General features: G+C 50.2%; 57 protein-coding genes and 1 riboswitch (2 of these 58 running past the window's edge). Of the genes, 5 read left to right on the forward strand and 52 right to left on the reverse strand.

All coding sequences use genetic code 11. The annotated features are described in order from the left end of the window. From AC50Y5_RS12300 to AC50Y5_RS12435, 28 genes are all read right to left on the reverse strand, one after another. Positions 1–1677: the 5' portion of an NADH-quinone oxidoreductase subunit 5 family protein gene (locus AC50Y5_RS12300; protein ID WP_056036797.1), read on the reverse strand. 189 nt of this gene lie to the left of the window's left edge; only the first 1677 of its 1866 coding nucleotides appear in the window; its start codon is at positions 1675–1677; its stop codon lies off the left edge, out of view. A 27-nt stretch (positions 1678–1704) separates the two neighbouring features. Beyond that, positions 1705–2361, reverse strand: coding sequence for an NADH-quinone oxidoreductase subunit K (locus tag AC50Y5_RS12305; RefSeq protein WP_056036794.1), 657 nt, complete (start codon positions 2359–2361; stop codon positions 1705–1707). Between the two features lie 338 nt (positions 2362–2699). Continuing rightward, entirely contained in the window at positions 2700–4928 is a 2229-nt protein-coding gene (locus AC50Y5_RS12310) for a methyl-accepting chemotaxis protein (RefSeq protein WP_494860958.1), read from the reverse strand. Positions 4929–5163: 235 nt separating this feature from the next. Next, entirely contained in the window at positions 5164–5949 is a 786-nt protein-coding gene (locus AC50Y5_RS12315) for a tyrosine-protein phosphatase (protein ID WP_056036787.1), read from the reverse strand. A gap of 88 nt (positions 5950–6037) precedes the next feature. Next, positions 6038–6436, reverse strand: a complete 399-nt coding sequence (locus AC50Y5_RS12320) for a F0F1 ATP synthase subunit epsilon (protein ID WP_099518194.1) — start codon at positions 6434–6436, stop codon at positions 6038–6040. A gap of 24 nt (positions 6437–6460) precedes the next feature. Further along, the gene (gene atpD / locus AC50Y5_RS12325) at positions 6461–7864 is read right to left on the reverse strand and encodes a F0F1 ATP synthase subunit beta (RefSeq protein WP_046231329.1); all 1404 of its coding nucleotides are present in this window, start codon (positions 7862–7864) and stop codon (positions 6461–6463) included. A 78-nt stretch (positions 7865–7942) separates the two neighbouring features. Beyond that, the gene (atpG, locus tag AC50Y5_RS12330; protein ID WP_056036784.1) at positions 7943–8806 is read right to left on the reverse strand and encodes an ATP synthase F1 subunit gamma; all 864 of its coding nucleotides are present in this window, start codon (positions 8804–8806) and stop codon (positions 7943–7945) included. Between the two features lie 156 nt (positions 8807–8962). Next, a complete protein-coding gene (gene atpA / locus AC50Y5_RS12335) occupies positions 8963–10477 on the reverse strand; it encodes a F0F1 ATP synthase subunit alpha (RefSeq protein WP_056036781.1) in 1515 nt (504 codons plus the stop codon). Between the two features lie 15 nt (positions 10478–10492). Further along, positions 10493–11041: a F0F1 ATP synthase subunit delta gene (locus AC50Y5_RS12340; protein ID WP_056036780.1), complete on the reverse strand. Its 549-nt coding sequence runs from the start codon at positions 11039–11041 to the stop codon at positions 10493–10495. After that, positions 11038–11520 (reverse strand): F0F1 ATP synthase subunit B, encoded by a 483-nt coding sequence (atpF, locus tag AC50Y5_RS12345; protein ID WP_056036774.1) that lies wholly within the window; start codon positions 11518–11520, stop codon positions 11038–11040. Before atpF ends, AC50Y5_RS12340 begins: the two co-directional genes overlap by 4 nt. Before the next feature lie 89 nt (positions 11521–11609). After that, positions 11610–11822, reverse strand: a complete 213-nt coding sequence (gene atpE, locus AC50Y5_RS12350; RefSeq protein ID WP_056036771.1) for a F0F1 ATP synthase subunit C — start codon at positions 11820–11822, stop codon at positions 11610–11612. Between the two features lie 85 nt (positions 11823–11907). Then, a complete protein-coding gene (gene atpB, locus AC50Y5_RS12355) occupies positions 11908–12666 on the reverse strand; it encodes a F0F1 ATP synthase subunit A (protein ID WP_056036768.1) in 759 nt (252 codons plus the stop codon). A gap of 22 nt (positions 12667–12688) precedes the next feature. Continuing rightward, complete coding sequence (locus AC50Y5_RS12360) at positions 12689–13057, reverse strand: ATP synthase subunit I (protein ID WP_056036765.1); 369 nt, start codon at positions 13055–13057, stop codon at positions 12689–12691. Further along, complete coding sequence (locus AC50Y5_RS12365) at positions 13050–13283, reverse strand: AtpZ/AtpI family protein (protein ID WP_494860962.1); 234 nt, start codon at positions 13281–13283, stop codon at positions 13050–13052. The genes AC50Y5_RS12360 and AC50Y5_RS12365 overlap by 8 nt, the downstream gene beginning before the upstream one ends. A gap of 189 nt (positions 13284–13472) precedes the next feature. Continuing rightward, positions 13473–14621: a non-hydrolyzing UDP-N-acetylglucosamine 2-epimerase gene (gene wecB, locus AC50Y5_RS12370; RefSeq protein ID WP_056036762.1), complete on the reverse strand. Its 1149-nt coding sequence runs from the start codon at positions 14619–14621 to the stop codon at positions 13473–13475. Between the two features lie 39 nt (positions 14622–14660). After that, positions 14661–15290 (reverse strand): uracil phosphoribosyltransferase, encoded by a 630-nt coding sequence (gene upp / locus AC50Y5_RS12375; RefSeq protein WP_046231319.1) that lies wholly within the window; start codon positions 15288–15290, stop codon positions 14661–14663. Between the two features lie 122 nt (positions 15291–15412). Then, positions 15413–16516: a UCP032817 domain-containing protein gene (locus AC50Y5_RS12380; protein WP_494860965.1), complete on the reverse strand. Its 1104-nt coding sequence runs from the start codon at positions 16514–16516 to the stop codon at positions 15413–15415. A 196-nt stretch (positions 16517–16712) separates the two neighbouring features. Continuing rightward, positions 16713–17960: a serine hydroxymethyltransferase gene (gene glyA, locus AC50Y5_RS12385; protein ID WP_172455458.1), complete on the reverse strand. Its 1248-nt coding sequence runs from the start codon at positions 17958–17960 to the stop codon at positions 16713–16715. A 131-nt stretch (positions 17961–18091) separates the two neighbouring features. Next, entirely contained in the window at positions 18092–18715 is a 624-nt protein-coding gene (locus tag AC50Y5_RS12390; protein ID WP_494860967.1) for a TIGR01440 family protein, read from the reverse strand. Positions 18716–18790: 75 nt separating this feature from the next. Further along, positions 18791–19243, reverse strand: a complete 453-nt coding sequence (rpiB, locus tag AC50Y5_RS12395; protein WP_056036754.1) for a ribose 5-phosphate isomerase B — start codon at positions 19241–19243, stop codon at positions 18791–18793. Between the two features lie 154 nt (positions 19244–19397). Continuing rightward, positions 19398–19478: riboswitch (ZMP/ZTP riboswitch) on the reverse strand. 97 nt (positions 19479–19575) lie between these two features. Beyond that, positions 19576–20154 carry a low molecular weight protein arginine phosphatase gene (locus tag AC50Y5_RS12400; protein WP_056036752.1) on the reverse strand — a complete coding sequence of 193 codons (579 nt, stop codon included), beginning with the start codon at positions 20152–20154 and terminating at the stop codon, positions 19576–19578. Positions 20155–20279: 125 nt separating this feature from the next. Beyond that, positions 20280–20825 carry a manganese efflux pump MntP gene (locus tag AC50Y5_RS12405; RefSeq protein ID WP_056036750.1) on the reverse strand — a complete coding sequence of 182 codons (546 nt, stop codon included), beginning with the start codon at positions 20823–20825 and terminating at the stop codon, positions 20280–20282. 246 nt (positions 20826–21071) lie between these two features. Then, positions 21072–22145 carry an L-threonylcarbamoyladenylate synthase gene (locus AC50Y5_RS12410; protein WP_056036748.1) on the reverse strand — a complete coding sequence of 358 codons (1074 nt, stop codon included), beginning with the start codon at positions 22143–22145 and terminating at the stop codon, positions 21072–21074. 697 nt (positions 22146–22842) lie between these two features. Next, on the reverse strand, positions 22843–23595 hold the full coding sequence (spoIIR, locus tag AC50Y5_RS12415; RefSeq protein ID WP_494860970.1) for a stage II sporulation protein R: 753 nt from the start codon (positions 23593–23595) through the stop codon (positions 22843–22845). 414 nt (positions 23596–24009) lie between these two features. Next, on the reverse strand, positions 24010–25095 hold the full coding sequence (locus AC50Y5_RS12420; protein ID WP_494860972.1) for a N5-glutamine methyltransferase family protein: 1086 nt from the start codon (positions 25093–25095) through the stop codon (positions 24010–24012). A gap of 152 nt (positions 25096–25247) precedes the next feature. Further along, positions 25248–26318, reverse strand: a complete 1071-nt coding sequence (gene prfA / locus AC50Y5_RS12425; RefSeq protein WP_046231406.1) for a peptide chain release factor 1 — start codon at positions 26316–26318, stop codon at positions 25248–25250. 188 nt (positions 26319–26506) lie between these two features. Continuing rightward, the gene (gene ychF / locus AC50Y5_RS12430; RefSeq protein WP_056036739.1) at positions 26507–27607 is read right to left on the reverse strand and encodes a redox-regulated ATPase YchF; all 1101 of its coding nucleotides are present in this window, start codon (positions 27605–27607) and stop codon (positions 26507–26509) included. Between the two features lie 159 nt (positions 27608–27766). Then, positions 27767–28756: a hypothetical protein gene (locus AC50Y5_RS12435; protein WP_494860975.1), complete on the reverse strand. Its 990-nt coding sequence runs from the start codon at positions 28754–28756 to the stop codon at positions 27767–27769. Between the two features lie 143 nt (positions 28757–28899). On the opposite strand from AC50Y5_RS12435, the gene AC50Y5_RS12440 reads away from it, so the two are divergent. Beyond that, a complete protein-coding gene (locus AC50Y5_RS12440; RefSeq protein ID WP_172455457.1) occupies positions 28900–29043 on the forward strand; it encodes a hypothetical protein in 144 nt (47 codons plus the stop codon). Positions 29044–29191: 148 nt separating this feature from the next. Here AC50Y5_RS12440 and AC50Y5_RS12445 read toward each other — a convergent pair whose 3' ends face one another. From AC50Y5_RS12445 to AC50Y5_RS12460, 4 genes are all read right to left on the reverse strand, one after another. Further along, entirely contained in the window at positions 29192–31540 is a 2349-nt protein-coding gene (locus AC50Y5_RS12445) for an S-layer homology domain-containing protein (RefSeq protein WP_494860977.1), read from the reverse strand. Between the two features lie 168 nt (positions 31541–31708). Further along, positions 31709–32020, reverse strand: coding sequence for a thioredoxin (gene trxA, locus AC50Y5_RS12450; RefSeq protein WP_056036730.1), 312 nt, complete (start codon positions 32018–32020; stop codon positions 31709–31711). A gap of 70 nt (positions 32021–32090) precedes the next feature. After that, complete coding sequence (locus AC50Y5_RS12455; protein WP_056036728.1) at positions 32091–32510, reverse strand: RrF2 family transcriptional regulator; 420 nt, start codon at positions 32508–32510, stop codon at positions 32091–32093. 135 nt (positions 32511–32645) lie between these two features. Further along, the gene (locus tag AC50Y5_RS12460) at positions 32646–33479 is read right to left on the reverse strand and encodes an aldo/keto reductase (RefSeq protein ID WP_056036726.1); all 834 of its coding nucleotides are present in this window, start codon (positions 33477–33479) and stop codon (positions 32646–32648) included. A gap of 287 nt (positions 33480–33766) precedes the next feature. Between AC50Y5_RS12460 and AC50Y5_RS12465 the strand changes: the two genes are divergently transcribed. Next, a complete protein-coding gene (locus AC50Y5_RS12465; RefSeq protein WP_056036724.1) occupies positions 33767–34627 on the forward strand; it encodes an Rpn family recombination-promoting nuclease/putative transposase in 861 nt (286 codons plus the stop codon). 88 nt (positions 34628–34715) lie between these two features. Here the strand turns inward: AC50Y5_RS12465 and AC50Y5_RS12470 are convergent, their stop codons facing one another. The 5 genes from AC50Y5_RS12470 to AC50Y5_RS12490 all read right to left on the reverse strand — a co-directional run bounded on the left by AC50Y5_RS12470 (position 34716) and on the right by AC50Y5_RS12490 (position 40800). Next, positions 34716–35570 carry a carbohydrate ABC transporter permease gene (locus tag AC50Y5_RS12470; protein ID WP_414811837.1) on the reverse strand — a complete coding sequence of 285 codons (855 nt, stop codon included), beginning with the start codon at positions 35568–35570 and terminating at the stop codon, positions 34716–34718. Positions 35571–35618: 48 nt separating this feature from the next. Beyond that, complete coding sequence (locus tag AC50Y5_RS12475) at positions 35619–36530, reverse strand: carbohydrate ABC transporter permease (protein ID WP_430160309.1); 912 nt, start codon at positions 36528–36530, stop codon at positions 35619–35621. A 75-nt stretch (positions 36531–36605) separates the two neighbouring features. Next, the gene (locus AC50Y5_RS12480; protein ID WP_056036720.1) at positions 36606–37979 is read right to left on the reverse strand and encodes an extracellular solute-binding protein; all 1374 of its coding nucleotides are present in this window, start codon (positions 37977–37979) and stop codon (positions 36606–36608) included. Between the two features lie 47 nt (positions 37980–38026). Continuing rightward, a complete protein-coding gene (locus tag AC50Y5_RS12485; protein ID WP_056036718.1) occupies positions 38027–39343 on the reverse strand; it encodes a glycoside hydrolase family 125 protein in 1317 nt (438 codons plus the stop codon). A gap of 290 nt (positions 39344–39633) precedes the next feature. After that, positions 39634–40800: a GntR family transcriptional regulator gene (locus AC50Y5_RS12490; protein WP_494860982.1), complete on the reverse strand. Its 1167-nt coding sequence runs from the start codon at positions 40798–40800 to the stop codon at positions 39634–39636. A gap of 227 nt (positions 40801–41027) precedes the next feature. Between AC50Y5_RS12490 and AC50Y5_RS12495 the strand changes: the two genes are divergently transcribed. After that, positions 41028–41234, forward strand: coding sequence for a hypothetical protein (locus AC50Y5_RS12495; RefSeq protein ID WP_056036713.1), 207 nt, complete (start codon positions 41028–41030; stop codon positions 41232–41234). A gap of 54 nt (positions 41235–41288) precedes the next feature. Here the strand turns inward: AC50Y5_RS12495 and AC50Y5_RS12500 are convergent, their stop codons facing one another. The 9 genes from AC50Y5_RS12500 to AC50Y5_RS12540 form a co-directional block, all read right to left on the reverse strand. Continuing rightward, the gene (locus AC50Y5_RS12500) at positions 41289–41954 is read right to left on the reverse strand and encodes a serine/threonine-protein kinase (RefSeq protein WP_081418853.1); all 666 of its coding nucleotides are present in this window, start codon (positions 41952–41954) and stop codon (positions 41289–41291) included. Between the two features lie 139 nt (positions 41955–42093). Then, the gene (locus AC50Y5_RS12505; RefSeq protein WP_056036712.1) at positions 42094–42408 is read right to left on the reverse strand and encodes a DMT family transporter; all 315 of its coding nucleotides are present in this window, start codon (positions 42406–42408) and stop codon (positions 42094–42096) included. A 1-nt stretch (position 42409) separates the two neighbouring features. Further along, the gene (locus tag AC50Y5_RS12510; RefSeq protein WP_081418852.1) at positions 42410–42829 is read right to left on the reverse strand and encodes a DMT family transporter; all 420 of its coding nucleotides are present in this window, start codon (positions 42827–42829) and stop codon (positions 42410–42412) included. Positions 42830–42868: 39 nt separating this feature from the next. Next, the gene (locus tag AC50Y5_RS12515) at positions 42869–43477 is read right to left on the reverse strand and encodes a TetR/AcrR family transcriptional regulator (protein ID WP_056036709.1); all 609 of its coding nucleotides are present in this window, start codon (positions 43475–43477) and stop codon (positions 42869–42871) included. A 216-nt stretch (positions 43478–43693) separates the two neighbouring features. After that, positions 43694–44389, reverse strand: coding sequence for a stalk domain-containing protein (locus AC50Y5_RS12520; protein WP_056036707.1), 696 nt, complete (start codon positions 44387–44389; stop codon positions 43694–43696). 309 nt (positions 44390–44698) lie between these two features. Next, on the reverse strand, positions 44699–46066 hold the full coding sequence (locus AC50Y5_RS12525; protein WP_056036705.1) for an MBL fold metallo-hydrolase: 1368 nt from the start codon (positions 46064–46066) through the stop codon (positions 44699–44701). A gap of 3 nt (positions 46067–46069) precedes the next feature. Further along, positions 46070–47740, reverse strand: coding sequence for an ABC transporter permease (locus AC50Y5_RS12530; protein ID WP_494860986.1), 1671 nt, complete (start codon positions 47738–47740; stop codon positions 46070–46072). 92 nt (positions 47741–47832) lie between these two features. Continuing rightward, entirely contained in the window at positions 47833–48918 is a 1086-nt protein-coding gene (locus tag AC50Y5_RS12535; RefSeq protein ID WP_494860988.1) for an ABC transporter substrate-binding protein, read from the reverse strand. A 59-nt stretch (positions 48919–48977) separates the two neighbouring features. Then, entirely contained in the window at positions 48978–49952 is a 975-nt protein-coding gene (locus tag AC50Y5_RS12540; RefSeq protein WP_494860990.1) for an ABC transporter ATP-binding protein, read from the reverse strand. A gap of 220 nt (positions 49953–50172) precedes the next feature. Here AC50Y5_RS12540 and AC50Y5_RS12545 point away from each other — a divergent pair, with 220 nt between their 5' ends. Together AC50Y5_RS12545 and AC50Y5_RS12550 are read left to right on the forward strand one after the other, a co-directional pair. Then, a complete protein-coding gene (locus AC50Y5_RS12545) occupies positions 50173–51096 on the forward strand; it encodes a LysR substrate-binding domain-containing protein (protein ID WP_494860992.1) in 924 nt (307 codons plus the stop codon). 87 nt (positions 51097–51183) lie between these two features. Next, complete coding sequence (locus AC50Y5_RS12550) at positions 51184–52047, forward strand: hypothetical protein (RefSeq protein WP_494860994.1); 864 nt, start codon at positions 51184–51186, stop codon at positions 52045–52047. Positions 52048–52185: 138 nt separating this feature from the next. Here the strand turns inward: AC50Y5_RS12550 and AC50Y5_RS12555 are convergent, their stop codons facing one another. From AC50Y5_RS12555 to AC50Y5_RS12580, 6 genes are all read right to left on the reverse strand, one after another. After that, entirely contained in the window at positions 52186–53862 is a 1677-nt protein-coding gene (locus AC50Y5_RS12555) for a ribonuclease J (protein WP_046231290.1), read from the reverse strand. 126 nt (positions 53863–53988) lie between these two features. After that, positions 53989–54300, reverse strand: a complete 312-nt coding sequence (locus AC50Y5_RS12560) for a hypothetical protein (RefSeq protein ID WP_494860997.1) — start codon at positions 54298–54300, stop codon at positions 53989–53991. 110 nt (positions 54301–54410) lie between these two features. Then, entirely contained in the window at positions 54411–55475 is a 1065-nt protein-coding gene (hisC, locus tag AC50Y5_RS12565; protein WP_494860999.1) for a histidinol-phosphate transaminase, read from the reverse strand. A 97-nt stretch (positions 55476–55572) separates the two neighbouring features. Next, complete coding sequence (locus AC50Y5_RS12570; protein WP_162241903.1) at positions 55573–56241, reverse strand: YIP1 family protein; 669 nt, start codon at positions 56239–56241, stop codon at positions 55573–55575. Continuing rightward, on the reverse strand, positions 56238–56765 hold the full coding sequence (locus AC50Y5_RS12575) for a GNAT family N-acetyltransferase (RefSeq protein ID WP_494861001.1): 528 nt from the start codon (positions 56763–56765) through the stop codon (positions 56238–56240). Before AC50Y5_RS12575 ends, AC50Y5_RS12570 begins: the two co-directional genes overlap by 4 nt. A gap of 34 nt (positions 56766–56799) precedes the next feature. Beyond that, positions 56800–57671, reverse strand: partial view of a helix-turn-helix domain-containing protein gene (locus AC50Y5_RS12580; protein WP_494861003.1) — the 3' portion only. 721 nt of this gene lie beyond the right edge of the window; 872 of the gene's 1593 nt are visible here — the last part of the coding sequence; the start codon falls outside the window, past its right edge; its stop codon occupies positions 56800–56802.

Below are 57671 nucleotides of genomic sequence, written 5' to 3' on the forward strand. Positions count from 1 at the left end.
AGCAGCGGCAAACGGCTGCTTGATCGCACTCGCTTTGCCTGCTGCCCATCCAGCAGAAGCATCCTTCAGCTGATTTGGGTCAGAGCGCATCGCGCTCGCCTCACGTTTGTTTTTCAGCCATCCGAGCCAAGCGCCGCCTATAAGGATTGCAGTAGCGGCCAGCATTAATCCTAAGGACATATTGCCTTGCGCGCCAACCGCTTCCCCATCGAGCCATCGTTCAGGCAAGCTGCCCCAGACCAATTGAAAGAAGCTTGAAAGGACAACGATCGCGGCAAGCGCAATTACCGAATAGCTCATAAGGCGCGAACGCTTATGGCCTTGATCAAGCACGGCCGTTGCAGTTGAACGCGGCTTCCCTTCAAATATAAGAAAATACATGCGGGACATGTAAGCCGCGGTCAAAAGCAGTACAAGCATCATCGCAGCCAGCCACAATAGATGCCGCTCTGATGCTTCCGCCCAAATCGACTGCTGCAGCCAAAAGCCCGTGAGCGGGGGAATGCCGCATAAAGCCAGGCCGCCAATGAAAAACGTCCACGCTGCAAGCGGCATTTGCTTGCGCAAACCACCCATGCTCCCTATATCCGCTGTTCCAACTGCCTTCAATAGTTGACCTGCTGCCAGTACAAGCAGCGTTTTGCAAATTGCATGGACCAGCACATAAAGCATGCTGCTTGTGGCGGCCCCTAGGGCGAGCGAAAGCTGAACGATACCTAGCTGGCTGATCGTCGAATAGATCAATATTTTCTTCACATTCCGCTCCATTAGCGCCCTTGCAGCAGCATAGAGCGCTGTCGCAGCGCCAATATAGAGCGCTGCGTCCGTTACGGCTGGAGCCGATTGGAAGATTTCTGTCGTTTTGGACAGAAGCAGCGCTCCTGTCATCATGCCTGCTCCTTGCAGCAGCGCGCTCGCTGGAGCAGGAGCCTGCTCAGCACTGCTCAGCCAAGCGTAGAGCGGAAACTGCGCAGCCATTCCTGCCGCCGCAAGCAGCAGCAAGCTTGCGATCAATGCCGTTATATTTTTCGCAATCGCACCAGATTGCCCTTCAAATACGTTATGTATAGCAGCAAAATCAAGCGCATGCTCCGGCATAAACCAGAACAGCATCAGCGTTGCAAGCAGCAATCCCGCACTCGCTAAACGCATCATTATAAAAGCTTTCTTGGCAGCCGCACGCGCCGCGCTCTTCGCGTACCAGAAACCAAACAATAAAAATAGACTAACGGAGGCAAGCTCCCAGAACAAATAAAACGCCAGTACGTTATCTGCGAGAGTTAGTGCCAGCAGCGAGAAGGTGAATAAGGACATATAACTGTAGAACACCGTCAAGCGTTCATCCTTCTTCATATAACCAGCGGCATAAATATGAACCAATACGCTCAGCAAGCTGACACCTACCAGCAGCAGTGCGCTCATACTGGTAACCTCAAATCCAATTCGCAGCGTAAGGCGATCTATCGAAATCCAGTTAAAGCTATCATTATAATCGACTGCCCTATAGCGGAATCGCTCAATCCATACCAGAAGCGACAACAGCAGCGAGGCAGCAGCGCCTCCTGTTCCAACCCAGGCGCCAGCAGAATGAGACCCTCGGCCAAGCGCCAGCAGGATCAAAAAAGAAGCTAGCGGCAGCAGCGGAATAAGAAAAGCAGCCTCAGCATACATTTGCATCTGCTACGATCACCTCCTGTTTAACTATTATTCATGATTAGAGGTGGTGGAGTCTCGTTTGTATAATACAATTAATACGGCCGCTCCAATTGAAGCCTGCGCGAAAAAAACTACCAAAGGAAGCGTTCGAAGCCCTTCTGCTATTCCTTGCACATATAAGCTTAAAGCAGCAATGTTCAACTGGGCTCCGCATAAAATGATACTTACACACAACAAGGCCACCAATGAATTTCTTTTGACAATTGCCCCGTACACACCAATAGCCATCAGCGTCGCCGCCGTCATCAAATGGGCAGGGAGCAGCGGCATTTCTTCGCCAGAATAGGGCATCTTAACAATGACACACATCAGAATAGCGAGCAAAAACGGAATGCCTGCAGCAGCTGCCATTTCCCGGGAAGCGATTCCAATCGACCGGTTATGCCGGCCTATTTCCGAATGCCTCCTAATTTCTGACCCTAGCAAAATTCCCATTGTTCCCACATATAGAAGTGCCTGAAAAAGCGCAATCAGACCGGCATCCAGCCGGACGAGCAGCCCTGAATTTCCAATAATCGTCAACACTACGCCCAGAGCCAGCCTAGGCAGCATTCTGGCATGAATCATAATGATAGAGCCCGTCACAACAAGGGCCGAATAAAGGAAGAACGCGGTTGTTTCTGCCGTAAACCATCCATTAAACAATGAACCGCACTCTCCCTCTCCTAAGTTTAACACAAAAGGACCGAGCTAATCATAAGCGTCGGTCCTTGTAAAAAAAGGGATTTGCCTCGCCAATGCATGCCTGCTTAACCTGGCGTTATCGTCCCTTTGGCGTCACCTTCAACTATCCGATGAAAAAGGGTTGAATTTTGCTGCTTTTCTAATCTAATAATAGTTACAATTATAACAAATGCTCCCACTACCGTCTATGATGGAGTTTTAGGTGCACCCCTAGCAAAAAGGCCTGCCAAACCGCTGGAAACCGCGATTCGCAAGCCTTTTTCCACTCTACTATTCTGTTATTGGGACGCTCTGGGCCACTATCTGACTCTAGACTCTGTTAATTTGAATTGGCCCACGAGCTGTTGAAGCAGCATTGTAATAGATTCGACATTCGTTGAGGTATGGCGAACGTTGTCCATCTCCACAATCAACTCCTGCACTTGTCCTTCCACATCAGAGGAAACCGAGCGGTTTTGCAAGCTGACTTCGGCAATTTGCTCCATCAGTTTTACCACTTCCTCTACAACCTGCGTTTTGCGCTGATCGTCCGCCTGCGCCGATTGAAGTGTGCGGGCTGCTGCAGCAACGAGATCAGTACCCTCTTCTACAACCTTCGTACCCTCGTCCATTGAATGATAAGCCTGCTCGGCTTCTGAATAAATTTGCCGCGTAATGCCGTGCACTTCCTCTGTCGATTTCTTCGTCAACTCCGCCAGCTTGCGGATTTCGGAAGCAACGACCGCGAAGCCTCGGCCCTGCTCACCAACACGCGCCGCTTCAATAGAAGCATTAAGTGCCAGCAAATTGGTTTGCGACGATATCTCCTCAATCACTTGAAGCACATCGCGAATTTCTTCAACCGTCTTCATGAACTTGCGAATCGTACCGTTCGTATCTTCTACCTTGGTGGAAATATGCTGCATCTTCTCCCCAATGCGGCCAACCTCGCTTTGCGCCACCGCAATTTGCTCGGCCGCTTGGCGCTCCAGTACAGATAGCGTATCGCGCATTTCACCCGCAGCATTTTTTGCCTTGTCGATATCCTTCAACTGGTGACGAATGCTGCCAATCATATGGCCCACCTTGCTGCCTACACGCTCCGTTGACAAGGCGGTATGGGCAGACGACTCATTCATGACGGACTGGCTGCTCAGCACCTCGGCAGCGGTGAGCTTCACCTGCAGCATAATGCCTTCGAGTGAATCGATCATATTGTTAATCCATTTTGCCAGCTCCTGCGTCTCGTCGCAATCGAACTCTTTCGTCGACAGCCGCTGGGTCAAATCACCTTTCCCCTCGGCATTAATGCGAATAAATCGGTTGATCCGCTCTAGATGCCCAGTTACCCGCTGCGATTCCTTGCGCTGCACCGACATCGCAAACAAAACACCGAACAGCAAATTAAATCCGCCAAGCACAGCTGCTGCTCCCCATAGCGGCATATAACCGATGACTAGAGAAGCAAGCAGAAACGTTAGAACGCTTTGCAGCAGCGCTGCATACATTTGCAGCTTGCGCTGCCGCCAGCCAATACTGCGCAGCCGATACACCTCTTCCAGATCGCCCTCGCACATCATCCCCCATAGATCAGGGCAATGCGGCATTCGGAAGGTGACGCCTTTGCCGATGACGGCAATATGGCGATAGTCCGAGTAGCCAGGAAACTGAACGAACAAATTGCTGCCATTGCGAATGGTTCCTGCGACGCCAGGATGCAGCTCTCCCGTTGCTGGATCGGTAAAAACAATTTCCAACTCGGTATGCGCCTTAATCGACACGGTACCCCAGTCTGTCGTTACGCCATCCTTTAAATTTTCGCCATGGGTGAACGTACGGTCCTCAAAGCGGCTTCGGGATAACGCTGTACCGGGTACGATATTACGCTGCAAACTAGGCTCGGCCATAAACAAATAATTATCGCCCGAATCTGGATATACATGTCCTGACTCGCGCTGGATCAAATCGCCCAGCACATCATTAGGCACTCTCCCGCATAACGTTCCGACCCGTCTGCCATTCACAAGCAGCGGCTGCATAAACATAATCGTCATTTTGTCGTGAAAAGAGGAGGTTCGGGCCCCTAGCTTGAGTGTAATTCCGTCTTCGTAAGGACCAAAAAAACAGCGTTTGCCTGCTGAATCGCCTTTTTGGGAAAACTGCATGCCCGGAGACAGCGCGCTGCCCTCTCCATAATGTGTGCCTATATGTGTGGGATAGGTGGAGTGAGCTACATGATTGTGGTTGTCTAGGAGGAACAGCTCCGTAAAATCCATACCCCTCGCATAGGATCGTTCGAGCAAAGGAGCTATCCACTTCTGCTGTTCCTTAGAGAATGCAGCAGCTTGCAATGCGGATAGGCCATCCGATAATTGATTCGACAGGCGCTCCATATGCCCCCAATACTCATCCGCCCATTGCAGCAGCAGCTCTTTGCGAGTATCTGCAACACCTTCGAAAATGTGCTCGACATCTTCCTTAATGCCAGAATTGAGCTTCCATGATACCCACAGTGGAAACCCCGTCCTTGTACCTAGCCAATCAAACATACGCACTCCCCCTATGCCCTTCCTTAATTTTCTTGTATGTAAAGTATATTAACATACATTTGAACCGTTTTCCTAGGAGAATGTTAGCTTTTATAACCAAAAATGTTGATTTAAATGTGATATGAGTGAAAAAAAACCAATCATCTGTACGAATTCCGTACAATTGATTGGTTTACTCATTAAATTGAATGATTAGTTCAAAAGGCTCATTTGATATGGATAAACGAAAATCCGCTTATTTCTTGAAAAAAGCTTTCAAAGCTTGCCAGCGGTTTGCCACTGCCCCGCCTTGCCACTCTGGTGCATCAGCAAGAGCATCGCCCCTTAACAGCGAAGCAGCATTTTGCTGAAAATAGTCCGACCACTCCGTGCCCATAACTTTCTGTATCCGGTCATAAGCTTCCTTCAACCTAAATCCTCTGCGCTCCACATGATGCGCATCAGAGGACACAAGATGAATGAGGCCCGCTTCACACAGCTTCCATGAAGCCCGCTCTACCGTCTTGCCGAAAGCGCCAAGCAAGGAATGGCTCGTCACTTGGCCAAATGCCCCCAAACGAACAAGCTCTGCCAGCCGCTCAGGCTGCTGAATGATGGCTGCGTTCCGCTCTGGATGAGCGATAACCACATGAATGCCAAGCAGTCCAAGCTCATAGACGGTCTGCTCCGTATTTTTCGGAATATGGGAGGATGGCAGCTCCAGCAGCATGTAGGATGAACCCGCTAGCGTCAGCAAGCTTCCTTCCTGAAAGTGGTCGAGCAGCTCCCGGTGCAGCCGAACCTCCTGACCGGCATGTACGACAATCGGAATATTCAGCTCCTGAAGTTGCTTATTGAGCGTACGGGTCAGCTCTTCTACAACTTGAGCCGGATTCACATAACGACCGTTATGGTGATGGGGGGTTGCGATAATCGTTCTGATTCCCTCGGCAGCAGCCGCTCTTGCCAGCGCAAGCGAATCCTCCAGGCGGGCCGCACCATCATCAATACCGGGAAGAATATGTGTATGAATATCAATCATAGTGGGGGGCTCCTCTCCTGCTGTTTTATTTACAAAAAACACCGCTAACGCCTCTTACAGGACATTAACGGTGTTTGGGTATCAAATATTATTTATGCGCTATGCCGATACGGTTCATTGCACGCTGCAAAGCAAGCTCCGCACGGCGGAAATCGATCTCATCGCGTTTGGCAGACAGAAGCTGCTCCGCGCGTGCTTTCGCTGCCTTCGCACGATCAACATCAATATCGGTCGCAAGCTCGGCACTTTCCGCCAAAATAACGATTTTATCTTTACGAACCTCGATAAAACCACCATTTACAGCAATTACATCAACTTTTCCATCGCGCTTGATTACAACTGGTGCAATACGAAGCTGTGTTACGAGTGGAATGTGGTTTGGCAATATGCCAAGCTCACCTTCAACACCTTTTACACTAATCATATTCGCATTCTCCGCGTACACTTTACGCTCAGGAGTAACGACTTCTACCAAAAAGGTACTCATGTGGATTCCTCCCGCCTTTCGCTACTACAGCGTTTTGGCTTTCTCCACGGCCTCTTCAATCACACCTACATACCGGAAAGCTTCTTCCGGAAGGTCGTCATGTTTGCCCTCGAGAATTTCTTTGAAGCTGCGCACGGATTCTTTAACTGGTACATATTTACCTTTAATGCCTGTGAAAGGCTCGGCAACGTGGAACGGCTGGGACAAGAAGAGTTGAATTTTACGTGCGCGAGCAACGGTCAATTTATCTTCCTCGGACAGCTCATCCATACCAAGAATCGCGATAATATCTTGAAGCTCTTTATAACGCTGAAGAATTTTCTTAACGCCTTGAGCTACATTGTAATGCTCTTCGCCAAGAATATCCGGGCTAAGGATACGGGAAGATGAAGCAAGTGGATCTACCGCTGGGAAAATACCCATCTCGGAAATTTTACGCTCAAGGTTAGTCGTTGCATCCAAGTGGGCAAACGTCGTAGCTGGAGCTGGATCCGTATAGTCATCGGCAGGTACGTAGATCGCTTGGATCGATGTAACCGAGCCTTTTTTCGTTGAAGTAATACGCTCTTGCAGTTGACCCATTTCAGTTGCCAGCGTTGGCTGGTAACCTACTGCGGAAGGCATACGGCCTAGAAGGGCCGAAACCTCGGAGCCTGCTTGTGTGAAACGGAAGATGTTATCGACGAACAGAAGCACGTCTTTGCCTTCCTCATCACGGAAATATTCAGCCATTGTCAGACCCGTTAGAGCTACACGCTGACGTGCGCCTGGCGGCTCGTTCATTTGTCCGAATACCATTGCTGTTTTGCTAAGTACGCCGGAGTCTTTCATCTCGTGGTACAAGTCATTACCCTCACGCGTACGCTCACCAACACCTGCGAATACGGAAATACCGCCGTGCTCTTGTGCGATGTTGTTGATCAGCTCTTGAATCGTTACCGTTTTACCTACGCCCGCGCCGCCGAAGAGACCGATTTTACCGCCTTTTGCGTATGGTGCCAGCAAGTCGATAACTTTAATTCCTGTTTCGAGAATTTCCGATTGTGTCGACAATTCGTCGAAAGCAGGAGCTTCACGGTGAATAGGAAGATTGATTGAAGAAGTAGCATCGCCAGCTTCATCGATCGGTTGTCCTAGTACGTTAAATACACGGCCGAGTGTTGGAGCGCCAACTGGAATCGTGATTGGAGCGCCAGTATCAATGGCTTCAGTACCGCGTACAAGACCGTCCGTTGTGCTCATTGCTACAGCACGAACTTTATTGTCACCGAGGTGAACAGCGACTTCAAGCGTCAGATTAATATCTACACCGCCATTTTCGCCCTTCTTCTCGATTTTGACAGCGTTCAAAATTTCCGGCAGGTTGCCGCGTTCGAACTCTAGATCGACGACCGGACCCATGACGGATACAACGCGTCCTTTTTTCATGGTATTCCCTCCTGGTTCCTTCTTGTTACTAGCCGGCAGAGCAGCCTCTCTCAGGCTTCTGGCGGCGTAGTGTGTTACCTAAGATTGAGCATTTGCTCCTGCAACGATCTCGGAAATTTCCTGTGTGATTGCCGCTTGACGAGCACGGTTGTACGTAAGCGTCAAATTGCTGATCATCTTCGTCGCATTTTTCGTCGCACTGCCCATAGCCGTCATCCGGGCGCCGAACTCACTTGCCTTGCCGTCCAGCAATGCGCTGTAAATAAGCGTCTCCGCATATTTAGGCAGCAATGCCTCCAGCACGCCTTCCGGCGATGGCTCGTATTCGTACGCTGCTGTTGAAGCTGCGCTTCCGTCTACCGATTCAAGCGGCAGCAGGCGCATTTCCGTAGGAATTTGGGTAATGGCATTAACGAATTTATTGTAATACACATACAGCTCGTCAAAAGTGCCGTCGGCAAATTTCTGAACTGCTGTTGAAGCTACGATCTTGATATCTGCAAACGTAGGAGCATCCGGAAGACCCGTTACTTCTTCTACGATCGGCATATTGCGACGGCGGAAATAATCCCGGCCCTTCTTGCCGATGACGAACAATACGAAATCATCGTTCGACTTATGCTTGCTGCGAATCGTGTCCGTTACCTTACGAAGCACGTTGGCGTTGTAGCCGCCTGCCAGACCGCGATCAGACGTGATGACAAGATAACCTGTCTTTTTGATCGGACGGGTTTCCAGCATCGGGTGTTTAACGTCTTTCGTGCCAGCAGCGATGCTTGCCACAACTTCCTTCAGCTTTTCTGAATACGGGCGGGATGCCTGTGCAGCTTCCTGCGCTCTTCTCAGCCTGGAAGCCGCGACCATTTCCATCGCCTTCGTAATCTGCTTCGTATTTTGTTTGCTCTTGATTTCGCGTTTAATATCGCGCATACCTTTAGCCATTTGGTTTCACCCGCCTTTGTTGCCTCGCAGCTCTCCTGTACGCAAGCCCGGATAGAGCCGCACAAGCTATAAGGGATGGCTGCGAAGCCTAATGATTGGTACGAGCGGCATATATAAGAACTTAGAGGAACCTATCGTTCCTCTCAAGCTCCAAAATTAAGCCGATACGGCAAAGCTTTTCTTAAATTTGTTGATCGCATCAACAAGGGCTTTCTCGTTATCAGCAACCAGATCCTTCGTATCGCGGATCGAATTGCCGATTTCCGGGTGATTGGAATCGAGGAACGCCAGGAATTCTTTCTCAAAGCGCAAAATGTCGGCAACCGGAATTTCATCCAGATGACCTTTAACCGCAGAGTAGATCGAGATTACTTGCTTCTCAACCGGCATCGGCTGGTTAACGCCTTGTTTCAGAATTTCCATTGTGCGAGCACCACGGTTTAGACGGGCAAGCGTTGATTTATCAAGGTCGGAACCGAATTGCGAGAACGCTTGAAGCTCACGGTAAGCCGCAAGGTCAAGACGGAGCGTACCGGCAACTTTTTTCATCGCTTTAATTTGTGCAGAACCGCCGACACGGGATACCGAGATACCAACGTTAACCGCTGGACGTTGACCGGAGTAGAACAGGTCTGCTTCCAGGAAGATTTGACCGTCAGTAATCGAAATAACGTTCGTCGGGATGTAAGCCGATACGTCAGAAGCTTGAGTCTCGATGAAAGGCAGGGCAGTCAAGGAACCGCCGCCTCTTGCATCGCTCAGCTTAGCTGCGCGCTCAAGCAAACGGGAGTGAAGATAGAATACGTCACCTGGGTAAGCTTCCCGACCCGGTGGACGGCGAAGCAGCAAGGAAAGCTCACGGTATGCTGCCGCTTGTTTCGACAAGTCATCGTAAATAACGAGTACATGCTCGCCTTTGTACATGAAGTATTCGCCCATCGAGCAGCCTGCATAAGGAGCCAGGAACAAGAGTGGAGCTGGCTCGGAAGCGCCCGCAGTTACAACGATTGTATATTCCAAAGCGCCATGACGGCGAAGCGTTTCTACAACGTTAGCAACAGTGGATTGCTTTTGTCCGACAGCGACATAAATACATTTTACGCCATTGCCTTTTTGGTTGATGATCGCATCAATTGCGATAGCTGTTTTACCTGTTTGACGGTCGCCGATAATAAGCTCACGTTGGCCACGGCCAACTGGAACCATTGCGTCGATCGCTTTAATACCTGTTTGCATAGGCTCATGAACCGATTTACGGTCGATAACGCCTGGAGCTGGAGATTCAACCGGACGGGAATGCTTCGTGTTGATTGGACCCTTGCCGTCAAGCGGCTGTCCAAGCGGGTTCACGACGCGGCCCAGCAGCTCTTCGCCAACTGGAACTTCCATGATACGGCCTGTACGTTTTACTTGATCGCCTTCACGAATGTCCTTGTAAGGACCGAGAATAACGACACCGACGTTGCTTTCTTCAAGGTTCAATGCCATGCCGACAACACCGTTGGAGAATTCGAGCAATTCGCCTTGCATCGCATTTTCCAAACCGTGAACGCGAGCGATACCGTCACCGATGCTAATAACGGTGCCAACATCCACGACTTGAATTTCGGATTTATATTGTTCGATCTGCTGCTTAATCAGCGTGCTGATTTCATCAGGTCTGATACTCAATTCGCTCACCCCTATCTACAGTGCTTTAGATTTTAACTGTTTTTCTAACCGTTCAAGCTTGCCAGACAAGCTTCCATCGTAAAGGCGGTCGCCAATGCGGACCTTCACTCCACCCAGTAGGGCAGGCTCTACGACTTGCTCAGCAATAATAGTTTTGCCTGTCAATCCGCCAAACTGTGCTGCAACCTCTGCCAGTTCCGCGTCATTCAAAAGACGAGCTGTATATACCGTCGCATGCGCTTGCTTAAGCACATCGCCTGCGATTTTTGTAAATGCTTCGTAGATTTCCACAATTAGCTCCTGACGCCCGCGCACAAAAACCAGCTCCAGCGTATTCAGCAGCAATTCGGAAATGCTTCCGCCGAAAGCGGCTTTAAGAACAGCCAGCTTCTTCGAAGCATCAATATTCGGATAGCTTAGAAATTTACGGATTTCCAAATCTTCTCCAAGCGTTTGTGCAATAGCTTGCAGCTGCTGCTCTACCTCAGAAATAATGCCGCCTTGCTGTGCAAGCTCGAACAACGCTTTGGCGTAGCGCTTCGCTACCGCTGCGTCCCGGCTCATTTGCCGCTTACTTCTTTCAGGTATTGATTAACAAGCTGCTCTTGCGATTTCTCGTCAACTTGCTTCTCAATGATTTTCGAAGCGATTTGAACGGAAATACCGCCAACTTCAGAACGAAGTGCTGCAATTGCCTTGTTTTTCTCACTTTCGATGTCTTTAAGAGCATCATCTTTCAAGCGCGACGCTTCTGTCTTAGCAGTGTTCACGATCTCATCGGCTTGCTTGCTGCTTGTAACTCTTGATTGCTCAATAATTTCATAAGCCTCTTTACGAGCCTGCTCAAGAGCCGCTTTCTGCTCAACCATTTGCTGCTCAGCTTGCTTACGGCTGGATTCAGCTGTATTCATCTGTTCAAGCACGAGTTGTCTCCGTTTCTCCATAACGCTGAGCAGCGGACCGAATGCGTACTTGTTCAGCAACCAGTACAATACTAGAAAAGCTACTATCGCATATACTGTCGATTCCCAATGCCATCCCATTAAAGACACTCCTTTCCTACCACAAAATTGTCTAAATCACAACGAAGGCGAAGAGGGCTAGGCCTTCCCCGCCAGATGCGTGTTTTGAATTATTTAAAGAATGCAAGGAAGCCGATAACTACGCCGATAATCGGCACAACTTCGACGATACCTACACCGATAAACATTGTTGTTTGCAATTTGCCTTGAAGCTCAGGCTGACGAGCGATACCTTCAACTGTTTTGCTGACGATCATACCGTTACCTACACCTGCGCCAATTGCGGCCAAACCAACTGCCAATGCTGCTGCCAATACTTCCATTTTAAAAATCCTCCTCAATAATATCTCGTTTTGGTTTTGTATTGCTGACCTAGGGGGTAATTAAATCCTAGGCATAAAGCTTAAATTAATGGTCTTCCTCGTGAATTGCAGCCTGTGAAATGTACACCATCGTAAGCATAGTGAACAAGAAAGCCTGAATCGCACCGACAAAGATACTAAATGCTTGCCAAGCAGCGAGGAACGGAGTTCCGATAACTCCCAGCATCAATATGGTCGAGATCAGCACTTCGCCCGCATAAATGTTGGCGAATAGCCGTAGTGCCAAAGTTACTGGCTTCGAGATTGTCTCGATCAAGTTGATCGGCAGAAAAATTGGGAACGGATGGAAATAGTGTTTCACGTAATGCTTGCTGTTCAATCTCACGCCCAGATAATGCACGAGGATGAATACGATCAGCGCCAGACCAGCCGTTACGGAAAGGTCAGCCGTTGGCGATTTCCACCAAGCCAGCTCCAAATGTCCACCCTTCTCCTGAAGCAGCTCCTCTGTAATACCTAGTGCCGGGTAAGCGTGATGGACATCCGTCACGATACCGAAAGGCAAACCAAGCAGGTTGGAGATGAAAATAAACATAATCAACGTCATACCCAAGGAAATGAAAGGCTTGACGCGGTTAAGCGGCATTGCGCTGGAAATCAGATTGTGAACAAATTCGACGACCCATTCCAAAAAGTTTTGCATCTTGGAAGGGTTGTCCACCGATAAATTGCGCACAGCAAGTCTCGCCACAACAAAGGTGATGATGGCGGAAACCGTTATCGCAATAAACGTTGAAATGTCGATCTGTAGCGATCCGAGCTGCCACACCGGAAATTCATGCATGTAAAATTCTCACCCCTTTCCACTAAAGTTTATTTCTATTATGAATATAAGCTGCTACCAGAAGAATAAAAGGCATAACCATACAGCCAATTAATGCGGCTGGCATGCTGAAGTCTTCCGGAAAGCGATAAGCAACCATGGCAACCAGCAGCACCATAGCGATGCGGCTTCCAAGTCCCATACCCATTCTGCGAGAGGTTCCTCCTGCTGCTTTAAGCGTAATCATTTCCACTCTGCGCCTCAGTAAAAACGCATTCATGAAACTCGCTGCAAGACCCAGTAGAAGACCGAGTGCGGCTGTTCGCAAGTTCGGCATAAACGCCCAGACAAGCAGACATACACCCATCACGAAGAGCAGTGACCTTACTGCAGTGTTCATTATTTTATCCATCGGCATCCTCCATTACCTTCTTCACAAGCAGAATGCCTGAGAGAAGACCGACAGCCAGACCGACCAGTATGCCTCCAACCGTCCAACCCGAACCTCCGCCAAAGCGTTTACCGAGCGACGATCCGAGAAAGTACCCTAAAAAGATACAAATAGCGACTTGCAGTCCGAGTCCGCCGACAAGACCTGCGGCAAACAGCGGATTGTCTCTTCTGTTCTTTTTATCCATGGCCCATACCCCTGTCAATCCTCATTTATTTTATCCAAGCGGCGCAAGGTTTGTCAATTGATAATCCTGTATAGTTTTACTGTACAGATTGCCCAAAAGCCAGTCAAATCAAGCCCTCAGAGCCGACAAAACCATACAGTACAACTGTATGCTGTGCATTGCGCCGCTATTTATAAGACCATGTGTAAACTATGAACGTTGTGTGAACGGATCGGGACGCTCAGAATTTCTTCCAAAATGATGCAGCAAAGCTTGCACGATACGTGTCGAAGCTTGTCCATCACCGTATGGATTTGCCGCATGGCTCATCTTTTCATACAAGGAAGCATCGTTCAGCAAGGCGCTGGCCCGGCTGTAAACAACCTCTTCATCCGTACCTACAAGCTCAAGTGTACCCGCCTCAATGCCCTCAGGACGCTCTGTTGTATCGCGCAGCACCAGCGTTGGCACTCCAAACGAAGGAGCTTCCTCCTGCAGGCCGCCGGAATCGGTCAAAATCATGTAGGCATGTGGATAAAAATTGTGGAATTCGAACACATCCAGCGGATCGATAAGCTGAATACGCGGATGTCCGCCGAGAATTTCGGTTGCCGGTTCTTTGACGGCTGGATTCGGGTGAACGGCATACACAATGGCAATATCTTCATGCTCATCGGCAATGCGTTTTACCGCACGGAAAATATTGCGATGAGGCTCGCCCAGCGACTCGCGGCGATGCGCCGTCATCAAAATCATCCGTTTGCCTTTCGCCCAGTCGATAACCGGATGAGCAAAGGAAGGATCAACCGTGTACTGGAATACGTCCGTTGCCGTATTGCCCGTAACATAAATGGTCGATTCCGACTTGTTCTCCTTGAGCAAATTGCTTGCCGACCAAGAGGTTGGAGCAAAATGCACATCGGACAACACGCCTGCAAGCTGGCGGTTCATCTCTTCCGGGTACGGGGACAGCTTATTCCAAGTCCGAAGGCCCGCTTCCACATGGCCAACCTGAATTTGCTTCAGGAAAGCCGCGTAGCTGGCAAGGAACGTCGTCTGCGTGTCGCCATGGACAAGCACGATATCCGGCTTCGCTTCCGTCAAAATCGGATCAAGGCCCTCCAAAACGCGCACAGTCGTTTCCGTTAGCGTCTGGCGGTCCTTCATCACATTCAAATCATAATTTGGCTGGATTTCAAAAAAATCTAGCACCTGATCGAGCATATGACGGTGCTGCGCAGTTACGCAGACGATGGATTCAATATCGTCCGAGTGCTTGTTCAGTTCGAGAACAAGCGGCGCCATCTTAACTGCCTCCGGGCGCGTACCGAAAATAGTCATTACTTTTAATTTGGACAAAACAATTCACTCCTATAATCTGCTTGCGCCAGGCAGGCGCTAATTGGTGCCGAACATGCGGTCGCCCGCGTCGCCAAGACCTGGAACAATATAGCCCTTCTCGTTCAGACACTCATCAAGCGCAGCAATATAAATATCGATGTCCGGGTGCGCTTCCTGTACTGCCTTCACGCCTTCAGGCGCGGCAATTAGACACATCAGCTTAATATGCTCGCAGTCGCGTTTTTTGAGCGCAGTAATAGCCGCGATTGCGGAGCCGCCAGTTGCCAGCATCGGGTCTACAACAACGAGCAGACGATTCGGAGCATCCGTTGGCAGGTTGATATAATATTCCGTTGGCTGGAGCGTTTCATGATCGCGGAACAAGCCGATATGGCCAACCTTCGCAGCAGGAATCAGCTTCAAAATGCCTTCTACCATGCCAAGGCCGGCGCGCAAAATGGGAACAAGCCCCAGCATGCGTCCCGATACGACCTTCGATGGCGTCTCAGCAACCGGCGTCTGTACGGTAATCGTTTCAAGCGGGATGTCCCTTGTAATCTCATATGCCATTAATGTTGCTACTTCATCAACCAGTTCCCGAAAATCTTTCGTATTCGTATCTTTATTCCGAATAAAGGTCAGCTTATGCTGGATTAACGGATGGTCGCAGATGACCAATTTGCTCATGGAGCGTTATTCCTCCTGTGTGATAACTTATTTCTGTATCAGTAGACACAATCCCGTATATTATAGCATTGTAAAAGGCCTGTTGCATCCTGTGATTTTTCTCTTTGAAAAATCGTCCGTTTTTAGCTGCTGCAGCCACCGCCACAGCCTCCACCGCCGTCTCCTCCACTGGAGCCTCCGCAGGAGCTGGATGAATCGCTGCCACTATCATGGCCACCGCTATCATGACCCCCGTCAGAATCATGACGGTCATGTGTGGAGCCCAAGCCGTCACAGCCGTATGTCGAGGACCCGCTGCCATTCGCTTCTCTCTGGGCCTTTGTCTGCGCTGCATTCATCTGCTCGGCAAAATCATTAGGAGATGAAGCGGAGATGGAGTGGAAAATGAGCATGCCGGACAGCATGCCCGTCGCTCCGATTACAGGATCATAGCCGCCCTTCCAGGAGGAAGAGGCGCCTACCGGATAAGGCTTAACTTGCTCATCATCGCTATTATGAAGCTGCGATTTCAAGCGCCACAGCAAATAATCGATCGTCTTCTGCATATCGGGATAGGCCCCAGCGGATTTGGCATTAAACCATTTTTCCGTCAATGCCTGCTCGGATTGCCCGGCAAACTCATCCGCCCAATCGCGAGGAAGCGGCGTCTTGAAAAATGCGCCCCACACCCGTCCGCTTGCCGGCGTTTGCTGGAAAAGCTCGCCGTATACCCAGTCAAACCAGGCCCGGCCATCGACATTTGGGCGCTCATTTTCGGCATGCGGAGCATGATGAATCAGCCCGCCGCAGAAGGCAGTGCAAAACTGCTCGTACTCCCGTGTAAACATGAGCATTTCATGCCAAATGACATCGGCCCTGCTGCTATACATCGGCACGCCGCGCAGCAGGCCGCACATTAGGAAGAAGCGCTTCAGCTCGAAGAAGGTCCATTTCCATTCCTTATCGGACAGACTCGGCAGCTGCTTGAGCACGCGATCCTTAATCCGGCTTTCAAAGTCACTCGTAAGGGCGGCCTCAAGACGTTCAGCAGCTGGACGGGCAGGATGCTCGTAAGGCACGCCTAATGCAAGCGGCGGCTCCTCAGACGGCCATGAAGCTAACGACAAGCTTCGCTTGCCCGGCGAATGGCCAGTATCATTTCTTTTTCGCGAACGATTGGATTGAGTTATGCTTATGATTACCAGGAATACAACAAAAATCAGAACGACAAGAATCGTATTGCTCATGGTTGTACCATCACCCTCCAATTAGCATAGTCTGTACTATTGTAGCATGCCGAATGGATTTTCTGCATATTATATCTACCATAAATGAATAAAAATTCCTTTTAATAACGTGACGACAGCCCTCAAACGCTTGTTTACACGCAAAAATACCGCATAGAGGCCGAGGCCCCATGCGGCATTTTTCAAAAGTTAAAAATTAGTATTTCAATTCTGGATAAAGCGGATATTGCGCAGTCAGATCGCGAACGATTTGACGGGATTTTTCAAGCGTCGCCTCATCCTTTGGATTTTTCAGCGTTACAGCGATCACTTCGCCGATCACTTTCATCGCTTTCTCATCCATGCCGCGCGATGTCGCTGCAGGTGTTCCAAGACGGATACCGCTAGTAATGAACGGGCTAGTTGGATCGAAAGGAATCGCGTTTTTGTTAGCTGTAATACCGATTGAATCCAGTACGTGCTCCGCCTCTTTGCCTGTGATGTTCAGGGAACGCGTGTCGATCAGCATCAGGTGGTTGTCTGTGCCGCCGGATACGATGTTAATGCCTGCTGCAACGAGTGTATCGGAAAGAACCGCCGCATTTTTCACAACATTTTGCGCATACGTCTTGAACGATGGCTGCAAAGCTTCGCCCAGTGCCACTGCTTTAGCAGCAATAACGTGCATCAAAGGACCGCCTTGTGTGCCTGGGAATACCGCTTTGTCGATCGCAGCTGCCCACTCTTTACGGCAAAGGATCAAGCCGCCGCGAGGACCGCGAAGCGTTTTGTGCGTTGTCGTTGTAACGAAATGCGCATGAGGCACTGGGCTCGGGTGAAGACCAGCAGCTACAAGACCTGCAATATGAGCCATATCTACGAAAAATAGGGCGCCTACATCGTTGGCGATTTTAGCCATTTTTTCGAAATCAATAATGCGCGGGTACGCAGATGCACCAGCTACGATCATGCGAGGGCGGTGCTTGAAGGCCGCTTTGCGAACTTCTTCATAATCAATCGTGAAGGAATCTTCATTTACGCCGTAAGCTACAAAATTGTAAAGCAAGCCGGAAGCGTTAACCGGGCTGCCGTGCGTCAAGTGGCCGCCATGAGCCAAATTCATGCCCAGTACCGTGTCGCCAGGCTTAAGCGCCGCCAAATAAACAGCCATGTTCGCTTGTGCGCCGGAATGCGGTTGTACGTTGGCATGGTCTGCGCCAAACAGTTCTTTTGCACGATCGCGTGCGATATCTTCCACGATGTCGACATGCTCACAGCCGCCGTAGAAACGCTTGCCTGGGTAGCCTTCTGCATATTTGTTCGTCAAAGCAGAACCCAATGCTTCAAGCACAGCTTCGCTTACGATATTTTCCGATGCGATTAGCTCGATGTTATCGCGTTGACGCTGCAATTCCAGTCCCATTGCTTTCAAAACTTCCGGATCTTGTTTACGTAGATTTTCCATTATAAATGCCTCCTTAGTTGTGTGTGCTTGTTATATAGATAAGGATTAAGCATGATAGACTCGTCAGATATTTGTTCTACGGGTTACATGCTCCATCCGCCAATAATAAAATCTTTATAGAATGCTTGCGATTAATCGCATGTCCCAGCTGATTGCTTCGGAGACAAGACAACAGCATCACGGCTGTCTGCCACACCGTCCAGCTCATACACCGCTCGTACACCGCCAATAAGCTTTGGCCGCGTAACCGCCATCGTGACATGCGCCTCGCCAATGCTGCGAATCGAAGGCCGCACCGGAACCGCCACTCTGCGCAAATGCATACCGATGAAAGTATCGCCGATATCTATTCCAGCATGCGCGGCTACCGTCTCAACGAGACAGGCATCGCTGATATGCCGATACGCATAAGCCGCCATAGAGCCGCCCGCCTTCGGAACGGGAATCGCCGCAACCTGCTCTAGTCCGTAACGTTCAGCCGCTGCACGCTCGATAACGAGCGCGCGGTTCAAATGCTCGCAGCATTGATACACCGGATAAAAACCAATATCGCGGCGCACAGCCTCCACTCCAGCGAAAATTTCCGCAGCAGCTTCCAGCGTGCCTGACGTCCCGATGCGATGGCCCAGCACCTCGCTCGTACTCGTGCCGATGACGAGAAGCTGTCCAGCCCGCAGGCTGCCCGCTGCCGCAAGCTCGCGAACGACCGTCTCTACTGCGCTTGCTATCGCTATCGTTTCCTCGTTTGCTTCCATAGCAGGCGGCCTCCTTGTCTAACTAACCGTATCCATGCAAGCATGGAACAAAGCCTTCTTACTTGTTGATTTAGCTTAAGCGTTATATTTTTGCTCGATTTGGCCTACTTTATGAATGCGTCCCGCATGACGCTCGCCGCCGGAGAATGGCGTGTCCAGCCAAATACGAAGAATTTCCTGTGCAACCCCCGGTCCAATGACCCGCTCGCCCAGTGCAATCACATTCGTATCATTATGCTCGCGCGTCGCTTTGGCGGAAAATAAATCGTGCACCAGCGCGCAGCGGATGCCTTTAACCTTATTAGCGGCAATCGACATGCCAATGCCTGTTCCACAAATGAGAATACCGCGATCCACTTCCCCGTTTGCCACCTTTTCTGCTACAGGCAGTGCATAATCCGGGTAATCGACCGATTGATTGCAGTCGCAACCGAAATCTTCAATTTCGTGACCAAGCGATAGCAGAAATGGTACAATTTCGTCCTTCAGCCGGTAGCCGGCATGATCGGCGCCAATGGCAATTTTCACGTATAAACCTCCTCCAAAGTATGACGATGCTGCACTTGCAATGATACTTGCGGCGCTCGGCACATGAACTCCGCTTCCGCAATTCGGCGCTTTTATTATACCTAAATTTGTCCTAAAAGACGAAAAAAGAGCATGACATGCTCTTCAGCATGCTGCTCTTTGCCCAGGCGACCGGCCGTATGTTCCGATGCTCCACCGTGGTTACCCACTTCCGTCGCCAGTCACATCGGAAACCGTATATCTGTACTCATCATAGCCGAATTTTTGTGAAAAATCAATCGGTTCCGCGCCTAAATTCGCGCTTTTACATTTGCGCTGCCACAACCATTCGCTTATTCCTGCTTTAACCGCAAGAGCAGCTGCTGCAAGCAGCTACGAATTTCCTCGGCGCAGCTTTTGTAATTACCGAGTGTTCCGCCAAACGGGTCTATAATATCAAAGCTTGGTATACGGCGCTCCAACTCCAGCAGACGATTGCGTTCGCCATCCGTCAGCTGCTGTCCCAGCGTCTGCTTCATGTGCAGCTCCGTATACAGCCGCTCCAGTTCCTTAATGTCTGCCAGTACGCCCGTATCTTGATTGACATACTCTTTGAGCGTGTGCGCTTTATCAACGGCTTCTGGGAACCATTGGAGCAGTCCTCTTTTGTGGCTGGCGGTCATCGTCAGTACGAGGTCAGCCCATTTTACCGCTTCTGCTGTCAGCGCGCACGAAGAGCTCTGATGTTCAATGCCATAACCGCGCAGCACCTCTGTCGCATGGCCGGAAACGGCCAAACCGTCAATGGTCGAGATGCCTGCCGAACGCACTTCTACTGCTACACCCTGCTGGCCCGCCATATTTTTGAGCATCGCCTCCGCCATCGGAGAACGACAAGTATTTCCCGTACAAATGAACAAAATGTGCTTCACGCCGCATGCCCCTTTCTATGTGTATCAAGCGTAAACGGCTGATGCCATCCTTTGATGGCAAAGCTTCCGTTTCGCGATGAAATATAAGCCTATTTATACATGTAAACTTATAAATTCTTATATTTTCAGAAAATAAACATTATACCGAACACCAGCAGCACCGCGCCGCCGCATGCTTCGCCATAGCCGCCTAGCCTATGGCTGACTCTTCTTCCAAGCAGCAATCCCATAATCGACATTAAGCTGCCAAAAAAACCGAACAGCAGCACCGTCAGCATCAAATCAGCTGCGAACATGCCGAGCGTAACGCCAACGGAAAAAGAATCAGCGCTGACGCCCAGCGCGAACAGCAGCGTTCCCCAAATGGTGCGGTAATCAAAGGCTTGCACATCTTCTCCCCGCAAGGAGCTATAAATCATATGCCCGCCGAGCAGCACCAGCAGTACGCCAGCAGACGCAGTCGCTACATGACCAAGCAAGCCGCTGACGAAGCTCCCAGCGTACATGCCCCCGAGCGGCATAATAATATGAAAAATACCGATAATAACACTTAATCTTATTATATGGAGCCAGCGAATACCGCGCAGCCCAATTCCAATTCCTAGCGAAAAAGCATCCATGCCAAGTGCAACCGCCATAAGCAGCAGTGTAATAAATTGCCCTCCAAGCATATGGCTACTCCACAAAATGATCTCCCCCCACGTCCGCAAACACTCTTAACCCAACATATGCGGCAATGGGGACAAACATACTATAGCTTGTTTAATCGGTCTTGGAGATATTCTTACCCTTGTAAAGCGCCAGGCAAACCGCAAAACTTGAGTCAAAAAATCGCATGACAGGCACGACCGGTATAACCGGCACGAGCTTAATTTTACTAGTGAAAAAATAGTTCGCCGGCTTAAGCTGGTCTTGTCTTATACCTGATGGGTGCGATGACCGGCTGCCTTGAGCAGCCGATTCATAAGTGCGGCTCCGATACCATCTGGCTCGCAGCCTTCTGCCCAAATTCGCTGAACGCCAGCAGCATCAAACTGCCGCAATGCTGCATACAGGCGGTGCGCAGCCTGCTCCAGCTGCTGCCCGCTCCCGTAGGTCAGCACGAGAGCGGAGCCGTCCTCCATAACAGCGGCCTGCTCATCGAATACAAGAACGCCTGCTTTCAGTCCGGCGTTCACAGCTTGCGACACCTGCTCCTGCATATAAGCAACACGCTTGGCGGCTGAGCTTCCTTGTACGACGCTTAGCTCGCCCTTCGGTGCATAATGCGTATATTTCATGCCTGGCGAACGTGGCGCAGATAGCTCCTCCACGGCCGACTCAGCTTCCGCAGGTGCGTCAATTTCCGCTTGCGGCGCCGCTTTGCACAGCTGCTCCACCGTTACGCCGCCTGGGCGCAAAATGCGAAGCGCCTGTTCGCCCGTCAGTTCAATGACGGTCGATTCAAGGCCGATGCCTGTAGCGCCGCCGTCGACAATGCCGCTGATCCGGCCGCTGAGGTCTTCAGCCACATGCTCGGCGAGCGTAGGGCTTGGCCTGCCCGAACGATTAGCGCTTGGCGCGGCAACCGGACAGCCCGCAGCTGCAAGGAGGCGCAGCGCCACCGGATGGGAAGGCATCCGAACGCCAACAGTGGATAAGCCAGCCGTTACAAGCGGCGACACCGCTCCCGGCTGAACGGGAAGCACAAGCGTAAGCGGTCCTGGCCACAGCTGCTCCATCAATTGCTTCGCAAGTGCCGAGTAAGGCAGCACCAGCTCATCAAGCTGCGAAATCGTTGCGATGTGAACAATAAGCGGATTATCGGAGGGGCGGCCTTTGGCCTGAAAAATCTGCGCCACCGCCTCCGAGCTGCGAGCATCGGCACCAAGCCCGTATACCGTCTCCGTCGGGAAAGCTACAAGCTCTCCACCGCGAAGCAGTTCTGCTGCTTCCGCGATAGACGCCTCCGCATATTCATCCGTCATGCGCCATACCTTCGTCGTAGTCATCTCTATCCTTCAATCCTTGCTCTGTTATAGTCATCCTTCTAGTCTGTATACTCCCGTAAGTATACCATACGCTTGGATAAAAACGGAGCCAGCAGCATAACCGCAGCCCGCGGATGCTCACTGGCCCAAATCTGGCTATTAGCTGTTGGATGCTAGGGTGTGTATGTAAATCTGAGCAGCTCTGCCACTCCTTGTTCAGAGCTTAATCGTGGCCAATCCCATCTGGCGATTCGAAGCCTGTGAACCGTGGACCTGAGAACCGAAGCATGCGATTGCTACTGAGCCCCCCTGTAGCTCTGTGACTCTTGTTGCTAAGACCTCATAGCTTGGGAGCTTGAGAGTTCGGGAGTTCGGGAGCTCGGGTGCTTGAGAGCTCGGGTGCTCGGGTGCTTGAGAGCTCGGGTGCTCGGGTGCTTGAGAGCTCGGGGCGGGGCGCTCATTTCTTTTTTGAGGACTGAGATTCCGCTATTTTGGCTTTTCAATCCATTTCAAGCCATAAGCGGACAGGAAATCCGCTATCGTCCTCATTTTGTCGTCAAAATGGCTAGTGGCATCGCATTAGCTGCTCCTGAGTCCGCAACCTATGCCTTAACCCGTAATTCTATTAAAATAGCGGCTGCTGTGTCCGCCAAGTCTAACTTTGTACAGGGATTAAAGCTCTGAAATGAAGAGTATCGAGCTGGCTTGTATACACGCCCTAAGCAAACAGGCTTTGCATCCAAGCAATCAGCTTTTGCAGCATTTCCCAAAGGAAAAACTTTGCTTCCGGCGCTTCGCCTTCCGCTTTGCTAGGAGCAGAATCCTGTTTGGCATGGACAACATCGCCAGCATTTTCTTTTTGTGCAGATGCCTTTTCTACAGAAGCTTTCGCTTCTTTCGATTCTGCCTTGCTTGCTGCATTTGCTGCTTCCACCTCGCCATCGGCGGCTACCGCTTCGCCGGAAGCTGCGTCGATGAAGCACAATGGCGGGAACAGCACGCACCACCAGTTTTGCCCCTTGCCTTCCCCTAGCGTAATGAGCAGCGCTTCGTAGTTGCCAGCAGGATATACTTCACTTCCGTACATTTTAGTAGGGAAAGGAACTTGGCCAAGCTCAATGTGAAACGCATAATCAAAACCCCGGCTGCTCAATACTTTGCCAACCAGAAGCTCCATCTCGCCCATATGCTCGCGCATCGTGGTACGAGCTTCTTCTATCGTCTGCGGTCCAGTTACCCAGCTGTTCATTGCCTCGACCACAGCATCACGAACGACACGTTTAACTGCCTGATCGGCAGGAGCGTCGGAATTAGCCAGTATACGGAGCCTGATCGACTCCTCCGGAATATGACTGCCAGCTACAGCGGCATCTACTTTTTGCAGCTCCCAGCTCATTACAAGTACAGCAAGCACCACCATAATAAGAACGACGGATCTACGATAAGAAATACGGGAATAATTGCGGGACATACACAAGCTCCTCTCGATGGCACCCGTCGGTACCTCTGCTTGCGTTCCGGAACGTATCTATCCGTAAGTATGTCCGCGATTCCCGTTCTATAAACCTCAAAACTATTAAATTTTAATAGACAAGCGTAATCGGCCATCGCCGCCCTTTGGCAGTGCTATTCAGTCCGAGAAATAAAAGAACAGTAAGGAAAATATACACTTTCTTATATTTCAAAAATAAACAGCCCTTGCGCTATTTTATTGTGATAGCCCTCTAGCAATTTTCGGAGCTGTTCGCTCCTGCAGGAGCGAACTTGCAGTATGCTGATGCACACTCGCGGCATGCAGAGCACTTGCAGTATACTGATGCACACTCGCGGCATGCAGAAGCAGCATGCCGCAGGTGTGCTTCACAAGGGAGATTATTCATCCTGCCTAGCCGTTGGTACGCACCGCAATAACATGGCGGTCAATGCCGCCATAATCTGTAATCGTCCGTACCTCGTCCCACATATCCGCTTTCCTTAATAGCTCCGCCACCGCTTCCGCTTGGCCCATGCCCAGCTCGAAAGCGACGATGCGCGGCATTTGCCTCAGCAGCGGCAGCTGCTCTACCATGCGGCGGTACGGGTCCAGCCCGTCCGCTCCGCCATCCAGCGCGAGGTGCGGCTCGTAATCCCGCACCTCGCGCTGCAAGCCCGGGAGGTCATCCGCCGGTATATACGGCGGATTAGATACCAGCACATCGACGCGGAGGTCTACCGCGCCGGGTGCCTGGGCTGCGGCGGCGCCGCCCGTTCCGATGAACGGCGCCAGCAGGTCGCCCTGCACGAACGCCATGCGGCCCGCCGCTCCATGGCGGGCCGCATTCGTGCGGGCGACAGCCAGCGCGTCCGGCGAAAGATCGGACGCGCATACGCGCCAGAGCGGACGCAGCGCAGCGAGCGTCACGCCGATGGCGCCGCTGCCCGTACCGACGTCAAGCACCGTCGGCCGCGCAGCCAAGCCCTTAGCCCGGTCAGCCGCTATCGCTGACCCTTCCTCCTGCTCCGCCTGCTCGCTGGCGCTATTGCTCGCAGCGGCAACCCCCGCCTCGGCCGCACCTTCCGCTGGCGCACCCTCTGCTTCCGCCTGTGCCGATTCCGGCCACAGGCGATCCGCCGCCTCAAGCACTGCCTCGACGAGCAGCTCCGTCTCGGGCCGCGGAATCAGCACGGCCGGCGTAACCGCAAACGGCCTGCTGTAGAACCACTGCTCGCCGATGATATATTGCACCGGCTCGCCACTTCCTTTTCGCCGAATGAGCTCGTCCCATGCTGGAGCAAGCTCGCTCGGAAAAGGATCGCCCCCGTCGCGCAGCAGCTCCATGCGCCCGATGCCCAGCAGATGCAGCAGCAGCAGCTCCGCATTATTGCGCGGCTCCTCGACGCCCTGCCCCGCCAAAAACGAAGAAGCCTGCAAGCAGGCTTCTCTATTGGTACAAGGCAGCAAAACCTGCCACTCCTTGCTATTGTCGCTCATGTATCCAACGTCCCTTTCTTTACTTCCCTAAATGCCCGCCAATAAAACGCATAGCCGCATAAAAGGCAGGGTCTCCAAGCACAGATGCTCGAAAATCCTGCCTCTTCACGCAGCATGCCTGATCTGGCAGCTTACTTGGGAAAGCACTTCAGTTAGTTCAGTTCTCTCTCCATAATGTCGGCTTGCTCAGCAATCGTAAGCGACGAAATAATTTCCGCCATGTCGCCGTTCATAACCGAATCCAGCTTATGCAGCGTAAGACCAATACGGTGATCCGTCACACGGCTCTGCGGGAAATTATACGTGCGAATCCGCTCACTGCGGTCGCCCGTTCCGACTTTGCTTTTACGCTCGCCGGCATATTTCGCTTCTTCCTCTTGACGCTGTACATCGACAATACGCGCACGCAATACTTGCAGCGCCTTGGCTTTGTTCTCATTTTGCGATTTGCCATCTTGGCAAGTTGCCATAATGCCCGTCGGTACGTGAAGCACCCGGACAGCGGATTTTGTCGTATTAACCGACTGACCGCCTGCGCCGCTGGAGCAGAATGTATCAACCCGGATATCCTTGTCGAAAATCTCAACTTCCACTTCCTCAACCTCCGGCATAACCGAAACGGTTGAAGTGGACGTATGAATACGGCCGCCTGACTCCGTTACCGGAATACGCTGTACCCGATGAGCGCCGCTCTCGAATTTCAGCTTGCTGTAGGCACCTTTGCCCGTAATCATGAAAATAACCTCTTTAAAGCCGCCCAAGTCATTTTCATTAAAATCCATCAGCTCTACACGCCAGCCTTGCGTATCCGCAAACTTCGTGTACATGCGGTACAGCTCATAAGCGAACAAAGCCGCTTCATCGCCGCCAGCCGCGCCGCGAATTTCCACGATAACGTTTTTGTCATCGTTCGGATCTTTCGGCAGAAGCAAAATTTTAATTTTTTCTTCCAGCTCTTCCTTGCGGTCAGACAGCTCATCAATCTCCATCTTGACCATCTCGCGCATTTCATCATCCAGCTTCTCGCCCTGCATAACCTTCGCATCGTCCAACTGCTCCGACACTTGTTTATATTCAGTATAAGCTTCATAAGATTGTTGCAGATCGGACTGCTCCTTGGAATATTCCCGCAGACGCTTCGGATCACTTGCTACATCTGGATCACACAGCAGCTCACTCAACTTCTCGTAACGATCAGCCAGTGCTTGTAAACGGTCCAACACCATCATTCACCTCTGTTATCACACTTTGATACTCCATTATAACATATGCGCAGCATTCTATCGACAAGCGAATTACTGCCGCCGCGCCCAGTTTTCTACTTTTCACTTATTAAGTTTGCATACCTAGACGAAGGAGCCTCCGAATCCGCTTAAACAGCAGATCGAAAGCTCCCTTTTTCGTGAAAAATCTAAACGTTAAAGCGGAAATGTATAACATCGCCGTCTTTTACGACATAATCTTTGCCTTCCAAGCGAACCTGGCCACGCTCTTTCGCCACGTTCATCGAACCGGCAGCTGATAAATCGTCAAACGATACGATCTCGGCGCGAATAAAGCCGCGCTCAAAATCCGTATGAATAACGCCAGCTGCCTGCGGCGCTTTCGTTCCGCTGCGAATCGTCCAAGCGCGAACTTCCTGCACGCCTGCCGTAAAATACGTATAAAGGCCAAGCAGCTTGTACGCCGCACGAATCAGACGGTTAAGTCCCGACTCCGCAAGGCCAAGCTCCTCAAGAAACATCGCCTTGTCTTCGCCTTCCAGCTCGGCAATTTCTTCCTCAACACGCGCGGAAATGGGCACCACTTCTGCATTTTCAGCAGCAGCGAACTCGCGAACTTTATTAACGAATTCGTTATTGTCCGTGTCAGCAACTTCAGCTTCGCTCACATTGGCTGCATAAAGTACAGGCTTCATTGTCAGCAAATGAAGATCGCGAATGAGCAGCTTCTCATCCTCGGACAGCTCCAGGCTGCGCGCTGGCATATCATTGTAGAGCGCCTCTTTTACACGCTCAAGCACTTCAACCTCTTGCACAACTTTTTTGTCGCCTCCCTTGAGATTTTTGCGGGAGCGCTCGATTTTTTTATCAACGGAATCAATATCCGCCAAAATCAGCTCTAGATTAATCGTCTGAATATCGTCGATCGGGTCGATTTTGCCCGCTACATGCGTAATATTCTCGTCTTGGAAGCAGCGAACGACATGAACAATCGCATCGACTTCACGAATATGTGCCAAAAACTTGTTGCCAAGTCCTTCGCCCTTGCTCGCGCCTGCTACCAGACCGGCAATATCAACAAACTCAAATGCTGTAGGCACGATGCTTTTCGGCACCACAAGCTCAACGAGCCTGTTCAGACGCGGATCCGGCACCTCTACAACACCAACGTTAGGATCAATTGTACAAAAAGGATAGTTAGCGGATTCAGCACCCGCTTGCGTAATTGCATTAAACAAAGTCGATTTGCCGACATTCGGCAAGCCTACGATACCAGCTTTTAAAGCCATGCGTAAAGACACCCCATTTTCCGAAGTAACAAGCTCTCGTCATTATACCCGATGCGTATAAACAATAAAAGGGCGAGTTCGCTTACCCGCTTAGCAAAAGGCTCCTGCTGTGGTGTTCATACACCCCGTTCCAGCCAGCGTTCGTGCAAGAGCTTTAAATTAGAATCCGTATTCAAATTCATATTTGCTGTTTATTTCTTCCCATAGCTTTTGTCTGATTTCCGCTGGTTGATCCCCATCCGTTTGCAGACCAGGATGCTTCGAGCCCTCTACTTCAAATTTCCCATTGTTCATATTAAGGATGGCATACTGCCCCATGCTGTTTTTCTTTAGAAAAATAATGTACTTCTGCTGGGATGCCATCTCATTGTAGCCTGCTGCCTTCACTTTAGTTTTTATGCCATCGGGTTCTGTAATGATGCTAACAGGTTCAACGATTTCCATCTGCTTCGCATCTGCCCATTCAGCAGGCTGTTTAATGATTTTAAAAATCCCCACTTGTGACAGGGTATAAAAATCCTGCAACGTTCCATCACTGTAGTAGGCGGAATTCTGGTCACGCTCATCAAAAGAATGTATAGGCGCTCCAATAATAATCAGATCTGCTGCTTGCTCCAAAGCCTTTAATGAGTCATATACCTCATATCGTACAGACATCTCCATTTCCCGCATTTGGGAGGTGGAGGTGTCCGAGAAAACCATGAGCTTTTCCAGTGGCTCCACTTCATTAATATTCGTTATTTGGTAGGAGCTTAGCTTATTTTGGGTTTTATTGGCATTATAGATCGTGACAAAATACCCTCTATAAATCGTAACGCCAAAAGCGCGGATGCCATCTAATTCAATAATCATCGAATACTGGTCCTTTTTGGCTCTGCTCAGATCAAGCTCATTGGATTTTTTAAATTTCATTTTCGCAAAAACAGCCATGATTTTATCGATTTCTTGCGGGTTCGTTATCCTTTTTTCTTCCCGCTCCGCTGTCGTAGCTGATGATCTGACTAGCTCAATGGCTGTAATATCTGCTTCACCGACTGAATCTAATACGGCTTTTTGAAACGTCGTATATTGCGACGCCATATAGAGCGCAGCTGCAATTACAACAACGATAACCGCAGCTACAAGCCTGATAAGCGTGTTCTTTTTCAAAATAGAAAGCTCCTTCCCTTAAAAATTTATTATGCTTGTACAATTCCGTTTCACAGCCTCCTCATGTCCTTTTTTCACGCATGCTTCAGAACGCTTCGGTCATACTATAGCTGGGGTTACCCGCAGTCAGGAGGTGAAGCGCCGTGGAAAACAACACTCACAAAGGCAATTACAAAGGCACAACGAAAATGCATGCGAAAAATCAGGACATGGCATTCGTAAACGATAACATTAAGGATACGAAATCCGTCTCCAACTTCACAGACAAGAAGAAAAAAACCGACTAACCACCCCTAAACCCATCTATTCTTCCCGTAAAAAAGCATACGGAAGAGCCTCCAGCCACTTAACTGCCTGGCCGAAGGCTCTTCCGTTGTTCATTGCTGCCCTTAGGCTATGCCTCGAATTGCTGAGCAAGGGATAGCCTTTCAGCTCTTAGTTGCGAATCGGTGCTTCCTTCAAATCGGCCCGCGTTTGCAGGTAACGGAAAAATGCCGTCGCCGCCTCGGCCCGCGTCACTTTACGTTCCGGAAGGAAGCTCCCGTCCGACAGAGACATAATGTTGAGGCCGACCACGATTGCCGCTTGGCCTTTTTTCTCTGTTTTGTCCGCATCTTTAAAATTAATATTGAACAGCTGGTCATAATCCGCCAGCGTATTGTAGCCCAATGCCCGCACGATCAGCTCGGCCATTTCCTCACGGTCAACCTCGCCCGCCGGATTAAAGGTGCCGTCGCCAATATCAATCAGATTTTGCTCAAGCGCGCTTTGGACATATACATAATAGCCTGAGCCCGCCGCTACATCGCTAAAAGCCGCACTACCCGATTCAGCATTCGCCATCACAATCGGCCCTCGGCCGCTGTTCATAGCAAGCACTAGCATTTTAATCAATTCGCCGCGTGTCACAATCGCATTTGGACGCACCTTGCCATCCTTCACATCCAGCGCCTTGTAGGCAACCATCAGTTCCAACTGCCGCTGCGCCCAGTGGCCTTCGACATCGAGCGCCTTAGGCTTCTCGAGCGCCGTAACCTCACCACTTTCGCGATTCCGCCATTGCCCGCTTTGGGCATCCAGGAATACGGATTCATCAATCGCAGCCGGCACAAGACGGTAAACAAGCTTCACATCCGTCTTGCTTTCCACCTGCTCGGAATCCAGCTCGCCGGCCGCCAGCATCAGGTTGTATTTATCAATAGGGATCGGCTGGCCTTGCAGGGAATATTCCCGCTCTACATAATAAGTCAGCTCTGTACGATAGTAGGTGAGCCATTTTTCAATCGCTTCCGTTTTTTCAATAACCTTTGGCGCTTGCGCCGGGTAGTTGAAGGAAGCGAGCTGGGCGTCATACATCGTCACTTCATTCGTCCGGGCATCCACATTGACGTTGACCCGATCATAGGACACCGTAGCTCCCTGAATTTTGCGGACAAAGGAAATATAATAGGAATTAATCGTGCCTGCTGGCGCCTCGCTGTACTGCTTTGGATCAGGCTTTACAACGTATAGCTGGTCAGCCGCCCAAGAAAGCTGCTTTTTCACCGTATCGGTTGCAATCTTCTCCGCCTGCTCGTAAGTTAATGAAGGCTTTACCGAAGTATCCCCGCCATCGTAAGAATAGGCATAATAACTGCGAATAATCCCCGTCTTGCTGTCCACAGTGGCCGATACAGAGCCGGTCTCTCTAGATCCGCTCTTCGTCGTCCAATTGAGGTTCCAATACGATTCGTTATGGCCTGTTGTATCGTCGTTGTACTCATTGTAGCTCGAATTAGACAGTACAGCGCCTGTTGGCAGCTTGAAAGACGACTCTACAAGCGCAATCGCCTGTTTGTCCGTCATATTGCCTGCTTTGGGCGCTTCGCCAAGCGCTGCTGGAGCAATTGGAGTAGCGGATACGCTGCTAGTCTGATCATTTAGCTTCTTAATAAGGGAGCCGTCCAGAGCATTCACCGCCAGACTGTTCATCTCGTAGCTAAGCTGAGGGGAACGCTGGCCTTGCGGGCTATAAGGCACAATGTATTGCAGCTCGGGCTGGGCAAGCTCACGGAGCTTGGCATTAGCCTCAGCTAGCGTAATGCGCGAGTCTGCTTTTGGAAATTGCAGCGTGTCATCCCATTGCAATTTATAATTAGTAATATGGCCTTCACTATCCACATCGAGTTCAATATAGTTGTCTACATAAGGAATATCATTAATGATTCGGTCATAGCGAATTTTGTGAACAACCTCTCCTGTCAGTGGGGGTAGCACCTGGGCCCCGTATTCGGGATTGTAGCGCACCTGGTCTGCGTAGGAAGCAGCAATTTGCTTCATGAAGGAAGCAGCAATATCCTGAGCAGCCGAACGCTCTACCTTGAGCGGATACGTCGGCTTGGAGCTGGCATTTTCTAAATAGGAGCTAAAAGCAAGCAACTGGCCGCCGTCAGCATCAATTTGCACATAAATGCTGCCCTTATGCTTGCCATTTACTTTCTTGACGAAATCAAGCCCCCACACATTGCGTTTGCCCTGCGCCAGCACAGTGACCGCCAAAGACGCGCCCTGCAGCGTATATTCCTTCGGAATGCTCACAAGCTCGCGCGCAAGCTTCTCAGCCTTATCCTTTGAAACCGATACATTCTCAGCAGCTTCCATGGAGCCCTCCCCGGAAATACGGTCTGCCAGATTAGTCTGGCGATCAATCGTCACGTTCGCTCCGTTTGCAAAAGCGGCGGTAGGCACACTGCTTGTTATCGCGACCAACGCAACAAATGCAATCAACCTTTTTTTGCTTCCCATCTCCTGCTTCCCCCTCCAATACATTCCTGAATATCCTATAGACGCCCAAGCTTTGAGGGAAGTTGCGTCTTTTGAAAGAATTTTTGCACAATAAAAAAAGAAGCCGCACACCGATGAACCATCGGCGATGCAGCTTCCCTTCATTGAATCAATGTGCGACCAAAGGTCTTACAGTTGATTGCTGATTTTTGCTTTCAAAGCATCTTTGCTTTGCAGACCTACCATTTTGTCAACGGGCTGTCCGTCTTTGAACAAAATAAGGGTTGGAATGCTCATTACGCCGAATTGCGAAGCCAGTTCAGGCTCTTCATCGACATTGATTTTTGCAATTGTAGCTTGGCCTGCAAGCTCAGTTGCCAATTCTTCAACGATTGGAAGCTGCATTTTGCAAGGTCCGCACCAAGGTGCCCAAAAATCTACCAGAGATACGCCGCTCTCTACGTTAGATGAAAAGTTGTCTTTCGTTAATGCTACTGCCATTTCAATCATCCTCTCCAGCTGTGTTGTATGATAAGGGAATACCCCTCACACCGTCTTTATAATCAGTTGCCTATTCACACGCATGAATCTGGCCAAGCACATCTTGAATTGTCGTGTGACTGAAATGAGCTTCAAGCTGCTTCTCCGCCTCACAAAAAATCCGGAACATCACTTGGTTCATATTGGAGCCAACGACGCACTCCATGCCCGGATCGCCCGAGCACCAGCTTGGAATAAGCGAACCTTGCGCCATCACTCGGTAAACATCGGCAAGCGTTACTACTCTCGGATCAATCGTCAGCCGATAGCCGCCTCCCGATCCTTCGCGCGTATCCACATAACCGCTGCGGCGCAAGCCGCTCATCACCTTGCGAACGCGGGCTGAATGAGTGCCTACGTTGACGGCAATCATCTCGCTGCTCGCCATGTTTTCCGGCAAATGAGCTAAATATACAAGACTGTGTACGGCAATTGTAAATTCGCTGTTCAATGTGAACGGCCTCCCTGTTTAGTACTGTAATTTTATCAATTACAGTTCAAACTGTCAATAGTCCGTTCCCGCTAATATTCATCATTAGGATGCGATGACTTTTCATCTATTATGCACGGGCCGTCCAGCCTACCTCTAAAAATTGAAATTCATCGGATTGGAGCCATAACGACGGCCTTCGTTTAACCCATCAATCGCCGCAACCTCCGCTTCCGTCAATTCAAAATCAAACACATCGCCATTTTCGACAATACGCTCTTTTCGAACGGATTTCGGAATTGTAATGACGCCTTTTTGCAGATCCCAGCGGATGACGACTTGCGCCGGGCTTTTGCCGTATTTGCCAGCCAGTTCCTGAAGCAGCGGCACGTCTAAATTCCCTTGCATGAGCGGGCTCCAAGCCTCAAGCTGGATGCCCTGCTCGCGGCAGAAGCTTTGCAGTTCCGGCTGTGTCAGCAGCGGATGGAATTCCACCTGATTGACCATCGGCTTAATTTCGCAGCCCGGCAGCAGCTCGTCGAAATGCGGCAGTAGAAAATTGCTCACGCCGATGGCCCGAACGTAGCCATCCTTATAAAGCTTTTCCAGCGCGCGGTACGTTTCTGTAAACTTGCCCGCCACTGGCCAATGTACTAAATACAAATCTATGATATCCAGCCCTAGACGCTTGCGGCTTGCTTCGAATGCTTGCAATGTCGTCTCATAGCCTTGGTCCCGGTTCCATACCTTCGTCGTAATGAACAGCTCGTCCCTCGCAATACCGCTATCGGCAATTGCACGCCCCACACCGGTTTCGTTGTTGTAAGCGCTTGCTGTATCGATGCTGCGATACCCCGCCTCTATTGCGTAACGTACAGCGTGCTCAACCTCATCGCCTTCTTTCGACAAGTATACGCCAAGCCCCAGCCGCGGCATTTGTACCCCGTTATTCAGCGTCGTTACTTCTGTGCTTATTGCAGCTTTAGTCATCTTTGTTCCTCCTGTTCTTTTTTAAAATATAAGCTTGTATAAGTTTCACACTTATCATTAGGCTTATATTTCTCGGAATGAAACGCGCCGCGCCGCCAAAGGACGGCGACAGCCTTTTCACCTTGAGAAAAGTGATGAACGATAGCAATAAAACTATTTTCCACAAAATAGTAACAACAAAAGACGGGTGGGTCAACCTATTCCTGTGATTGAAGGGACGATAATGTCTCTAGCCTGTCGCAACGTGATATAATAGATATTAACGTATCGAACGGAGTTGATTATTGATGGCGGAATTGCTTAATCCTCGAAATGACTTCTTGTTTAAACGCATTTTTGGTAGCGAAGAGAACCGGGATGTATTGCTTGCCTTCCTCAACCGGACCTTTACAGAAGCAGGAAAGCCACCATTAACGGAAATTACTCTTCTCAATCCCTATACAGAAAAAGATGCTCCACGAGACAAACAATCGATCTTAGATATTCGGGGCAAAACTGCCGAAGGTGAACTTATTAATGTTGAAATGCAACTGTTCAATAAATATGACACTGAGAAGCGCACTCTTTTTTATTGGAGTAAGCTCTACAATGGACAATTGCAAGAAGGTCAATCTTATAAGTTGCTCAAAAAATGTGTCACAATCAATATTCTTAATTACTCATTTTTGCCTAACGAACAGTATCATAACGTGTTTCATCTTCGAGAAGATCGCAGTGGCATTTCCCTAATCGATGATATAGAACTGCATTTTTTAGAATTGCCTAAGCTAGATGACCTCGCAGTACCTGTTGAAAATGGAGGATTGGTCAATTGGCTGCTGTTTCTAAAGAGTACGAATAAATCCAATTGGGAGGTGCTCACCATGAACGATCCTGTATTAAAGAAAGCTATGAATACACTTGAGTTTCTTAGTCAGGATACAGAAGCGCGTCGCTTGTATGAGGATAGGCAAAAGTATTTGCACGATGAGGCTTCCATGATTGAAGGTGCTTTAGCAGAAGGGGAAGCCCGTGGCGAGCGAAAAAAAGCAATCGAAATCGCTTCCGAGCTTATAGCTCTTGGAGTTGAAGCGCATATTATTGCTAAAGCATCCGGTCTTACTGAGTCCGAAATCTTAAACATGAAACAAAAACGCCACGAACGCTAATGTTACGATTACCAAAAAAAGCGGCAAGCCCATCCAAATAAATGGTGGGGCTTGCCGCTTTTTCATTTAAAACTATTACTCCGTAAAATTAACCCTTATTCGCCCCGCCGAAGCTAAAGCCTTGGGACATAAAGCGTTGGCCGAACACATAAAGCGCGACCGCAGGGATTGTGTAAATGATCGAGAAGGCAGCCAGCTTGCCATATTGCACGATGCCATTTTGCCCAAAATACTGGTAGATGGTAACGGCAGCAGGAAGCTTCTGCGGGCTTTGCAGCAAAATGAATGGCACGAGGAAGTTCCCCCAGCTGCCGGCAAAGGCGAAAATACCGACTGTGAAAATACCTGGCAGCATCAGTGGCGCAACAACTAGGCGAAGCGTCGTCCAAATGGACGCGCCATCCACCCAAGCAGCCTCCTCCAGCTCCAAAGGCACGGAATCCATGAAGTTTTTCATCATCCAGATGGAATATGGCAGCGCGGATGCGGCCAAGAACAAAATGGTGAAAAACAAGGAATCCTGAATTTGCATGTACAGGAAAAATTGATAAACCGGAACCATAACTGCCGTAATCGGCAAGCCTGTTGCGAACAGGATCACATACATGAACGGACGTTTATACCGCAGCTGATAACGTGACAGCGGATAAGAAGCTAGCCCTGCCGCCGCTACAACAAGCAGTGCTTGTCCAAGAGCCAGCAGCAAGCCATTGCCGAAAGAGCGCTGATTGTCAGAGCTCGCTAGTGTAGACGTATAATTGCTTAGCGTTACCTCATCCGGCACCTTCAAAGCAAGGGTAGCTGCTCCATCGAACGAAGCCAATACGAGCCACAGCATTGGAAGCAGGAACAATAAAGCGATAAAACTCAAAATAATATAAGGAAGCACCCGGCCGACCATAAACCGATTCATTCTGGGGCGCTTGCGTACGTTGCTGCTCATTTTCGCGTCCTCCTTTTAATAAACCATTATCCAAGCTTTGCGCATGGCTTACAGCTTCACTTTAAGAAGCTTCATATACAACAGACTGGCAACAATACCGATCAACAGCAGAACAAGCGAAATAGCTGTGCCGTAGCCAAGCTGATAGTTGACGAAGGCCTGATGATACATATAGATTGGCAGCGTCTCCGTTGCATTTCCCGGACCGCCACCTGTCAACGCATAAATAAGCGTGAAGGAGCCTAATGTTTGAAGCGTTACGAGTACCATATTCGTTACAACAGAACCGCTAATCATTGGAATGGTAATACGGATAAGTCTCTGCCAAGCCGAAGCGCCATCAATCATGGCTGCTTCCTCAACCTCTTTAGGCACGTCGCCTAGTGCAGCCTGGAATACCATCATCGAGAAGGCTGTTCCATGCCATACGTTTGCAATAATAACGGATACCATCGGGAATGTGTACAGCCAAGCAATAGGCTCAAAGCCTATGCCTTGAATGAATGCATTAGCCGTTCCCGTATCATTCAGAAAAGCAAACCATACAAATGCGCATACCACTTCTGGCGCGACCCAGCCCGAGATGACGATGGAGCCGACTACGCTGCGGAATACGCGGTTTCTACCATTCATTAGAAAGGCAATAAGAAAGCCCATAACTTGCTGGCCAATAACGGCCGAGAAAATGAGGAAGAGGATGGTGTTGCCTACAGAAGTGCGGAATGTCGCATCCTGAAACATATTCGTGAAGTTTTGGAACCCGACAAACTGCGTATTCGCTGCTGCGGCCCCTGTCAAAGCCATATTCGTAAACGCGAAATAAAAAGTTAATACTGCCGGCACGAAGAAAAAGAGTAAAAGCAGCAGCCAGCTAGGCGATAAGAATAGCGCTGCTCTCCACTGTTCACTGCCGTTCCCTTTCCTTTTCGCTTTGGGAAATCGCGAGTTTATCGCTTCCATCTGGTATCCTCCTGACTGAATTTGAAAAAGACAAGCCGATTGTCATTAAGCAACAATCGGCTTCCCAGCTGTGTGCTACTTCGTCGCTACTTTATCAGCGCCGACTGTTCTTTCTACGCTTTTTGCATATTCTTTCATGGCAGCTTCAGGCGCAAGAGATCCCGATGCCACTTTTTCAACCATTTCTTGAATGGAAGTCGATACTGCCGGGTAATTCGCATTAGTAGGACGAACATGTGTGTACGTAATAAATTCAGCAGCTACGCCATACAGCGTACCAGGCTGGCCCGTGTATTCAGTATCAGCCGCAACGTCGGTACGAGGCGTTAGAGCGCCGTCCAGCATAGCGAACTCTTTGTTGTGCTGTTCATTAGTTGCCATTTTAATAAATTCAAAGCCTAGCTCTTTTTCAGTGGATTTCGCACCAACGCTAAGCGTCCAGCCGCCAGACATCGAAGTGAAGCCAGGCTCTTGACCTTTCTCTGTCGGCATTTTCACGTAGCCATATACATCAAGCGCTTCCGGCCACGGCTTGCTGCCGCTTGCCGACCAGTTGCCTGTCAACCAGTTGCCATTCAAGACAATTGCGACCTTCTGATTCGGCATCAGATCGGTCTCCAGTACTTGACCTGCTTGTGCAGTCAGTACTTGCGACATTTTCGGCCCCATGCCCTCGGAGTAGATGGTGTGAATGAAATTCAGCGAGCTCAAAATGCCCGGGCTTTGCGTAACCCACTTGCCATCTTCATAAAGCGTGTCGTCTGTTCCATAAAGCAGCATTTCGAACGTTTGCATCGTCGTTGCTTCTTGGCCTGCTTTACCAGAGTTCATCCAGAAAGGAATAATGTCTGGCAGCTTGGATTTAATCGTGCGGGAAGCGCTCAGCACTTCGTCCCAGCTCTTAGGCTCCCAAGGCACAGGCAGTCCTGCTTTCTTGAACAGCTCTTTGTTGTAATACAAGCCGCGAACGTCAGTGGAGAAAGGTACGCCATACACTTTGCTGTCCGTGGCTGTTACAGCCGCTTTAATACCTTCGTTGAATTTGCCCCAATCTTCCCATGAATCCACAGCAAGCGGCTCAAGGTAGCCGGCCTCGCTGTCGGCATTAATCATGAAGGAATCTTCAGCAAGCACCTCAGGCGCCGTTTTCCCATCCATCATGAGCAGTGGAATTTTAGTTGCATATTGCGAGCCTTCAATTGGCTGCAGCTCAACGGTAACGCCAGGATTGGCTTTTTCAAAATCCGCCTTCACGCTAGTCAGCCACTTGCCCCAGTTGTCCGTCTCATTCCATTTGCCATAAGCGACTTTAACTGTCTTTGTCGCTCCTGCTGCGGAAGTTGCTTCTGCGCCCTCCGAGCCATTTGTGCCTGCATTTCCCGAACATGCTGCTGTGAATACAGTTAAAGCTGCAACCGTACCTGCCAGAATTGTTTTTTTACCTGCCATCTTGATCGCTCCCCTTATTGTCCGTCTGTTACGCTTATTATTTGTTCCTATATTGAACGAGCATTCATGCTCGATGGAACCTTAAAGCCGCAATACGTCAAAATCAATTCGCTAAACAAGGCATTGGCCCAAGAAAACCATTCGCGCGTATACTCGCTAGGATCATCTTTATGAAAGCCTTCATGCAGAAAATCAGTTCCGGCATCCGTGCTCTCCAGCACGTTCAGCAGCCGCTCAACCTCTGCCTCATCTTGTGAAGTCAGCGCTTGCATAGCCAGTGAAATGTGCCAAATATAGTTTTCCGGAGTATGAGGGCTGCCAATTCCTTGCGCCGCCGTACCTACGAAGTAATAAGGATTATCCTCGCTAAGAACGAAGCGTCTCGTATTCAAATAGATCGGATCATCCAGCTTGCAACAGCCGAGATAAGGCAACGACAGCAAGCTTGGCACATTCGCATCATCCATCAGGTTGTAGCTGCCAAGGCCATCTGTTTCGTAAGCGAAAATTTTGCCGAACTGCTCATGCTCGACTGTCGCATACTGCTCAATGCCGGATTGAATTTCATGGCGGAGAGCAGCCGCTTGCTTCGCCAGCTCTTGATGGCCAAGCACTTCCACCGCAATTTCAGCCATATAATCCAGCACAACAACAGCAAACATGTTCGATGGAATAAGATAGCCGTAGTCGCAAGCATCGTCACTTGGGCGGAAGCCTGACCAGGTCATGCCAGTGACTGCGCTTGGCGTGCCTTTGCCTTCATTCAGCAGCGTATCCGACTGCGGACAATCCGTTCTTTGGAAACGGTAGCTCGACTGCCCATCGTGATTCTGCTCCGTCCTCCACACCCGCAAAATGCTGAAGCATGCTTCACTGAATGCCTCATCCAAATGCGCCGTAGTTCCCGTTGTCTTCCACAGCAGATAAGCAAGCTGGATCGGATAGCAGAGCGAGTCAATTTCATATTTGCGCTCCCATAGCCAAGGACTCATTTCCGTTAAATCGTTTTGATGCCCCTTGCTATTGGCATGCTCATTAAACGCATTAGCATAAGGGTCCTGCAATATATGTTGAATTTGCCGTTTGACAACGCCTTCAATTAAACGTGCCATCTCTGCATCTTCATTCGCTAAAATTAAGTACGGACGAACCTGAGCTGCTGAATCTCGCAGCCACATCGCTGGAATATCGCCCGTAATGACGAAAATAGCACCGTCAGGCTGAGGCTTCAACGTCGTCGTTAACGTATTGGAGAAACAGTTTGCAAACATCCGGGCCAGCTTCGTACGCGAACCGAGCTTCCCTTCTACTTCCTGGATCAACGACTGCACCGATGTCGGCAGCGTTTCCATTACTTCAGTCATTTCAAGCATCCCTTTCTATATAAGCGCTTTCAAGTTGTTTATGTACCGATATTAATCTATATTTCATGGTATGTCAATATACTATGTTATATTATTTAAAAACAAATAGCATGTTAATTGTTTGCTAGGCAAACCCCCTATTCATGTCCTTAAATTATAATAAAAGATAAGCACAAAGCCCTTGCTGTCTCAATTGACAGAAGGGCTTTATCTCTATACTTGCATTCAGTTTCTCACGCGAGCTTAAAAAATATGCAAAGCACGCTTAAACCGCCCAGCAGCACGCTTGCTTATTGTGGGGCGGGCCCCGTCGATTTGCCTTGGACAAGCTTTACTTGCAGCGATATTTTGCTAGGGAGCGTAGCGCCCTGGATCAGTTCCAGCACATTATTGACAGCGAGGCGGCCAATTTCTTTCTCATTCTGCTCCAAATGCGTAAATGGATACAGCGCCGACGTGCTCTGCGGGCTGTCAAAGCAAATAATCGAAATTTGCTGCGGAATTTGCAGCCCCATCTTCTCTACCGCTTCCTTCGCTATGAGCGCCAGCTCATATTCCATCGCAAACAATGCGGTAATCCGCGGATGCTCGCGCAGCATCTGCTGAATGATTTTCACATATTTATCGATGAGGTGACTGCTGGAATTGTCATTGGACGTCCAGTTCATATCGGTCAGCCAAGACGAGCGATCCAGCAAAATGCCGCCTTCAGCATGCGCCTGCACAAACCCTTCAATCCGTTCCTCAATGGCCACATTGTCCGTCACCCGCGAAGCAAGCAGTCCAATATGGCGATGGCCGTAGTTAAACAAATGCTGTACACCCATTCGCGCCGCTTCTACGTTGTCTGAGCTGATGGCCGTTGTATCCGTCCATTTCAAATAACGGTCTACCAGCACATGCGGGAATTTGTCGATGACCAGCTTTAAAATTTCCGGGCTGAAGTTTTGACCGCGCGTCGGATATATGATCAGGCCATCTACGCCGTATTGGCGCAGCATCTGAATCGCCTTCTCTTCTACATCTGGCTGGGAAAAAGAGATGCGCAGCATCAAATAAACGCCGAGCGCCTGCGCCGTCCGCTCCATCTCCGACAGCATTTCCTTGCCGTAGCTATCGCTGAAATCCTCCATGATGAGCCCTAATACAATCTGCTGTGTGCGCACAGAAGCAATTGCCTGAGCTGCCTGATCTTGCGCAGGCGGAGCTTCGCCCTGCTCCTGAATTGCATGCTCGATGACGAACGAGCCGCGGCCCGGCTGACGCATAATATAGCCGTCTTGAACGAGCATATCCAGTGCTTTCTTGGAGGTAATCCGGCTGACTGAAAATTCCTCCATCAGCTCCTTCTCCGAAGGGATGCGGTCACCGACCGTATAATCTCCGATTTGGATCTTTTCGCGCAGCATAAGATACATTTGTTCATATCTAGGCTTTAAAGCGTTCATGCCTTCCATTATACATTCACCTTCAGCATCTATTTGGTCGTACCGGGACGATGTCATGATTATACATATCCACCTAGTATACTATGTCATGTCATTTCTGGAAAGCTTATAATGCCGCTTCCGGCAAATGCGAGCTTATCCTCCAGCCCTTTGAATAAATCTGTCATGGCAGCGGGAGGACCCGGAATATATATAGCTTGAACGGATAATCTGTGCAGAACTCGGAGGTGCATAAGATGGGGCTGCTGTGGCGGCGGTGGGTTGCCATCAGAACCGAAAGCGGTTCTAGGGCGGATATCATTGACCGATTGGAGGCTCATTTGAAGGCAAGCGGCATTAAGGCAAAAATTACACTGGAAGGCAATTTGAAACGGCTTCATGTACTTAAGAAGGACGTTGAAGCCGCTCAGCAACAGCTGGACGCTTTCGACTCCGAACCTTAAGCACAGGCGCGGGCCGGGCACGCATTATCTATGCGGCTGCCCGGCCGCGCACAGCTATCTGGAGGAAGCACGCACCCAGCGATAGCCTTTGCGCACACCATTCATGACCCACTCAGGCACGGGCATAGAATGCTTGGATAGAAACGGCATATAAATCCGGTTGTACGCTTTTTTCAAATCATCCCACATCATGCAAGGCTCTTCTTTAAGAAAATCGGATACGTCTACGACAAGGCCGCGGTCATCGCTGGATACCATGACATTTTTGCCATGAACATCATGCGGAAACAGTCCCTGCTCCCGAGCGTAATCCAAAGCGGCATCAATTTCCGCAATAATGCGGTCCTCAATGATCACACCCTCAAGCACACACTTATACAGCGTCTTCCCTTCAAGCCTGCGCAGCATCAAATATTCCAGCCCATTGCTTGTGGAAGCATGGTAGCAGGTCGAATATGCAGGGTGATCGCCCAAACGGCGATAAACTTCCCGCTCCGCTTCCCAGCCTTCTCTGCCCGGCGCATACACCTTCACCGCTATATCCTGCGCATCCTGATGGACGAATACGCCAGCGTAATTGCCCGCTCCAAGCAGCTCCCAGCCTTCCGGCAATACATCCACTTGAATGGGCTCGCCATGGTTAATGCTTTGGAGCCTCACTCCTTCAAGCAGCGTTCGTTCTGTCATCTCAATCCATTTCTTCAGCCGTTTCTCTTCCATGCACTATGCCTGCCTCTCTCGCCATGTCTATACTCTATTCTATTATTTTAAATCGGAAACGGCGAAAAGAAAAGAAGAGCGACACAGGTTCGCCCTCCTTCTTTAGGTTTATTGTCTACTTTTATCCATATCGCAACTATTAACCTACCAGCTTGAGACCAATGACGCTTCCAATAATCATGAGGACGAAGAAGATTTTACGCCAGTCGCGCGATTCTTTGAAAAAAATCATCCCCAGAATAACGCTGCCGACTGAGCCGATTCCCGTCCAAATGCCGTAAGCGGTACTGATTGGAATGTCCTGAAGCGACCGCGACAGGAAGTAGAAGCTGATGAAGCCGAAAATAATGGCTCCAACCGTTCCTCTCCATCGTTTAAAGCCGTCCGACAGCTTCATGAATGTTACGCCGCCGACCTCGCCAAGGCCGGAAATAATTAAAAAGATCCATGCCATCTTATTTTCCGCCCCTTCCCTGCACGACCGGTGCTGCCTGTGCCGCTTGCGCACTCTGCTCGACCTCTGCATTCGCCGCCTGCTCTTCCTTAGGCTTCTCACTGGATACGAGCTTAAGCCCGATAATGCCGATGATCAGCGTACCGACCAGCAGCAGGCGTTTAATATCCGCAGACTCGCCTAATACCAAAATGCCGAATACGACCGTACCAGCCGTACCAATTCCGGTAAATACCGCATAAGCTGTGCCTATTTCCAGCAATTGCATCGAACGGGCGAACAGCACAAAGCTAATAACAATTAAAATAACAGTAATGACGCTTACTAGCGGGTCTGTAAATCCTTTCGAATATTTAAGACCGAAGGTCCAAAATACCTCAAATATGCCCCCGAATATGACATAAAGCCAAGCCTTCATCATAAAAACCCCTCTCTGTACCCTCCGTTAAATCCACCTTGCTTAATCTGTCGTCCAGCTCTTCATTAGCATTTCCCAAACGACTTGCTTGCGTGAAACAAACACCGACTGCTCATATATCTGGTTGGCGACCAGCAAGCCATCAAGCAGCGTATAAAAAACCGCAATCATATGATCCACTTCCTGCTTAGAAAAAATGCCCGATTGCTGCCCCTCCACGAGCAGCGCACCAACTACAGCATCCACCCGCTGCTCGTGCGCCAAAAAATCAACGCGGAACTGCTGCTGCAAATGTTTAGGCGGCACCATCATCATTCGTTTCAAAAACCACTGCCCGACCGTCAAATGCGGGAAATCCGTGAAAAAATCATACACCTCGCGCAGCCGCTCGATAACTGGCTTGCCTTGCGACTGCCCGATAAGCGCATCAAACTTCATGCCCTCTTCCGCCATCACGTCAGCGCAAAGCTCTAAAAACAGCTGCTCCTTTGACGCAAAATGAGCATATATAGAAGGTGTCTTAATCTGGACCGCCTTGGCGATATCAGACATGCACGTTCCTTCATAGCCATATTCCGTGAAAACCGTCAGAGCCGCCTGCTTCAGACGCTCTGCCGTAGCTCGCGGCACACGCTCTTGTTTTTCCGCCATCGCAATCTCCCCTTTTCAATCGGCAATGATTTTGCCTAACGAACGTTAGTTAGAATCATGTTATTGTAAAATGCCCTAGCTAAAAAGTCAAGACTCCTTCGGAAAGCCGAATTCCCGGGGGCCAATAAAAATAAACCACCTCTGCCGCATGGAAGCGACAAAGGTGGTTTATTTTTATTTGTAGGTGACACGGGATAATTACGACTTAGGTTAAGTTTACAGCTTCGCTACGCTAACTGCGATTTTCTCCATTTGCGCTTCAGTCAACGCTTTATCTGGGGAGCTAATCGTAATCGTGCGGTCATCGAGCTGGAAGCTCAGCATTGGCAGGTCGCTCGGCGTATACCATTTCGCTTTTACCCCGTTCGACAGCACGACCTCCTTGCTTTCATAACCATCCGAGTAGTCTCTTGGAGATACATTGACGTTCATATGCTTGAAAATCACACTAACGCCGTCGCCCCCGGCAAACGATTTGACAAAAGCATCTCCGGCTGCCATCTGCTTAGGCGCATATGCCGTTTCAAAGCCATCAAATGCAGCAAAATCCTTCTTAATGAGTTTGATTTGCGCATCGCTGTATTTGACCTCTACATATTGCTCCGATGCTTGCTGCCCTTTGCCAATTAGCACCTGATTATTTTTCGAATCATATTGAATCGGTGTATCAAGTGCTCCCGCTAGCGAGCGGACAGGCAAATACATTTTATTCTGATACATAATTGGCGAAAGCTTATGGCCGTTCTCGTCTTTGAGGGTATAAGCAGCTCCATCGACTTTAATACTAATATTGCCGTTCAAATATGCTGAGATTTTTTGGAGGCTCGCTCCAGCATATACGCCCGCTGCGCCCGTCAACGTCATTCCGACAACTACCAGCGATACGATTCCTTTTTTCATGTTGTTTTTCATTTTTATAATCTCCTTTTGAATACTCCGTTTTTTTGTTTTATCTCTATTTTTTATAATTTCAATAACTGGACGCTCTAGCTGGACGTTGCTGCTGTCCCTCCTTGTTTGCCGCTGCTGCGTCCTACCTGATGAATACAGTATATAAAGCGAATATCTCAAGACTATGTCCAGCTTGTATCTAACTTGTAAATAATATTCCCCAATTCCAACACGAATGAAAGCCTTAGCAGGCAGCAAAAAAACAGCATCGATTCATTACGACATTTTGGCGCCGTGAATCTCTGCTGTTTTCCATTTTTCATTATTCATTTAAAAAATCAACCGGTCACCCGGGCTCAGCGAATACACGCCCTTATAGCCCTCTTCCTCCAACACTTCAAGCAATTGATCGGTTCTTGGCTTAACGGCATGCGCCAGCACGACAGAGCGGCTAGGCACCCGCTTCATCATCTGCCTGACATCCGGCAAGCCTTGGTGCACCTTATAGCGGATATGCTGCACCTGAATTGGGAAGTCAGAGGCATGGCACCCGCTGCTGTCGCTGCTGCCAACACTGCTTCGCAGCGCCATTTCGCCATAAGAACCTGCGGCAAGATGTCCGGTCAGCAATACGGCATGGCGGGCGGCGCCCGAAAGCTGCTCATAATACCACCGTGCAACTTCGGACTGCATCATGCCATCATTCGTAAAAATCAGGGCGCTGCCCTTGCGAGCAAGCGTCTTTAGCCGCTCCTCTTCATTGGCGACAATCGTAAGCCTGCCATTCGCCAGCAGCGCCTCCATACGGGCCAGCGCTCCGTCGCCCAGCCATTCCGGCAGCGCAGCCAGCTGGTGGAGCGGCTCCATCAGCGCCCGCTCCACAATAAGCTGCGCCTCGGGGAAACGCTCGCTCGCCCATACCAACAGCTCCTGCCCTCTCCCGCTTGTCGGCACCGGATACAGCACCGAGCCCTGCGCCCGCAGCACTTCCTCGGTCGCCCGCTCCAGCTCCGCCAGCCGAACCGCCTGCGAATCCGGGTTCGCCCCGTAAGCCGCATCGATGATCGCAAGATCGGCGATGCGCCCTGTCTCAGAGATAGAGCGGCGGGCGGCATCCGCCTCATCGCCGCCCTCGCAAATCGCTCCCAGCAGCGGTTCGTCTGTCGCAAGCAGACCCGATTCAGCCGTATAATCGCCTGAAAAATAAACCAGCTTGCCATGCCAATCGAGCGCCAGCCAAACGGCGCCTGGCAAATGCCCGCTGCGGCCCCATTTTATGCGCAGCCCGGGGAACACGCTGCTCCATTCATCTGCGATGGATCGCTCCTCCAAATAGGCATAGCGGATAGCCGCAATATGCTCATCCCCATAAGGGAGCTCGGCGGCCTGCGAGCGGGCATAACGGCTCCACGCCTGATAATAACCCGGAAGCTGCTGCGCCGTCACGCGGCTCGTCCATACTTCACCTTCATAGCCGTGCTTATACAGCAGCGGCAGCGCCATGGAATGATCCTCATGCGCATGCGATAAAAATACCGCTTTAAGCTGCGGAATCACCTCTGGACTAATGAGCGGATATTGTCCTCCGCTTTCTTTTTTCCCGCCGCAATCCAGCAAAACCGCTTCGTCTTTATATTGCAGCAAATAGCTGGAGCGGCCGTGCTCGCCCGCTCCACCCCAAATGGTCAGTTGCATCATCAGCTATTCCACTTTCTGTTGTGAGCTAAAAACATTCATCGCCAGCAGCAGCACCGTCGTGACGCCAACCGAGATAACAGCCATCGCCATCCCCATCGACACCTCTCCCTGCTCAAACTGGGCAAAAATATACGTCGCCGACGTTTTCATCGACGGCGGCAGGACGAGCAGCGAAGCCACCAGCTCCCGATTGGATATCGTGAACGTCATCATCCAGCCCGCCAGCATGCCGGGCAGCAGCAGCGGCAGCAAAATCCGCCGCAGCACATAAAGCCTGCGTCCGCCAAACACTTGTCCCGCCTGCAGCAGCATCGGGTCGATTTGCCCGTAGCTCGCTTTCACATATTGCACGGTATAAGGCAGGAACAAAATAACATATGTCAGCACGACCATGCCGTACGTATTGTAAAGCGGAATCGGCATCCACTTCGCATTCCATAACAATATCAATCCTACAACGATGACGATGCCAGGTACCGTATTCGGCAGCAAGCTGAACAGATCGACCAGCTTCTGCCCCGGCGTACGCGAGCGCTGCACCGTCAAGGCAAACCACGTGCCCAGCACGACAGCAATCGTGGAGGCGACAATCGACAGGCCGAAGCTGTTAAGCAGCGCATCCAGACTGGAAGAGCCTGGCGTAAGCAGCTCCACATAATGCTGGAGCGTCAAATTGTCCCATGCGAGGCCTACGCCGCGCAGCTTCAAGAGCGATGCCGTAATAATCGAAAAATACGGAATACCGATAGAGGCAAGAAGCAGTACCCCAATGTACAGCGAGCACAATATCCGGCCCCAGCGGCTCATCTTCGCTGTCTGCTTGATAGCGCCCTTGCCGCCGACTAAACGATACGAGTAGCGGCTGCTAATCGTGCTTTGGATATACCACATTACAAGACAAGCCGCGAGCAGCACTGATGCAAGTGAAGTCGCCTTGCCAAAATCAATCGGCCAGCTGGAAATATATTTATGGATTTCCGAGGTCATAACGTAAAAGCCGATTTTGCGCCCGAAGGTGGCGGGCGTGCCGAATTCGGCAATCGTTTTTACAAAAATGAGCAGGCTGCCCATGACGTAGCTTGACAGCAGCAGTGGCAGAACGATGCGCCGCAAGCGGTACAGAAAGCCGCCGCCATGCACCGCCGCCGCTTCCTCCATGCTGCCGCCGATTTGCAGCAGCGCATTGCGCAGCAGCAAATACAAAAACGGAAATAAATGCAGGCTCATAATTGCCACCATGCCGCCAAAACTGAAGAAGGCAGGCGTGATTGCTGAGGATGCCGGGATGAACTGCTCCATATAGCCATTCGTCTGCATGAACAGCATCCAGCCCATCGACCCGATGTAGGGCGGCGTCATGAAGGGGATCAGCAGCACAATATCCAGCCACTTGTGGCGGCGCAGCGGCGTCTTCGCCATGATCCAAGCCAGCGGGAAAGCTAGCACCGTCGTAGCCGCGATGACGCATAGTCCGAGCCAAATCGAATTGAACAGCACCTCGCTAAGCTCGCTTTGCCTAATGATTTGCAGCGGAGCAAGCAAATCCAGCTTCTGGTCCGTATATAAGCTCGTGCCGAATACGATCAGCAGCGGCGCGAGCACCAGCATGCCGAGAAGCGCCAGCGCCAGTCCCATGCCGAGCCAAACATAGTTTTTGAATAAAGAGGATTGCATCGTCAGACCACCCGTCTATTACCTGTCTATTGCCAGCACCGCCCGATACCTAATGCCTTAAGGCAGCAGATATCAGGCGGCTGGTGTTCGCTTTATTTAAACAATTGGGTAAACTTCGTCGTTACGCTGTCGCTATTTTCGTTCATCCACTGCCAGTTCACGTTGAAGGTAGGAATTTCGTCCACACTTGCGCGATCCTTCGCTTCCACATCCGAGCGGCCTGGGAGCAAATACGCGCCAGTAACCATTTGCTGAGCATCATCGGAAAGCAGATAATCGATAAAAGCTTTGGCATTGTCGGCGTTTTTGGTCGTGCCGACAATAGCAGCCGGACGCGGGCTAATGACGCTGCCCTCTTTTGGATAAACAATATCCACCGGCTCGCCAGCCGCTTTCGCTTTGTACGCCATGTAATCGACGCCGGCAGCTACAACGGATTTCGCTCCTGTAATGACTGGATCAAGCGCCTCTTGATTCGCTCCTGCCATCGCTACGCCGTTTTGCTTGTAGCTTTCGAATAGCGACCAGCCGCTATCGCCCGATGCGCTCAAATAGCCGGAAATAAAATCAAGTGCGGAGCCAGACAAGGATGGATCTGGAATGTTGACCTTGCCCTTCCACTCCGGCTTAGCCAGATCCGCCCATGAAGCTGGTGGCGTCTGTACAAGCTTAGTATTATACACAATGCCAAGGGCAGAGGCGCTGTAGCTGAAATATTGTCCGTCTTTATCCGACCAGTCGGCAATTAGCTTGTCCGCATTAGCCGCTTCCGGGTAGCTCATCAGCATGCCTTCCTCTTTCAGTCCTTGCATCGCTGGAAGCGACGCCAGTACAAGCACATCAACCGCTGGATTCGATTTCTCCGCTTCCATGCGGGCCAGAATTTTGCCCGTTGTGCCTTGGAACATTTCAACCTTCACGCCGGTCTTCGCTTCAAAGCCTTCCTTAATTTTGTTCGCAAGCCCTTCTGGTCCTGCGCTGTATACAACTACGCTGCCGCTCAGTTTAACCTCTGTTTGCTGCGGCTGCTCTGCTGCTGCAGATGCGGCTGGTGCCGAAGGTGACGCAGACGCCTCACTGCTTGCTTGTCCATTGCTTGCTGCTGCTCCACAGCCTGCCAAGCTGACTCCCATAAATGCGGTTAAAGCAAGCATCATGCCTTTTTTAGCTAAATTCATTGGTAGGGCCTCCCGATTGTTCTCATTTTTTTATTTGTCAAAACATGTAACCCACTCGTTTAGGACACCACTTCATGCACATGCTCCGGCGAGGCGTAAACCTGCACCTTATCGCCAACGAGCAGCCTCGACGGAGAGTAGGCCGTCCAAATGCCCAGATTCTCCTGCATCTCAAGCTCTACCTCATAGCGGTCGCCCATGTAGCTGGCATGCCGCACCTCCGCCTCAAAGCGGTGGTCCTCCGCATCCGCCTCCCGAAAGCGCACATGCTCCGGCCGCAGCATCCACTTGTCCTTCATCAGCCAATTCGACTTGCCGATGAATCGGGCGACGAACGGATGCTCCGGGGCGCTGTATATTTGCTCCGGCGTCCCCTGCTGCAAAATTTCGCCGCCTTGCAGCACGACAACCTCATCCGACATGCTCATCGCCTCCGTCTGGTCATGTGTGACGTAAAGCGCCGTCACGCCAGCTTCCTTCACCAGATGGAGCAGCTCCGCCCGCATCTCATCGCGCAGCAGCGCATCCAGTGCGCTGAGCGGCTCGTCGAACAGCACGAGCTGCGGCTTCATAACGATCGCTCTCGCAAATGCGACGCGCTGCTGCTGTCCGCCCGACAGTTGATGCGGATAACGCTTCTCCATGCCCCCAAGACGGACGGTCTGGAGCGCGCCCAGCACCGCTTCCTGTAGTCCAGCCTTCATGCCGGCAGCACGGAGGCCGAAGGCGACATTTTCAAACACCGTCATATGCGGCCAAAGCGCAAAGTCTTGAAAAACCATTCCGAATTGCCTTTGATGAGCCGGCCTATTAATCCGCTTCACTTTGGAATAGTAGCACTCTCCATTCACATGAATCTCGCCGCCATCCGGCGTTTCAAGTCCTGCGAGCATTCGCAGCAGCGTCGTTTTGCCACAGCCTGACGGGCCGAGCAGCGTCGTAAAGCTGCCTTTGGCAATCGATAAGCTGGAAGGCCGCAGCGCGTGAACAGCGCCGAAAGACTTTTCCAAATGATTCATTACGATATGTCCCATATGCATTAACCTGCCTGTCTATTAAATGACTGGCGGAGCAGGCAGCCGAGGCTTCCTTGTCCGCTAGGCTTTAAGCTTGACCTCAGTATAGCCTCCGACTATTCGTTGTTTATTTGAGCTGTGTAAATGAAAGATTAACTTTTTAGTGGATTTGTTTTAACATTCATCGAATTTTTCTATGCTACTTTTATAAGTATCCGATAGTAGGAGGCAACCGCCTGTGAATTTATTGAAGCTGAAAATTATTGAGCTGCTCGACAAGCATAAGAAAATTACCCCTGTTGCCCACGAGCTGGATCTCAAGCAGCCGACCATTACCTATCATATGAAAAGCCTGGAGCAGGAAATGGGCGTCAAGCTGTTCGAGGCGCGGGCGGATAAAATGCTGCTGACCGCACCCGGCAAGGCGCTGCTTCATTATGCGGTGCGCATCAATAAGCTGGCGCAGGAAGCCGAGCGCGTCGTTATGGAATATGGCAGCCTGGCCCGCGGAAAGCTGACCATTGGAGCGAGCTACGTCCCGGCTACCTATGTGCTGCCGGAGGTGCTAAGCGATTTTTCCAAACACCATCCGGGCATTGAAATTTCCGTGCTGGTGAAGCCAGCGCCTATTATTAAGGAAAAGCTGTGGAGCCATGACATCCATCTTGGCCTCATCTCCTCCGAGCCGTTCGAGCAGCCCTCCTTGTCCACCCATAGCATTTGCGAAGATGAGCTGGTCGTTATTTTTGCTCCTAATCATCATCTCGCAGCTTATGAGACGCTTAATCCGGGTCTTATTGCTACGGCCAATTTTGTGCTTCATGGCGAGCAGTCCAGTACGCGGGAAATGACGACGAGATGGCTGAACAATCACCGCATTGACCTCATTGGGCCGATTGAGCTTGATTCGATTGAAGCCATCAAGCAGACGGTGCAGCAGGGCGGACATATTGCTTTTATTTCGGAGCTTTCCGTACAGGAGGAGGTTCGAAAGGGACAGCTGCTTATGCGGAAAATCCCCAATACCCGTTTTCAGCGCTCGATTTATTGCTGCTATAACAAGGATCGCTATGACTCCCGGCTGACCGAACAATTTATTGATACCCTCCATAGAAGCTTTAAAAATTCTCCGACACCATCCATTAATTATTGGAAAAATTAACATAATCCGTTTCCATGCTTGATTCCTCGCGAACAATGGCTCCCTAAAGTAAAGGTTGTAGGTCCATTATGAAGAGGAGATGAGATAATGAAACATTGGTTAACGAAAGCAGGAACGATGGTTTTGAGTGCGACGCTGCTGCTGTCGGCATTCCAGGCACCGGACACCGTACAGGCAAAAAAGCAGGAAGCGAATATGGTCCCATCCTATGAGGTCAAGCTGCTGCTGGATTCTACGCAGGTATTGAACAGCAATTTGACGCTGAGTTCCGCTGTTGCCTCCCAGTTCAATCTGACTACTTCGAGACAAACCAATGTGGAATATTTCGATACCAACAGTCTTGGTCTGGATGATGCAGGCTGGAACGCACGTTTTCGCAAAAAAGAGGATAAAAACAACTACGAGCTCACATACAAAAAACGCTATGCTGTGCAAAATGGCAATATTGACGCGGCGCTGACGCTTGCAAACACAGAAGGCTTTGACATTACGGATGACAATTACAAAGCGGAGATTGATTGGGGCTACAGCAAGCAGACGCTCAGCATGTCCGTCGATAAAAAGGTAAGCCAATCGCTAAACGGCGCGCTCGGACTTCCATCCGAGTCAGCCGCCCGCCAAATGCTGCTCGACGAGCTGCCAGGCAAGCTGAAAAACTGGGGGACAAGCAATTGGGGCAAGACGCAGCTGCAAAACTCGCGTGCATACGGCCCTATCCTCACAACGAAGCACACAGGCACTTGGAATGGCCTTGAGGTAGACGTTGAAATTTGGCCAATCCGCAATGCTGCCGGTACAGGCATTGAGCCAATCGTGGAAATTTCCTTCAAAACAGATGAATACAGCGTCGCTAATACGAACCGTACCGCACTCATTAACAGCTTGAACAACCTCGGCTGGCTCGTGCCGGCAGATGGACTGAAAACGCAGCTTGTATTGGAACGTTATTAAGACCGCAGCTCTAAAATGAACGCAAAGAAGACCGTATAGCCGCCTGATGAAACAGGCCGGTTATACGGTCTTCTTGTTCATGAATCTATTCAATGATCGGCTCACTAAGCAAAGTGAAGTGGACTGGTTAGGCGCCGATTATACTTCCATGATGATCGGAAGAATCATCGGCTTTCTTTTCGTTTGCTCATATAAGAATCGTCCGAGCGCGTCTTTTACATTAGATTTTAGCGTCGTCCATTGGTTGACATTATCGCTAATTGATTTAGTAATGGTGCGGGATACGATGCGGCCTGCTTCGTCGAGCAGACCTTCCGATTCACGTACATAGACGAAACCGCGCGAAATAATATCCGGACCTGATTTAATCGTTTTGTCCTGCTTGCTGATCGTTACTACGACAACGAGAATGCCGTCCTGCGACAAATGCTTGCGATCGCGCAATACAATATTGCCGACATCGCCAATACCTAGGCCATCGATATACGTATTGCCTGACGAAACTTTGCCCGCTTTGCGTGCTTGGCCATTCGCAATCTCGACCACCTCGCCGTTATCGACAAGGAAAATATTTTCCTTCGCAACGCCTACTGCTTCAGCAAGCTTCTTGTGGTGAAGCTGCATCCTGTATTCGCCGTGAATCGGAATAAAATATTTCGGAGCCATCAGGTGAAGCATCAGCTTCAGCTCTTCTTGGCTGGCATGGCCAGATACGTGCATGCCTGTAGCAGCGCCCTGACCGTAGATCACGTTCGCTCCAAGGCGGAACAGCTCGTCTACAGTACGGCCAATGCTCCGCTCGTTGCCTGGAATCGGCGTTGCGGAAATGATGACCGTATCTCCCTCCAGAATTTCGATCTGGCGGTGATTGGAACGCGCCATGCGCGTAAGCGCCGACATCGGCTCGCCTTGGCTGCCCGTGCACAAAATGACGACCTGATTGTCAGCATAACGGTTCACTTCATTCGTTTCAATAAGCATCCCGTCTGGAATATTCAAATAGCCTAGCTCAGAAGCAATCGTAATCATATTGACCATGCTGCGGCCAATAATCGCCAGCTTGCGGTTCGTTGCGACACCCGCGTCGATAACTTGCTGCAAACGGTATACGTTCGATGCGAACGTCGATACGATAACACGGCGCTCTGCTTTGCGGAAAGCGTCTATGAAGTTCGCTCCGACGTTTCTTTCCGAAGGCGTAAAGCCCGGACGCTCTGCATTTGTACTCTCCGATAGAAGCGCCAGCACGCCCTTGCGGCCAATTTCAGCCATGCGGTGAAGATCAGCATGGTGATCATTAACCGGCGTCTGATCAAACTTGAAGTCGCCTGTGTGTACAACGACACCTTCAGGCGTATCCAGTACAACACCGAGGGAATCTGGAATACTGTGGTTCGTACGGAAAAAGCTTGCAGTTAGCGTCCCGAATTTCAGCTCGGATTCCGCATGAATCAGATGTCTTTCCGTTGCGCCAAGCAGGCCAGCTTCCTTCAGCTTGCCTTCGATCAGTCCCATTGTCAGACGACTTGCGTAGACAGGCAGGCTAAGCTGCTTCAAAATATAAGGTAATCCACCGATGTGGTCTTCATGGCCGTGCGTAATAAGCAGCGCTCTGACCTTGTCCTTGTTCTCGATTAAATAAGAAATGTCCGGCACGATAATATCGATGCCCAGCAGCTCTTCATCGGGAAACTTGGAACCGCAATCAATGACAATAATATCGTTAGCGTATTGTACTGCGTACATATTTTTCCCAATTTCACCTACGCCGCCCAAGGCAAAAATGGATAGTTTGTTTTCTGTTCTGTTATTCAAAATAATCCTCCTATTTTATAAGACTGACGACGATTAATATACATCAAACTAAAAAGATCCGAACCAGTCACTTGTCACCATTATAGCACGAAAATTTAATAAAAAGGAAATAGGCTTATTCGCCTTTTATTCCTTGTTCATTCGACCCAAAATGTAAAGCAAGCCTTTAACAAACATTCCCATAAAAGCCGATGCGGCCACCGTGCATAAATTCAGCCCGTGAATATAAATAACGAGCAAACCTCTGGATGTCACTTCATCGGATAAAGGGAACAATAGCCCCAGCCCATACGTTAAAATGACCGTAACGGGTACCCAAAGCACCGGAATAAATAGCGGAAAATACCAATAGCGACCGCTAAAGCTTCGAACGATGGTTATCGTATAAAGTACGCCAATCAGGACCAGCAAGGTAATTACGCCATTCAAAACCGTCATGCTGTACGCTGTCGCATAATACAAAGTATTGCCGATTAACGAGAAAATTAAGCTAAGAAGTATTACCCTCCGCATAGCAGGGCCGAACGACGAGCGATTTTCCTCAGTCATTACGACTTTACAATATCAGCGATTACGTTAAGAAAAACATCCATTTCCTCATCCGTACCAATACTTACCCGCAAATATTGATCAATGCGAGGCTGCTTGAAATACCGAACGAGTACGCCCTGCTCGCGCAGCTTTTGAAAAAGGTGCTCCGCCGCTTGGTCAGGGTGAGAAATGAATAGAAAATTGGCTGTGGAATCGGTCACGACAAAGCCGAGTTCCCGCAGACGCACAGCCGTCTGATCTCTAGTCTGATTCACTTTGGCCGTAATCTCCTGGAAATAATCATCATCTTCTATAGCGGCAACAGCACCTGCAAGCGCTAAGCGGTCGATTGTATAGGAGTTGAATGAATTTTTCACACGATTAAGGCCGTCGATAAGCTCCTCGCTTCCGATTGCCCAGCCTACCCGCAAGCCGGCAAGCGAACGCGACTTCGATAACGTCTGAATGACGAGCACATTCGGATAATCACAAACTAGCTTAACGGCCGATTCGCCGCCGAAATCAATATAAGCTTCGTCAATGATGACGACTTGGTCGCGGTTATGCTCAAGTATCGAGCGGAACTCGTCAACTGGAACAAGCATCGCTGTCGGAGCATTCGGGTTCGGAATGACAATGCCGCCATTTTCACGCATATTAAATTGCTCCAGCGGCATACGGAACTGCTCATCCAGTTGAATTAAATCCGCCTGCAGCCCGTAAAACTCGGCATACACTTTATAGAAGCTGTATGTAATATCGGCAAACAGCACCGGCTTTGCAGGATCGAAGAATGCTGCGAAAGCAAACGCCAGCACCTCATCGGAGCCATTGCCTACAAAAACCTGGCTCGGGGAAACTTTAAAATAAGCAGCCAGCGACTGCACCAGCGCTCCGCTCGTCGGATCAGGGTATAAGCGCAAATCCTCATTAGCCGCCGCTTGGATCGCCTCGATCACCTTCGGTGAAGGCGGATATGGGTTTTCATTCGTGTTGAGTTTAATGTATTGCTTATCCTTTGGCTGTTCGCCCGGCACATAAGGTACTAGCGATGCCGCAAGTGGGCTCCAGAACTTACTCATGAGTCAAGCTCCCTTCTTTTCGATTAACGGCCCCTGCCGTTTGTCCGCTTTATTCATCCTCATTCAGCATAAAACATTTTGATGCCGAATGCATCCACTAATTTGCGATTATGCCAATGACTAAAAAAGGCAATACAAGAATCATTACAAGTACGATTATAGCTACCGTAATAATTAATGAAACGCCAAGTGCGCGCCAAGCCGAAAACTGATGGGCCTCGCCGACCGCATGCAGCATAATAATGAACACCCATATGCTCAAGACAATTTTGATAATAGCGAACAGCAGGCTAAGAGTCATCAGCACGCCGCCTGGAAGGTCAAGCCCTGAGGCCAGTCCACCCGAATATACAAGCGTATCGGTAAAGCTCCCTCTTCCTAATAGCACAAACTGCGGAATCCAAAGCAGTCCGATTAATACGGAAGGCGCCAAAACGCCACGGGCAAATGCAATGTACATCTGATGCCTGGTGGCAGTGCCGCCGAACCATGAGCCCACCCATTTATACAAAACGCCGGATAAAAATAATCCCCCGATTCCAAGCGGTGCGCCAACTAAAACCGCCAGCAGCAATATCAAGCCCAAATAAATATGATTACCCCACGAATTATCCGCGCCGGTATCCAAAAACTGAAAGATGCCGCTGAATAAAGCAATTACAACAAGCGGCCAGAATGGTCCCGGATGTTTGAGAAAATGCCTAACCGTCTGACGGGGATGAATCCATACGCGAAACCAATATTTCCAATTTCCTTGCTGCATCATTTTTCCCCTTTCGTCCTTTCTCCAACGCGGAGCCCCATAATAACCAAATCGCGCTCCACCCCATCCAGCTCCGCCACTTTCGGCATGTACGCCCATTGCTCAAAGCCGAACTTGCCGAGCAAGCCAAGGCTAGGAGCATTGTGGGCAAAAATAAAGCCGAGCAGCGTCCGAATATGCAGCGCCGGACATGCCTCAAGTGCATGCTTCAGCAGCATGCTTCCCAATCCGCGCGCACGATGCTGCTCCGCTATGTAGATGCTGATTTCGGCTGTCGCCTGATAAGCAGGACGGCCATAAAACGACTGAAAGCTGAACCAAGCCAGCAGCTCTCCGTCCTCTTCCACCACCCAAAGCGGCCGAGTATCCGGCGCATGCTCGTCAAACCAAGCCTGCTTCGCTTCTACCGTTGAAGGCTCCAAATCCGCTGTCACCTGGCGCGACGCAACCGTTGAATTATATATAGCTACAATGCCGGGCAAATCCTCTTGCACAGCATCGCGAATTCGATACGTTTCCTCTGCCATAAACCGCTCTCCTTAGCGTCATAATATCACCAGTTTAACACAATACGCGCAGCACATCGTCGATTTTTCGATGGTGGGACAGCACGCCATAATTCATCCACGACAAAAAATCGACCTCATGCACGCTGCCGTTGCGCACAGCGGGCAGCGACCGCCAGAGAGGCGAATGCAGCAGCTCGATCTGCCTGCCTGCAGTCGGATCAATTGTAATAAACAAATGGTCAGCGTCAAGCAGCGCCAGCTCCTCCATCGTCAGCTCAACGAACCGCAGCCCTTTAGCCAGTTTTTCTACGAGCGAATGCGGGCTCAGTCCTAAATCGCGGTAAAGCACCGGGCCGGTGTAGCCATGGTCAGGACCGCCATATAACTGCACTCTATCGGCTGACAAACGCAAACAGGCGACCGTCTGCCGCTTCACCACCCGCAGCAGCTTCGCCTTTGCGGCTGCTGCTTTATTTTCATAATCAGCAATAACAGGGCTTACTTCCTCAGCCTTCCCGAGCAAATCCGCAATGCTGTGCAGCGTTGTACGCCACTCCTCGCCTTTATAGGAAAGCTGAATGCTCGGAGCAAGGCTGGTGAGCTTGTCCATGCCCCAACGTTCAATGCCCGTATCCATCAAAATAAATTCCGGCGCAAAGCCAGATAATGTCGCTTCGTTATCGGTGACCACATTAAATTCTGGCACATCATCGAGGCCAAGATATTCCTGCCGCCCCCAATGATCGTGGGTGAATTGCATAATGGGCCTAACGCCAAGCGCCAGCAAATAATCCTCGATGAAAGGGGCAAAGACCCGAATATTTTCCCGCTGATGGCGGCGATATTGGCCCGGTGTAAGGCCAACCGACTGCTTGAAGCGGCGGCTAAAATAATATTCATTGCTGTAGCCGACGCTTTGCGCGA

This window comes from Paenibacillus sp. JT22N7 (assembly GCF_059383875.1).

Excerpts from the sequence above, each read along its gene's own strand:
- AC50Y5_RS12310 (WP_494860958.1), bottom strand. The coding sequence starts at position 4,928 with ATGTTTGATTGGCTAGGTACAAGGACGGGGTTTCCACTGTGGGTATCA.
- AC50Y5_RS12315 (WP_056036787.1), bottom strand. The coding sequence starts at position 5,949 with ATGATTGATATTCATACACATATTCTTCCCGGTATTGATGATGGTGCG.
- AC50Y5_RS12320 (WP_099518194.1), bottom strand. The coding sequence starts at position 6,436 with ATGAGTACCTTTTTGGTAGAAGTCGTTACTCCTGAGCGTAAAGTGTAC.
- atpD (WP_046231329.1), bottom strand. The coding sequence starts at position 7,864 with ATGAAAAAAGGACGCGTTGTATCCGTCATGGGTCCGGTCGTCGATCTA.
- atpG (WP_056036784.1), bottom strand. The coding sequence starts at position 8,806 with ATGGCTAAAGGTATGCGCGATATTAAACGCGAAATCAAGAGCAAACAA.
- AC50Y5_RS12340 (WP_056036780.1), bottom strand. The coding sequence starts at position 11,041 with ATGAGCCGGGACGCAGCGGTAGCGAAGCGCTACGCCAAAGCGTTGTTC.
- atpF (WP_056036774.1), bottom strand. The coding sequence starts at position 11,520 with ATGGGATGGCATTGGGAATCGACAGTATATGCGATAGTAGCTTTTCTA.
- atpE (WP_056036771.1), bottom strand. The coding sequence starts at position 11,822 with ATGGAAGTATTGGCAGCAGCATTGGCAGTTGGTTTGGCCGCAATTGGC.
- atpB (WP_056036768.1), bottom strand. The coding sequence starts at position 12,666 with ATGCATGAATTTCCGGTGTGGCAGCTCGGATCGCTACAGATCGACATT.
- AC50Y5_RS12360 (WP_056036765.1), bottom strand. The coding sequence starts at position 13,057 with ATGGATAAAATAATGAACACTGCAGTAAGGTCACTGCTCTTCGTGATG.
- AC50Y5_RS12365 (WP_494860962.1), bottom strand. The coding sequence starts at position 13,283 with ATGGATAAAAAGAACAGAAGAGACAATCCGCTGTTTGCCGCAGGTCTT.
- upp (WP_046231319.1), bottom strand. The coding sequence starts at position 15,290 with ATGAGCAAATTGGTCATCTGCGACCATCCGTTAATCCAGCATAAGCTG.
- AC50Y5_RS12380 (WP_494860965.1), bottom strand. The coding sequence starts at position 16,516 with ATGAGCAATACGATTCTTGTCGTTCTGATTTTTGTTGTATTCCTGGTA.
- glyA (WP_172455458.1), bottom strand. The coding sequence starts at position 17,960 with ATGGAAAATCTACGTAAACAAGATCCGGAAGTTTTGAAAGCAATGGGA.
- AC50Y5_RS12390 (WP_494860967.1), bottom strand. The coding sequence starts at position 18,715 with ATGGAAGCAAACGAGGAAACGATAGCGATAGCAAGCGCAGTAGAGACG.
- AC50Y5_RS12405 (WP_056036750.1), bottom strand. The coding sequence starts at position 20,825 with ATGCTTGGAGGGCAATTTATTACACTGCTGCTTATGGCGGTTGCACTT.
- AC50Y5_RS12410 (WP_056036748.1), bottom strand. The coding sequence starts at position 22,145 with ATGACTACGACGAAGGTATGGCGCATGACGGATGAATATGCGGAGGCG.
- spoIIR (WP_494860970.1), bottom strand. The coding sequence starts at position 23,595 with ATGTCCCGCAATTATTCCCGTATTTCTTATCGTAGATCCGTCGTTCTT.
- AC50Y5_RS12420 (WP_494860972.1), bottom strand. The coding sequence starts at position 25,095 with ATGAGCGACAATAGCAAGGAGTGGCAGGTTTTGCTGCCTTGTACCAAT.
- ychF (WP_056036739.1), bottom strand. The coding sequence starts at position 27,607 with ATGGCTTTAAAAGCTGGTATCGTAGGCTTGCCGAATGTCGGCAAATCG.
- AC50Y5_RS12445 (WP_494860977.1), bottom strand. The coding sequence starts at position 31,540 with ATGGGAAGCAAAAAAAGGTTGATTGCATTTGTTGCGTTGGTCGCGATA.
- trxA (WP_056036730.1), bottom strand. The coding sequence starts at position 32,020 with ATGGCAGTAGCATTAACGAAAGACAACTTTTCATCTAACGTAGAGAGC.
- AC50Y5_RS12460 (WP_056036726.1), bottom strand. The coding sequence starts at position 33,479 with ATGACTAAAGCTGCAATAAGCACAGAAGTAACGACGCTGAATAACGGG.
- AC50Y5_RS12465 (WP_056036724.1), top strand. The coding sequence starts at position 33,767 with ATGGCGGAATTGCTTAATCCTCGAAATGACTTCTTGTTTAAACGCATT.
- AC50Y5_RS12470 (WP_414811837.1), bottom strand. The coding sequence starts at position 35,570 with ATGAGCAGCAACGTACGCAAGCGCCCCAGAATGAATCGGTTTATGGTC.
- AC50Y5_RS12475 (WP_430160309.1), bottom strand. The coding sequence starts at position 36,530 with ATGGAAGCGATAAACTCGCGATTTCCCAAAGCGAAAAGGAAAGGGAAC.
- AC50Y5_RS12480 (WP_056036720.1), bottom strand. The coding sequence starts at position 37,979 with ATGGCAGGTAAAAAAACAATTCTGGCAGGTACGGTTGCAGCTTTAACT.
- AC50Y5_RS12485 (WP_056036718.1), bottom strand. The coding sequence starts at position 39,343 with ATGACTGAAGTAATGGAAACGCTGCCGACATCGGTGCAGTCGTTGATC.
- AC50Y5_RS12490 (WP_494860982.1), bottom strand. The coding sequence starts at position 40,800 with ATGGAAGGCATGAACGCTTTAAAGCCTAGATATGAACAAATGTATCTT.
- AC50Y5_RS12495 (WP_056036713.1), top strand. The coding sequence starts at position 41,028 with ATGGGGCTGCTGTGGCGGCGGTGGGTTGCCATCAGAACCGAAAGCGGT.
- AC50Y5_RS12500 (WP_081418853.1), bottom strand. The coding sequence starts at position 41,954 with ATGGAAGAGAAACGGCTGAAGAAATGGATTGAGATGACAGAACGAACG.
- AC50Y5_RS12505 (WP_056036712.1), bottom strand. The coding sequence starts at position 42,408 with ATGGCATGGATCTTTTTAATTATTTCCGGCCTTGGCGAGGTCGGCGGC.
- AC50Y5_RS12510 (WP_081418852.1), bottom strand. The coding sequence starts at position 42,829 with ATGATGAAGGCTTGGCTTTATGTCATATTCGGGGGCATATTTGAGGTA.
- AC50Y5_RS12515 (WP_056036709.1), bottom strand. The coding sequence starts at position 43,477 with ATGGCGGAAAAACAAGAGCGTGTGCCGCGAGCTACGGCAGAGCGTCTG.
- AC50Y5_RS12520 (WP_056036707.1), bottom strand. The coding sequence starts at position 44,389 with ATGAAAAACAACATGAAAAAAGGAATCGTATCGCTGGTAGTTGTCGGA.
- AC50Y5_RS12525 (WP_056036705.1), bottom strand. The coding sequence starts at position 46,066 with ATGATGCAACTGACCATTTGGGGTGGAGCGGGCGAGCACGGCCGCTCC.
- AC50Y5_RS12530 (WP_494860986.1), bottom strand. The coding sequence starts at position 47,740 with ATGCAATCCTCTTTATTCAAAAACTATGTTTGGCTCGGCATGGGACTG.
- AC50Y5_RS12535 (WP_494860988.1), bottom strand. The coding sequence starts at position 48,918 with ATGAATTTAGCTAAAAAAGGCATGATGCTTGCTTTAACCGCATTTATG.
- AC50Y5_RS12540 (WP_494860990.1), bottom strand. The coding sequence starts at position 49,952 with ATGGGACATATCGTAATGAATCATTTGGAAAAGTCTTTCGGCGCTGTT.
- AC50Y5_RS12550 (WP_494860994.1), top strand. The coding sequence starts at position 51,184 with ATGAAACATTGGTTAACGAAAGCAGGAACGATGGTTTTGAGTGCGACG.
- AC50Y5_RS12560 (WP_494860997.1), bottom strand. The coding sequence starts at position 54,300 with ATGACGGTTTTGAATGGCGTAATTACCTTGCTGGTCCTGATTGGCGTA.
- hisC (WP_494860999.1), bottom strand. The coding sequence starts at position 55,475 with ATGAGTAAGTTCTGGAGCCCACTTGCGGCATCGCTAGTACCTTATGTG.
- AC50Y5_RS12570 (WP_162241903.1), bottom strand. The coding sequence starts at position 56,241 with ATGATGCAGCAAGGAAATTGGAAATATTGGTTTCGCGTATGGATTCAT.
- AC50Y5_RS12575 (WP_494861001.1), bottom strand. The coding sequence starts at position 56,765 with ATGGCAGAGGAAACGTATCGAATTCGCGATGCTGTGCAAGAGGATTTG.